Annotated in this window: 50 protein-coding genes and 1 pseudogene (1 of these 51 only partly in view); 18 read left to right on the top strand and 33 right to left on the bottom strand. The window is 38.5% G+C overall.

Annotated elements, in window-relative coordinates; genetic code table 11:
• Positions 1–92: 92 nt before the first annotated feature.
• From QF117_RS11465 to kduD, 10 genes are all read right to left on the bottom strand, one after another.
• Positions 93–1,259, bottom strand: a complete 1,167-nt coding sequence (locus tag QF117_RS11465) for an oligogalacturonate lyase family protein (protein ID WP_282389048.1) — start codon at positions 1,257–1,259, stop codon at positions 93–95.
• Between the two features lie 68 nt (positions 1,260–1,327).
• The gene (locus QF117_RS11460; RefSeq protein WP_282389047.1) at positions 1,328–3,097 is read right to left on the bottom strand and encodes a sodium:solute symporter family protein; all 1,770 of its coding nucleotides are present in this window, start codon (positions 3,095–3,097) and stop codon (positions 1,328–1,330) included.
• Positions 3,098–3,402: 305 nt separating this feature from the next.
• Positions 3,403–5,631, bottom strand: coding sequence for an exopolygalacturonate lyase (locus QF117_RS11455; protein ID WP_282389045.1), 2,229 nt, complete (start codon positions 5,629–5,631; stop codon positions 3,403–3,405).
• An 11-nt stretch (positions 5,632–5,642) separates the two neighbouring features.
• On the bottom strand, positions 5,643–6,338 hold the full coding sequence (locus QF117_RS11450; RefSeq protein ID WP_282389043.1) for an oligogalacturonate-specific porin KdgM family protein: 696 nt from the start codon (positions 6,336–6,338) through the stop codon (positions 5,643–5,645).
• 539 nt (positions 6,339–6,877) lie between these two features.
• Positions 6,878–7,501, bottom strand: coding sequence for a bifunctional 4-hydroxy-2-oxoglutarate aldolase/2-dehydro-3-deoxy-phosphogluconate aldolase (locus tag QF117_RS11445; protein WP_282389042.1), 624 nt, complete (start codon positions 7,499–7,501; stop codon positions 6,878–6,880).
• Between the two features lie 31 nt (positions 7,502–7,532).
• Entirely contained in the window at positions 7,533–8,462 is a 930-nt protein-coding gene (locus tag QF117_RS11440; RefSeq protein WP_282389041.1) for a sugar kinase, read from the bottom strand.
• Positions 8,463–8,631: 169 nt separating this feature from the next.
• The gene (locus QF117_RS11435; protein ID WP_282389040.1) at positions 8,632–9,267 is read right to left on the bottom strand and encodes an RpiB/LacA/LacB family sugar-phosphate isomerase; all 636 of its coding nucleotides are present in this window, start codon (positions 9,265–9,267) and stop codon (positions 8,632–8,634) included.
• A 44-nt stretch (positions 9,268–9,311) separates the two neighbouring features.
• A complete protein-coding gene (locus tag QF117_RS11430) occupies positions 9,312–9,632 on the bottom strand; it encodes a cupin domain-containing protein (protein WP_282389039.1) in 321 nt (106 codons plus the stop codon).
• Between the two features lie 15 nt (positions 9,633–9,647).
• Positions 9,648–10,145 (bottom strand): YgjV family protein, encoded by a 498-nt coding sequence (locus tag QF117_RS11425; RefSeq protein ID WP_282389038.1) that lies wholly within the window; start codon positions 10,143–10,145, stop codon positions 9,648–9,650.
• Between the two features lie 32 nt (positions 10,146–10,177).
• Positions 10,178–10,939 carry a 2-dehydro-3-deoxy-D-gluconate 5-dehydrogenase KduD gene (gene kduD, locus QF117_RS11420; protein ID WP_282389037.1) on the bottom strand — a complete coding sequence of 254 codons (762 nt, stop codon included), beginning with the start codon at positions 10,937–10,939 and terminating at the stop codon, positions 10,178–10,180.
• A gap of 257 nt (positions 10,940–11,196) precedes the next feature.
• Between kduD and kdgR the strand changes: the two genes are divergently transcribed.
• From kdgR to QF117_RS11405, 3 genes are all read left to right on the top strand, one after another.
• Positions 11,197–11,982, top strand: a complete 786-nt coding sequence (gene kdgR, locus QF117_RS11415) for a DNA-binding transcriptional regulator KdgR (protein ID WP_282389036.1) — start codon at positions 11,197–11,199, stop codon at positions 11,980–11,982.
• Positions 11,983–12,073: 91 nt separating this feature from the next.
• The gene (locus QF117_RS11410) at positions 12,074–13,942 is read left to right on the top strand and encodes a DUF294 nucleotidyltransferase-like domain-containing protein (RefSeq protein WP_282389034.1); all 1,869 of its coding nucleotides are present in this window, start codon (positions 12,074–12,076) and stop codon (positions 13,940–13,942) included.
• Between the two features lie 5 nt (positions 13,943–13,947).
• The gene (locus QF117_RS11405; protein ID WP_282389033.1) at positions 13,948–14,700 is read left to right on the top strand and encodes a 3'-5' exonuclease; all 753 of its coding nucleotides are present in this window, start codon (positions 13,948–13,950) and stop codon (positions 14,698–14,700) included.
• A gap of 67 nt (positions 14,701–14,767) precedes the next feature.
• On the opposite strand, the gene QF117_RS11400 is transcribed toward QF117_RS11405, so the two are convergent.
• Complete coding sequence (locus QF117_RS11400) at positions 14,768–15,217, bottom strand: YcgN family cysteine cluster protein (RefSeq protein WP_282389032.1); 450 nt, start codon at positions 15,215–15,217, stop codon at positions 14,768–14,770.
• Positions 15,218–15,378: 161 nt separating this feature from the next.
• Between QF117_RS11400 and QF117_RS11395 the strand changes: the two genes are divergently transcribed.
• Positions 15,379–15,627 carry a YkgJ family cysteine cluster protein gene (locus QF117_RS11395; protein WP_282389031.1) on the top strand — a complete coding sequence of 83 codons (249 nt, stop codon included), beginning with the start codon at positions 15,379–15,381 and terminating at the stop codon, positions 15,625–15,627.
• On the opposite strand, the gene QF117_RS11390 is transcribed toward QF117_RS11395, so the two are convergent.
• A complete protein-coding gene (locus tag QF117_RS11390) occupies positions 15,624–15,944 on the bottom strand; it encodes a DUF1244 domain-containing protein (RefSeq protein ID WP_282389030.1) in 321 nt (106 codons plus the stop codon). The genes QF117_RS11395 and QF117_RS11390 overlap by 4 nt on opposite strands.
• A gap of 741 nt (positions 15,945–16,685) precedes the next feature.
• Here QF117_RS11390 and QF117_RS11385 point away from each other — a divergent pair.
• Together QF117_RS11385 and QF117_RS11380 are read left to right on the top strand one after the other, a co-directional pair.
• Positions 16,686–17,756 (top strand): GGDEF domain-containing protein, encoded by a 1,071-nt coding sequence (locus tag QF117_RS11385; RefSeq protein WP_282389029.1) that lies wholly within the window; start codon positions 16,686–16,688, stop codon positions 17,754–17,756.
• 110 nt (positions 17,757–17,866) lie between these two features.
• Positions 17,867–18,175 (top strand): hypothetical protein, encoded by a 309-nt coding sequence (locus tag QF117_RS11380; RefSeq protein ID WP_282389028.1) that lies wholly within the window; start codon positions 17,867–17,869, stop codon positions 18,173–18,175.
• 192 nt (positions 18,176–18,367) lie between these two features.
• On the opposite strand, the gene QF117_RS11375 is transcribed toward QF117_RS11380, so the two are convergent.
• The 8 genes from QF117_RS11375 to QF117_RS11340 all read right to left on the bottom strand — a co-directional run bounded on the left by QF117_RS11375 (position 18,368) and on the right by QF117_RS11340 (position 27,823).
• Positions 18,368–19,390 carry a trypsin-like serine protease gene (locus QF117_RS11375; RefSeq protein ID WP_282389027.1) on the bottom strand — a complete coding sequence of 341 codons (1,023 nt, stop codon included), beginning with the start codon at positions 19,388–19,390 and terminating at the stop codon, positions 18,368–18,370.
• Positions 19,391–20,087: 697 nt separating this feature from the next.
• Positions 20,088–21,662 carry a response regulator gene (locus tag QF117_RS11370; protein ID WP_282389026.1) on the bottom strand — a complete coding sequence of 525 codons (1,575 nt, stop codon included), beginning with the start codon at positions 21,660–21,662 and terminating at the stop codon, positions 20,088–20,090.
• 269 nt (positions 21,663–21,931) lie between these two features.
• Positions 21,932–22,336, bottom strand: a complete 405-nt coding sequence (locus QF117_RS11365) for a hypothetical protein (protein ID WP_282389025.1) — start codon at positions 22,334–22,336, stop codon at positions 21,932–21,934.
• 89 nt (positions 22,337–22,425) lie between these two features.
• Positions 22,426–23,574, bottom strand: coding sequence for a hypothetical protein (locus tag QF117_RS11360; protein ID WP_282389024.1), 1,149 nt, complete (start codon positions 23,572–23,574; stop codon positions 22,426–22,428).
• On the bottom strand, positions 23,562–25,799 hold the full coding sequence (locus QF117_RS11355) for a hypothetical protein (protein ID WP_282389023.1): 2,238 nt from the start codon (positions 25,797–25,799) through the stop codon (positions 23,562–23,564). Before QF117_RS11355 ends, QF117_RS11360 begins: the two co-directional genes overlap by 13 nt.
• Positions 25,800–25,864: 65 nt before the next feature.
• A complete protein-coding gene (locus tag QF117_RS11350) occupies positions 25,865–26,419 on the bottom strand; it encodes a hypothetical protein (RefSeq protein WP_282389022.1) in 555 nt (184 codons plus the stop codon).
• On the bottom strand, positions 26,397–27,212 hold the full coding sequence (locus QF117_RS11345; protein ID WP_282389021.1) for a hypothetical protein: 816 nt from the start codon (positions 27,210–27,212) through the stop codon (positions 26,397–26,399). The genes QF117_RS11350 and QF117_RS11345 overlap by 23 nt, the downstream gene beginning before the upstream one ends.
• A gap of 230 nt (positions 27,213–27,442) precedes the next feature.
• On the bottom strand, positions 27,443–27,823 hold the full coding sequence (locus QF117_RS11340) for a four helix bundle protein (protein ID WP_282389020.1): 381 nt from the start codon (positions 27,821–27,823) through the stop codon (positions 27,443–27,445).
• 37 nt (positions 27,824–27,860) lie between these two features.
• Here QF117_RS11340 and QF117_RS11335 point away from each other — a divergent pair, with 37 nt between their 5' ends.
• From QF117_RS11335 to QF117_RS11325, 3 genes are all read left to right on the top strand, one after another.
• Positions 27,861–28,922: an RNA-directed DNA polymerase gene (locus QF117_RS11335; RefSeq protein ID WP_282389019.1), complete on the top strand. Its 1,062-nt coding sequence runs from the start codon at positions 27,861–27,863 to the stop codon at positions 28,920–28,922.
• 77 nt (positions 28,923–28,999) lie between these two features.
• Complete coding sequence (locus QF117_RS11330) at positions 29,000–29,185, top strand: DUF6444 domain-containing protein (protein ID WP_282389018.1); 186 nt, start codon at positions 29,000–29,002, stop codon at positions 29,183–29,185.
• On the top strand, positions 29,109–30,407 hold the full coding sequence (locus QF117_RS11325; protein ID WP_348984838.1) for an IS66 family transposase: 1,299 nt from the start codon (positions 29,109–29,111) through the stop codon (positions 30,405–30,407). The genes QF117_RS11330 and QF117_RS11325 overlap by 77 nt, the downstream gene beginning before the upstream one ends.
• An 80-nt stretch (positions 30,408–30,487) precedes the next feature.
• On the opposite strand, the gene QF117_RS11320 is transcribed toward QF117_RS11325, so the two are convergent.
• The 7 genes and pseudogenes from QF117_RS11320 to QF117_RS11290 form a co-directional block, all read right to left on the bottom strand.
• Positions 30,488–31,042 (bottom strand): DUF1566 domain-containing protein, encoded by a 555-nt coding sequence (locus tag QF117_RS11320; RefSeq protein ID WP_282389017.1) that lies wholly within the window; start codon positions 31,040–31,042, stop codon positions 30,488–30,490.
• A gap of 1 nt (position 31,043) precedes the next feature.
• Positions 31,044–31,718 (bottom strand): annotated as a pseudogene (locus QF117_RS11315) (IS5 family transposase); the annotation flags it as partial.
• A gap of 192 nt (positions 31,719–31,910) precedes the next feature.
• Positions 31,911–32,171, bottom strand: coding sequence for a DUF823 domain-containing adhesin (locus QF117_RS11310; protein ID WP_282389016.1), 261 nt, complete (start codon positions 32,169–32,171; stop codon positions 31,911–31,913).
• Positions 32,172–32,367: 196 nt separating this feature from the next.
• On the bottom strand, positions 32,368–32,925 hold the full coding sequence (locus QF117_RS11305) for a hypothetical protein (RefSeq protein WP_282389015.1): 558 nt from the start codon (positions 32,923–32,925) through the stop codon (positions 32,368–32,370).
• 81 nt (positions 32,926–33,006) lie between these two features.
• Positions 33,007–36,378, bottom strand: coding sequence for an Ig-like domain-containing protein (locus QF117_RS11300; RefSeq protein ID WP_282389014.1), 3,372 nt, complete (start codon positions 36,376–36,378; stop codon positions 33,007–33,009).
• A 427-nt stretch (positions 36,379–36,805) separates the two neighbouring features.
• On the bottom strand, positions 36,806–39,559 hold the full coding sequence (locus QF117_RS11295) for an ImpA family metalloprotease (protein ID WP_282389013.1): 2,754 nt from the start codon (positions 39,557–39,559) through the stop codon (positions 36,806–36,808).
• A gap of 734 nt (positions 39,560–40,293) precedes the next feature.
• Positions 40,294–41,643 carry a DUF1566 domain-containing protein gene (locus QF117_RS11290; RefSeq protein ID WP_282389012.1) on the bottom strand — a complete coding sequence of 450 codons (1,350 nt, stop codon included), beginning with the start codon at positions 41,641–41,643 and terminating at the stop codon, positions 40,294–40,296.
• A 593-nt stretch (positions 41,644–42,236) separates the two neighbouring features.
• Between QF117_RS11290 and QF117_RS11285 the strand changes: the two genes are divergently transcribed.
• Complete coding sequence (locus QF117_RS11285; RefSeq protein ID WP_282389011.1) at positions 42,237–42,809, top strand: porin family protein; 573 nt, start codon at positions 42,237–42,239, stop codon at positions 42,807–42,809.
• Between the two features lie 463 nt (positions 42,810–43,272).
• Entirely contained in the window at positions 43,273–43,887 is a 615-nt protein-coding gene (locus QF117_RS11280; protein ID WP_282389010.1) for a heme-binding beta-barrel domain-containing protein, read from the top strand.
• 815 nt (positions 43,888–44,702) lie between these two features.
• Here the strand turns inward: QF117_RS11280 and QF117_RS11275 are convergent.
• Positions 44,703–44,987 (bottom strand): hypothetical protein, encoded by a 285-nt coding sequence (locus QF117_RS11275; RefSeq protein ID WP_282389009.1) that lies wholly within the window; start codon positions 44,985–44,987, stop codon positions 44,703–44,705.
• Positions 44,988–45,205: 218 nt separating this feature from the next.
• Here QF117_RS11275 and QF117_RS11270 point away from each other — a divergent pair, with 218 nt between their 5' ends.
• The 4 genes from QF117_RS11270 to QF117_RS11255 all read left to right on the top strand — a co-directional run bounded on the left by QF117_RS11270 (position 45,206) and on the right by QF117_RS11255 (position 48,200).
• Positions 45,206–45,430, top strand: coding sequence for a hypothetical protein (locus QF117_RS11270; RefSeq protein ID WP_282389008.1), 225 nt, complete (start codon positions 45,206–45,208; stop codon positions 45,428–45,430).
• 596 nt (positions 45,431–46,026) lie between these two features.
• The gene (locus tag QF117_RS11265; RefSeq protein WP_282389007.1) at positions 46,027–46,806 is read left to right on the top strand and encodes an EAL domain-containing protein; all 780 of its coding nucleotides are present in this window, start codon (positions 46,027–46,029) and stop codon (positions 46,804–46,806) included.
• Positions 46,807–46,984: 178 nt separating this feature from the next.
• On the top strand, positions 46,985–47,350 hold the full coding sequence (locus tag QF117_RS11260; protein ID WP_282389006.1) for a hypothetical protein: 366 nt from the start codon (positions 46,985–46,987) through the stop codon (positions 47,348–47,350).
• A gap of 127 nt (positions 47,351–47,477) precedes the next feature.
• Complete coding sequence (locus tag QF117_RS11255; RefSeq protein WP_282389005.1) at positions 47,478–48,200, top strand: response regulator transcription factor; 723 nt, start codon at positions 47,478–47,480, stop codon at positions 48,198–48,200.
• Positions 48,201–48,629: 429 nt separating this feature from the next.
• Here the strand turns inward: QF117_RS11255 and QF117_RS11250 are convergent, their stop codons facing one another.
• Both QF117_RS11250 and QF117_RS11245 read right to left on the bottom strand, forming a co-directional pair.
• Positions 48,630–50,816: a response regulator gene (locus QF117_RS11250; RefSeq protein WP_282389004.1), complete on the bottom strand. Its 2,187-nt coding sequence runs from the start codon at positions 50,814–50,816 to the stop codon at positions 48,630–48,632.
• 293 nt (positions 50,817–51,109) lie between these two features.
• Positions 51,110–52,024: a TIM44-like domain-containing protein gene (locus QF117_RS11245; RefSeq protein ID WP_282389003.1), complete on the bottom strand. Its 915-nt coding sequence runs from the start codon at positions 52,022–52,024 to the stop codon at positions 51,110–51,112.
• Between the two features lie 177 nt (positions 52,025–52,201).
• Between QF117_RS11245 and QF117_RS11240 the strand changes: the two genes are divergently transcribed.
• The 3 genes from QF117_RS11240 to QF117_RS11230 all read left to right on the top strand — a co-directional run bounded on the left by QF117_RS11240 (position 52,202) and on the right by QF117_RS11230 (position 55,774).
• Complete coding sequence (locus QF117_RS11240) at positions 52,202–52,792, top strand: TetR-like C-terminal domain-containing protein (RefSeq protein WP_282389002.1); 591 nt, start codon at positions 52,202–52,204, stop codon at positions 52,790–52,792.
• Between the two features lie 15 nt (positions 52,793–52,807).
• Entirely contained in the window at positions 52,808–54,682 is a 1,875-nt protein-coding gene (locus tag QF117_RS11235; protein ID WP_282389001.1) for an MFS transporter, read from the top strand.
• Positions 54,683–54,850: 168 nt separating this feature from the next.
• Positions 54,851–55,774, top strand: coding sequence for a putative sulfate exporter family transporter (locus QF117_RS11230; RefSeq protein WP_282389000.1), 924 nt, complete (start codon positions 54,851–54,853; stop codon positions 55,772–55,774).
• A gap of 109 nt (positions 55,775–55,883) precedes the next feature.
• Here the strand turns inward: QF117_RS11230 and QF117_RS11225 are convergent, their stop codons facing one another.
• The 3 genes from QF117_RS11225 to menC all read right to left on the bottom strand — a co-directional run.
• On the bottom strand, positions 55,884–56,072 hold the full coding sequence (locus QF117_RS11225; RefSeq protein WP_282388999.1) for a hypothetical protein: 189 nt from the start codon (positions 56,070–56,072) through the stop codon (positions 55,884–55,886).
• A 98-nt stretch (positions 56,073–56,170) separates the two neighbouring features.
• Positions 56,171–57,604 carry an o-succinylbenzoate--CoA ligase gene (menE, locus tag QF117_RS11220; RefSeq protein WP_282388998.1) on the bottom strand — a complete coding sequence of 478 codons (1,434 nt, stop codon included), beginning with the start codon at positions 57,602–57,604 and terminating at the stop codon, positions 56,171–56,173.
• A protein-coding gene (gene menC / locus QF117_RS11215; protein WP_282388997.1) for an o-succinylbenzoate synthase crosses the window boundary here: on the bottom strand, positions 57,604–57,671 show its end. Its footprint extends 919 nt past the window's final position; only the last 68 of its 987 coding nucleotides appear in the window; its start codon lies off the right edge, out of view — the gene reads right to left on this strand; its stop codon occupies positions 57,604–57,606. Before menC ends, menE begins: the two co-directional genes overlap by 1 nt.

The following is a 57,671-nucleotide window of genomic DNA, read 5'->3' as shown; positions in this document are numbered from 1 at the left end:
CTGTCGAAAGACAAATCATCAATCAGGACAAACTACATAGAATTAACCATCGTAAGGTTATCTATCCTGATCCTTAGCCAGCCCTTTCTAAACTAAGCCTTATATTCTTCTGGAACATCAGCAATATAGATAGCTGGTACGCCTTCGAAATCACTGGTAAATAACACGCCATCATCACTTGGCGTAAATGAAGGGTGTGGATGAGTAATCTGACGATCTCCATCAAGCACTTCCCAAGAAGAGTTGTGCTTAGCCAACTTAGCAAATGTCTTCTTCTTGGTGTTCAGAACGTACAAAAACGGGTCGTTTTCGATGTCGTAGGCATCGCTGTCTGCAACGTCTACGGGTGCATCACAACCGTCACCCACCATTAGCGATCCGTCGAAGTTACTCATGAGGTGAGAACAAGGTGGCATGACCATCACTTCTTCGTTTTCTAACGTATCTGGGTTCGCTTTGTAAATGACACGATCCGTTTGACCTTTGAAGTAAGAAACGTAAGCCATCGCGCTGCCATCTGGGATCCAAAATTCATGGGTGCATGACTCGCCTTCTTCATGTTCTTTGATTTTACGAACATTCGTCCCGTCTTCATTCACTAACCACATACGTGCATCAACAAGATCATGTGGACCTTCGTGACAGAAACCCACCGTTGAATCGTCAAAAGGACGATAGATAGGGTGACCTAGCCATGCGTCGTCTTGGTGAACAACCTCTAGAGCGCCTGTTTCAATATTAACTTTGATTAAGCGACACGTTGGCTCAGTGTGGTAGAAGTCTTGGAATTTTTTCCAGTCAGTTAACGGTTTCCAATCAGATTTAAGGATTTCGATACCAACAAGCTTGGTGCAATCAGAGTTTGCTACCCATGTACCGTAACCTTTCCACTCTTCTTCTACAGTATAAATGACCGTCTCAGATAGCGTTTCGAGGTCCACCTTCATTAGGTGAAGTTCATTTTTTACATAGAAGAACGATTTATCATCGTCTGAAATGAAACCACCGAACGTGTTGTCGCCAGCACCTTCAGTCAGTTGTGTTGCTTTTTGAGTTTTTAGATCAACCAAGTAGTAGTTTCGGTTTCCATCGAAATCACCAGCAAATAGGAGCTTTGAGCCATCCTTGGTAAAGCATTTTTGATAAAAGTAGTTACGGTGACAGGTGACATCTTTAGGTGTCAGTCGCGTTACCTTTACTTGGGTATCGCTATCAACAAAAGTTTCAAAACCTAGCTGAATAACATTACCTTTGGCCATAATTTTCTCCTACGAACTTCTTACAAAAGGCTGCTAGTTATCCTAGCAGCCAAGCTTAAAAATGATAACTAGCTGATCGATGTTGCTGCTTTTTGCTCTTCATTGGTTAGCTGAGCACTTTTCTTCAAACCATAACCTACAGCAAAGACAGCCGCGGCACAGCCTAAGAAGAGTAGTCGACCCCACAATGGGTTAGGAATTAGCACCATCAGTGTCAAACCCGCCGCCATGTAAATTACGAGCGTACCCAGTTTTGCGCGTTGCATACGATCAACAACATCTTGGCCTTCTTCAGCAACACACTCTGTATCTACATCTTCGAAGAACTCTTTCGTCGTTTCTACGTATGGGTCTTTCGCTTCATTGTAAAATAGAGTTGTTAGACAGAAGAAACCAGCAGTAAACACTAGGTGAGCCGCGATAGTAATCATCGTGCGCATTTCACCCGCTTCACGACCTGTTAGCTCTTCGATACCGAACCAGCCAGCAACAAATTGAGGTGTAAATACGTTAACTACAGCCCAAGATACACCCATACCAACGACAACCGTTGCCCATGGCGCCCATTTCGGCGTTTTACGGATAATAATACCCAGGAATAACGGAACTAGGATTGGCGATTGAAGCAGTGTTGCTACTTGCATCATTAGGTCAAACAAGCTTAGGTGCTTCAATGAGTTGAAGAACTGAGCCATAAAGATAACCAAAATACCGTTAATCAAACATGCAGCCTGACCTGCGCGAAGCAGTTCTTTATCGCTTGCTTTACCTTTACGTACAACAGTGGAGTAGAAGCTACGTACAAAAATACCAGAGTTACGGTTGAGTGCTGAATCCATAGAAGACATGGTTGCAGCAAATAGACCTGCCATTAACAGACCGACAGTACCAAGAGGCATTGTTTCACGTGCAAACACGAGGTATACCGCGTCACTCGCTTTGGCACCTAAATTAGGGTAAGCCGCCGCCGCATCTGGATACATAATTGCAGATGCCCAAGGTGGGATGAACCAAATGATTGCGCCAAAGAACATCATCGCTAGCGCCATTGCCGCTGCTTTCGTTGCGTTCTTAGAGTCTTTTGCGTTTAGGAAACGATAAGATTCTTGCATGTTGTTGATACTTTGCAGCTGTTTTACCACAAAGAATAGGAACGTACATACAAGTAGTAGTGGGTAGTTCATGTCTGGACCCATGATGAAACCACCAGGGAACTCATTCACGATCTCGCTTGGGCCACCAACAAAGTACAGTGCAACACCCGCACACGCAATTGAGATAACCGCGACAACCAGAGTTTGAATGAAATCAGACGCTACAACACCCCATGCTCCACTTATCAGTGAGATAGCAAGTACAGCTGCACCCGTCACATAAATCGTCGTGTTAATGTCTGCATCGAATACCGCTGATGCAAAGACACCTAGGCCATTTAGCCAAACACCGGCGTTGATCACACTTAAAGGGATAATTACCCATGTGAAGAACTGTTCGTTTACCGAACCAAATCGACGACGAACACCTTCAGTTGGTGTATCTACTCGCATTTGGCGGAAGCGACGAGCAAAGTAATAGATAGCAAATACGTAAGCTACCATGTTACCCATGAATACGGCTAATACCGCAAAGCCATCGTTAAACGCTTTACCTGCAGCACCTGTGAAGGTCCATGCAGAGAATTGTGTCATGAAGGCTGTTGCACCTACCATCCACCAGAGCATTTTACCGCCCCCACGAAAGTAATCACTGGTGCTGTTACTTGCCATTTTTTTGAATAGCACACTAATTGCAACCATAAGTGCAAAGTAGCCTGCTATTACAAGGTAATCATATTCCATAGTTAAACTCCGAAACGATGTTTTAATTTGATTAAATTATAATTTTAAAAAAACAAACCAGTCCGTGACTTAAATCGAAACAATGGTTCAATAATGTAATTTATTGGGTTTTCATGATCCAGATCACTTATAATTTCCGGTATTCAGACCTTCAATGATTCCATAGCTCTCACTTGATCATTTTTGAATAAAACCGAATAAGTAGACCGAAACCATAGGGCTCGCCGTATATACAAAAGAAAAATAAAAAGGCTCCGAAGAGCCTTTGAATTCGCATATATACAACAAAATGTGACGAAGAGTGATTAGTTCATCATCTCTTTCAGTTTGAGTGCTTCTTCCATACCTGGAACAGGCTGGTCGAGGTCAATTACTGAGATTTTTTTCAATGGAGCAAGCGGCGTCATATCGATTACCTTGTTATTATTATCCATTGACTGACCGCCTTGAATAAAAATGTTTCCCTCAGAGACTTCGCTATTTACGACATCATCGTAGTGACTTTCAACGTTAAAACGGTATGAAGCATTATTAACAAAGTTGCCTTGCTTAATCTCATCTGAATATGGGCTTTGACGGAACAAGTAGTTAAAGCGCTTATTGTCGATAGAGACGTTGTTTTTAACGGTAACCGCTCCTGGGTTAAAGTTGTCGGTAAAGCCGTCCATATTGTTATTGAAAGATAAGCTATTAGTAATCACGTGAGGCACTGGAATGCCTTCGCCACCCAACTTAAAGCCATTACCAATCGTGCCACCCTTGTTAGCAACCTCTAACGTGCGACCATTATTGAATGCGATTGAATCTTTGATCGTTACCGCACCATTTGGGCCATCTTCTACTTTATTGAACAGGTCCCAACCATCATCGATGTTGTGGTGGGCGATACAGCGAATGAAGGTGTTGCCATCACCAATACGCATCTTGGCTGCAAAACCATCCGCGTTAATTTGAGATGGGTCCATGTTGTTGTAGCTTTCGCTATCAATAACGGTGTTGTAACTTGCCCATAGTGCGCGGCCAATGTCTTCAGGTGACGTGATCTGGAAACCTGTATCTGGTGCACCGTGTGTCGTCATTCTTTCAAACGTATTGTGGCTACCGTGTACAATGAAACGTGCACCCGCAACTTCAATATCTTCGTAGTGCCAGTAATTGGCATTGTGCTCAAGTTGACCAACAAAACGTACCCCCTCTTCCACCGCTTTTAGTGATTTAGGTTGTTCTGCCGTACCGCTCACTGAGATTGGAAGCGTTAGGCTCTGGTAATCACCTTTCGTCAGCTTAATGGTGCCGCCAGCGGGCACCAACTCGATAGCAGTCGCTAGATCAAGAGGTTGTGCTTGGCTGCCCGTGCCTTCTGCTGTACCGTTTGGCGCGACATAAATGGCATTTACGTTGCTCACTGATGCTTTTTCTACAGAAAACGTTTCTGTTTTCGCATTCAGATCAGGGCCTTCAATTGCCGTAAAGGTGACGGCAAACTCATTGCTTCCCGTGGAAAGCGTTGCTGTATGTTTAAGAAGATCGCCTGCCGTCACTTGCTCGGTCGCAATCACTTTGCCATTTTGACGCACTTCAAACTGACCGGTGTAGTTCGCGCGAGCTTGAACTGGGTAATCATTTGACACTGACTTTGAAGACGAAGCGATTTCAAAAACCACATCGCCCTGTTTCGCTTCAAACCTAGGTGCGTCTATCGTGTCCGCAGGAGTGAGAGAAAGCTCTACGTTGCTAACATCCATCTTCGCGTTACGTGATGCAAAGAAACCGATGTACTGATTTTCTGAATCTTGCATCTCTACGATATTGGCATTTGCTCCTTTAACCACTGAGGCCTTGATCACATCACCCTGTTGATAGCTCACCTCAAAACCGTCATTCGTTCGAGTTAAGCTCATTCGGTAAGTGTCATTGTTAACGTAGGGAACACCTTCTACGTAGTCGACTTGATTACGGCGGTTACCTGATGTACCCCACGGTTGATAGACACCTTCACGGAAAGTTGCATTCACATTGGTCAATCCATCATTCGAGCGAGTGTGTGAACGAAGTAAGTTCATCACCATGTTCGCCGCTGACGGAAACTCTTCATGGCCTTCTGGTTGTGGCATTAGACGCTCAGCGCCCAAAATGTCACGAACCATGATGCCCGCACCTTCTTGACGGTTCGGCGTTGCACCCGTTTCTGGGCCAAGCTGAACAAGGTTAATATCCGCAGACAAGGTGAAGTTGTAATCGGTTGGGATCTCAGTGTAGTAGAACGTTAAACCTTCATGAGAATTCGCCAGCTTTCCGCCCCGGCTCTCAATGGTGAATTGAGACTCAACCTGACCCGCTTCTACTAATTCACCGTTCACCGTCACCTGATTCACACCTACTTTTTCAGGCAGGATTGTCGAACCAAAATTCAGATCAGTTGATTGACCAAAAGTCATCGCTTTCCAAACCAGTTCATCAGCGTTGATGTCAGATGCGAAGGCTTGAGGAGAAAGGGCGATAGCTAAACACAGCGCTAAAGTATGTTTTTTCATTTTTTCACCTATTAGAAGCTGTATTTAACGCCGACACGATAACGGATTGAATGATCATCTTTCACTCCGTTATCGTTCTTGTCATTAGTGACAAAACCGATTTCTGCAAACGGTACCCAACCACTTTCTAACAGGCTGTATTCACCAAAGAAGTTCACTAGGTGATCTTGGTCTTTATCCTTCCAACCACCTTGGCCTGACTCTAAATCTTTATATTCTAGGTCAACACCTACTTTACCCCAGCTCAAACGGTAATCTGTTACAACGTTGATCTGGTGGTAACTAGAGTTATCGCTATTTACACGACGTTGATCACCATAACGGTATCGCACGTTAGCGCCCCAATTATCGGTAATCTTAGCGATAGCACGGATGTTGTATTTATGCGTCGCCGACGTGCTAGATACATCAGCGGCATAAGATGGTTGCAGTGTGAATGTATCGTTTATTTTATAGTTGTAGCTCACACCCACTTCATGGCCACCACTCTTCAATCCACCAAGAAAATTATCATCGTCATGCTTCCACTTTGCCTCCACAGAGAATCCAATACCGTTTGCAAAGCGGTGGGACACAGTAATTCGGTCGCGATGCTGATCGCCATCACGATCTGGCATGTATTCATGGCGTAAGTTTATTGACGCAGCTGACGCCGAAGCGGATGTCAAAGCAAGCAGTAGAGAAGATATCAACAGTTTAACTTTCATTTCAAAACACCGTTTTATTTTATATTGAATTTCGGTTTAATATATAGATTGATACGAAAAACGAAAGCGAAGACTGATTGAAATGTGATCTTTGAAACGGCGTTTTAAAATTATGGATAAAAAGTGTGATACAGATAATGTACTGCAATAAAGGTGGTGAAGCAGAAGAGTAAAATCACCATCAATTGTACAAAGAGAGCCGAAAACTGAACTAGGGCGTGTTGATCTTTCGAGCTGATTTTTGCAGCAACTTATTGGGTATTTAGCCAAGGCAGAGGCTTAGCTAGCTAATTAGATAGTTAGGTAGTTAGGTAGTTAGGTAGTTAGGTAGTTAGGTAGTTAAACTGTTAGGTAGGTAGTTAAACTGTTAGATAGTTGCTCTACTTGAGAAACCGACCTTATAAATTATCATTATGCTAACCCCATAAAAAAGCGCCTATGGGGGCTAGGCGCTTGCTCTTATTCGTCTATTTTTTTATGTTTAATTTAAATAAAGCCTATTTGCCTAAGAAAGCGACCGACGTTGTTTTCTTTTATTCTTAATCAATAATGCCAGCGACTTCACGAACTAAGGTCGCAAGCTCATCCCACTTTTCATTATCAATCAACGCATTGGGCACCATCCATGTCCCACCGCAAGCCAATACGCTTGGAATGGCTAGATAATCTTTCACGTTCTTAGGGCTGACACCACCAGTAGGCATAAATTTAACCGGATAAACCGCGGTTAACGCTTTCAGCATGTTAACGCCACCAGAAGGTTCCGCAGGGAAGAACTTCAATGTACGTAAGCCCATCTCCATTGCTTGCTCAACGAGACTTGGGTTGTTGACACCTGGAACAATCGTTATGTTACGTTGTTGACAGTACTTAACGGTTGTCGGGTTAAAGCCTGGGCTAACCACGAAATCAACACCCGCTTCAATAGACTGATCAACTTGTTCTGTTGTCAGTACTGTGCCTGAGCCGATCAGCATTTCCGGATACGCTTCTCGCATTGCTCTGATGGCATCGAATGCTTGCTCAGTGCGAAAAGTGACTTCAGCGCACGGCAACCCATTTTCAATCAATACTTCAGCTAGCTTAGATGCTTTAGACGCGTCTTTGATTGCAATGACAGGTACCACTTTAATTTCAGATAGTCTTTCATTAAGCGTTTTCATTCTGCTTCCCTTAATTTTCACTTTAATTCATTTAGATAGTCGGCATGACATCTGTTGGAATAATCGCACCGCGATGTTGAATCACTGTCCCAGCGAGTAGGTGCCCGGAGCTTGCAGACGCCGCCATTTCACCACCAAGAATACGTTTTGCAAGATAACCAGCACTGAATGAGTCACCCGCTGCTGTGGTATCAACGATTTTGTCAATTTTATTGGCAGCAACTGACTCAAACGTTTCTTGATTCACAACAAAGCACTCTGCACCACCACGTTTCACCACAATCTCTTCTACGCCAAGCGCCTGTGTACGATCAATGGCTTGCTGTTCGGTGTCATCACCCCAAAGCAGCACTTCATCATCAAACGTTAAAAACGCCATATCAGTGATCGATAGAATCTCTTTATATACAGAGCGAGCCACATCCAAATCACTCCATAGTGCAGGTCGGAAGTTATTATCAAACGCGATCTTCACACCTTCATTGCGACAAATCTTCAGTAATTTAATAAGAGACTCTAAACAATCCTGCGGCAAAATCGCTAAACTGATGCCACTTAAGTAGATCATTTGATGCTGACAAAATTGATTGGCTAATGCTTCGATTGAATGATCTCGTAACCAATATTTCGCCGCTGAGTCATTTCTCCAGTAATGGAAGCTGCGCTCACCATCGTCCTCAGTTTCAATCGCATACATACCGGGTAACTTGTCTTTCGATAAGTAGACCATCTCTGTATTGATCTTCTCTTGTTGCCAAGCAGTTAACATTTCTTGGCTGAACGAGTCCTGCCCTAACCCAGTCACGTATGACGTGGTCACTCCATGCCTCTCGGTTAATCTGGACAGGTAAACCGCCGTATTTAGTGTATCACCACCAAAGCTCTGTTTTAGCTCACCTTGATTTTTGGTTAATTCAACCATGCATTCGCCGATTATAGCGACACGAGTAATTGGGCTCATAGGAAATCTCCTCAACATTTATTAAGCCCATTATTACACATCAACAAGCACAATAAAATAAATAATAAAACGATGGTTCATTTTTAATTGATTATTTAAAAAAAAGCCAGCCGATCAAGGCTAGCTTTCATAACTCAACTTATTTCCCGATAAATGAGTTCGGTCGTGATTAGTCCAGCAGAGACTTCACGTACTCAGCAATCTCAGAAACTTGGCAGTTTGCGAAGAAAAACTCTTGGAAGTGTGCACCACCGATAGCGGCTTTAACTAGGTCTTGATCGAGAGAGCGAAGACCTTCAACCACGTCTTTTGCAACTGCTGCTTTTACGTCGTTTAGAATGGCTGCGTTTGCTTGTTGCGGAGCTGCACGCTCAATTGGGTAGCCTTCACCACGGTTACCTGTAAATGCTTTTTCAAAGATGTAGCGAACGTTTAGTTCACCAGCCCAACCAAAGCCTTTAGCGAATGCTAAAGAAATCGCGTTACCATTGTTGATTTGGTTAAATAAGAAAGCATCAGATGGCTCTAGTGCGTAACCACAAACAACACCTGGGTGTAGGTTGCTTGCCATCATTGCGCCTTGACCTGTACCACAACCTGTTACAACGAAATCCGCTGCTTTTGAGTTAAGTACAAGGCTAGCTAGAATACCTAGGTGAACGTAAGTTAGGTGGTGATCGTTTTCATCTGTCATGCCTACGTTGAATACATCGTGACCAAGACCACCAGCAACGTTGTTTAGTTCACCTGCAACCATCGCGTTTTTTGGTGCTTGGCTGTTTTCCATCATTAGAGCGATTTTCATGGGTTTCTCCTGCAGTTCACACTGCGATAAATTAAATTTGTAAATTAAACGAAGTCTTTGCGCATTGGAGTAAAGTTATCGATCAGTACTCCCGCTTCTAGGCATACACAGCCATGTTCAATGCTCGGCTTTTTGTACATAGTATCGCCCGCTTTTACGATTTTGGTTTCATCACCGATCGTAAATTCGAACTCACCAGAAAGAACGTAAGTTAGCTGCTCATGAGGGTGGTTATGCATTGCGCCAATAGCGCCTCTTTCAAAGTGCACTTCGACAGCCATCATATTGTCGTTGTGAGCAAGAACTTTGCGAGAAATACCATCGCCAAGATCTTCTAATTGAACATCATTGTTGTATACAAACATGAGTCACCTAATTGTTTATTGTTTACTTGTCGCAAGTGTTTGCTGTTGATCTTTAAGTAGGCGAAATATTGTCATTACATTCACGCTGATAAGGGTCACTTCAAGTAACGTCCCACCTATCGAGCCTACTAACATATTGTTGACTAACCAACACGTTGCGCCAATTAAAAAGCCGATTCTCATCTGAATACCTTTCAGTATAAAGACAGAATAAGTCCCAATTATCGTCCCTAATATTGGCCAGAATTCCCAAATGGAGTTCGATAACCAAACGCCACTGACCAAGCTTATAAAAATAAATATTCCGGCAACCACTTTAGATGAAACATATATGGCAGTTGCACTTCTCAACGCTGAAACTATCGAGCCTAACAATAAGTAATGAAGCATATGATTGAGATTAAACACAACCATAACGATTTTTAGTTTCCTATCGTCTTTCTGATAGAACGTTGAAATACCTAGAATGAAACTAATATAGCCGACAACTTGAGCCAAATTCAGATATTCCAATTGTTACTCCATTACCTAATTTATCTAGGTTGTTAGCGAGCTAACCAACCGCCGTCAACAGCAACTGTATAGCCATTAATGTAATCAGACGCGCTTGATGCTAGGAATACACAAGGACCCGCAACGTCTGTTGGTGTGCCCCAACGGTCTGCTGGAATACGCTCTAGAATTGCTTGATTTCTATCAGCATCTTCACGTAGAGCCTGAGTATTATTTGTAGCCATGTAGCCAGGTGCAATTGCATTGACGTTGATGTTGTGGCGAGCCCACTCATTTGCCATTGCACGTGTAATACCCATTACTGCACTTTTCGAAGCCGTGTAAGAAGGAACACGAATGCCACCTTGGTACGACAGCATAGATGCGATATTAACGATCTTACCACCCTTCCCTTGAGCCATAAATTGCTTAGCAACCGCTTGTGACATGAAGAAAACTGTCTTTGAGTTGATGTTCATTACGTCGTCCCAGTTTTGCTCTGAAAACTCGACAGCATCTTCACGACGAATGATTCCAGCATTGTTTACTAGAATGTCAACTTGACCAAACTCAGTTAGAGTCTTGTCGATAATTGTTGGGATATCTTCTTGTTTCAAAAGATTCGCGCGAACATCTAGAAAAGTATGTCCAGCTTGATTCATTTTCTCAATTGTTTCTGTAGGCTCAACGTAGTTAACGCCTACCACTTTACAGCCAGCTTCCGCCAGACCCAGTGCCATTCCCTGACCAAGACCAGTGTCACAACCAGTAACAATGGCTACTTTGCCTTTAAGATTAAATGAATCAAGTATCATAATTATTTCCTCAAACGTGTCCGATATGGTGGCTCTTTTCAAAAGCAGGCTCACCGTTGATGTCGATAACATAACAGAAAAACGCAACCTGATGCAATTTTTTTTGAAATAACGTTTTAAAAAAATAGATTAACCTCATATTTTAATGAACCGTAGCACTGTCTGGTTTCAAAATTTTAAAAAGCGATTTTAAAAATACTGGTGGATAGCATCTCACTAGGTATAATAGCCAAAAGAAAATCAATTAAGGTAGAAGAATGGAAAAGTCGACTCAGCCAGAGGCAGTCTCTTCAGTATTGAAGGTGTTCAGTATTCTTGATGCTCTTGGCGAGCAAAAGGAAATTGGCGTCTCTGAGCTATCACAACGTTTAATGATGTCAAAGGCGACAACTTATCGCTTTCTTCAGACAATGAAGACACTTGGCTATGTCTCCCAAGACGGCGAAGCAGATAAGTACTCTCTAACATTAAAGCTGTTTGAATTGGGCGCAAAGTCTTTAGAGTATGTTGATCTAATTGCATTAGCAGACAAAGAGATGAGAGCCATCTCCGAAGAGACTAACGAGGCCTTGCACCTTGGGGCATTGGACGAAAACGCCATCATTTACATCCATAAGATTGATTCTGGCTACAATTTAAGAATGCAATCTCGAATTGGCCGTCGCAATCCTCTTTATAGTACTGCTATTGGTAAGGTTCTATTGGCCGATCGTGACGAAGACGTAGTTCGTCAAACGCTCTCCAATGTCGAGTTTATTAAACACACAGACAAAACATTAGAGAATACTGACCAGCTATTGTCTGAACTGAAAGTCGTTAAAGAGCAGCATTATGCGGAAGATAACGAAGAGCAAGAGCCGGGATTACGCTGTATTGCAGCGCCAATCTACGACCGTTTTGGCACTGTGATTGCCGGTGTTTCTATCTCATTCCCAACCATTCGTTTCGACGAAAAACGCATGTCGTACTATGTTGGCTTACTGCATAAAGCAGGCGAGAACATTTCTGAAAAGCTGGGGTATAAGCACTACCAAAGCAACTAATTTAGTGTTGTCACGATAGAGCAGCTGGTTCAGCTGCTTTTTTTGGGCTATAAATCCATACTGAAACAGCGTTTTATAATAGAGAGATATTATGGGTACTTCTGTCACACCAAATGTGAGTGATTTCTTAAGCCGAATTGATCCGTTCGATAAGCTCCCAGCTTCGTTAATGCAAACGCTCGCGGGCTGTGTCGTGGTTAAATATCTTACTGAAGGAGAGATCATTGAATTCAGTGCACTATGTCAGAAGCGACACCTCTACATTATTCGCACTGGCGCCATTGAGCAAAAGACACCCAACGGCGAGCTTCGTGCGCGCCTAGGTGAAGAAGATCAATTTGGTTTTACCTTTTTGGAACCTCTGAAAAATGCAGAAGATGGCTACCAAGCCCAAGCGATTGAAGATACCTTGCTCTATCTTCTTCCTCACCAAGAAGTGAAAAAAGCGTGCGCTAACTACCCAGAGTTTGCTAACTACTTTGCATCACAGGCCAACGTGCGCTTAAGTTCAGCGGTTGATTTTGTTTGCCGAAAAGAAGAGAAAGGGTTGTTTTTCCGAAGCGTCGGGGAAGTCGCCAGTGAAAACATCACTATTATTGAACACGATACTTCAATTAAAGAAGTCGCAAAATCCATGTGTGGCGATCAGCGCAGCTCATGTGCCGTTGTAATGAAAGAGGGTGATATTGTTGGCATGGTCACCGACCGAGATATGACAAGAAATGTTGTTGCGGCTGAAATTGATACCAACCAGCCAATCTCACAAGTCATGAATACCTCGCCAGTATTAATCCAACGCGATGATAAGGTCATCCAAGCCATCTCTTTAATGCTGCAATACAATGTTCGTTGCCTACCCGTCATTAACGAAGGCAAAGTCACCGGGCTATTAACGACGACTCACTTAGTTCACAACCATAAGACTCAGTCGCTGTTCCTTATTGAGAAAATAAAATACGCGAACTCAGTGAGCGCACTTGCGGCTCTAAAAGATGAAAAGCAAATCATCTTCCAAGCATTAGTTGAAAGTGGAGTGAGTGCTGAAATCCAAGGTCAAGTGATGTCAATGATCATGGACGCCTTTACTAGACGAATCATTCAGCTCACCGAAGATCTACTCGGCCCAGCGCCATGTGATTACGCTTGGATCGTTGCCGGATCACACGCTCGTAATGAAGTTCATATGCTTTCAGACCAAGACAGTGCCATTGTTTTATCTGAGGATGCGACAGACGACCATAAGCTCTATTTCGTCCATTTAGCAATGCGTGTGTGCAATGGCCTTGCTGCATGCGGTTACCCGCTGTGTGATGGCAAGTACATGGCAGCTACGCCAAAATGGTGTCAACCTATTTCTCGTTGGAAAGAGTATTACCATAAGTGGGTATCGAGCCCTGAATACAACAAACTATTAAGCATCAGTGTTTTTCTTGAGGTTCGCGCCATCCACGGTAATTCAGACTTTGTGGAGAACATTCAAAACTACATGCATGAATGTATACACAACAACCCAAGATTCATTCCCGCTTTGGTACGTGACGCCATTGAAACCCAACCCCCGCTAGGTATTTTTAACAACTTGGTACTCGAAAAAGGGGGCGAAAACAGCAACACACTGAATATTAAGAAATATGCGCTTAATCTGATCATTGATTTGGCAAGAATCTTTAGCCTAGCGGCGGGTGGCTCACTCACGGGTACCGAAGAGCGTTTTCGTTTTGCAGCAAAACACGGAACGATGTCACAAGACAGCTGTGACAACATCATCGGTGCATTTCGCTTTATTACTCAAGTTCGTTTTAGGCATCAACTTAACGCAATCAATATGAGTAAGGAACCGAACAATCATATCTACCCAGATGAAATCAGTAGCTTTGAACGTAAGCACCTTAAAGAAGCGTTTAAGATCATCAATGAACTGCAAGATGTCGCCAAACTTCGCTTCGTTAAAGGTGCTTAATCGCTATGCTTAAGAAATGCTTTGGAAAATGGCTGACAAAGTGGTCAACCTCAATACTGCCAAGCTCTAAAGGGCTTTCTCAAGAAACAGTAAGGCGTAATCTTGGTTCGAATTCGCACTGGAGCGCCCCATTGCAGGCCTATCTAGAAACGCCTCAACCAGAGCCAAAGCATTCCTTAACCGGCATTGAGTTTATTTCGCTCGACTTTGAAGCGACGGGGCTAGATTTTAACAAAGACAAAGTCCTATCCATTGGCATTGTCAACGTCACTCTAGAGAGTGTTGACCTAGCAAGTAGCGAAGAAGTCTTTATTAAACACGGTCAATTTATTAAAGCTGAAACCGCTCAAATCAATGAGATAACCCCTAAGCAGTTGATACAAGGTGTGGATCTCGATACTGCGATGAATTGGTTACTGACACAAATCAAAGGTAAGGTCATTGTCGCTCACAGTGCCAGTATTGAACGGCGGTTTATCGAACGTTACTTAAGTCAAAAATATAACTTGCCAGCATTTCCTTGCTACTTCGTCGATACACTGAAAATCGAGAAGCAATTCAGTTATGAAGGCAAAAGTAATCATCACACTAGTTATCAATTAGATGATCTTCGACGTCACCATAATCTGCCCGCTTATTATTCTCACTCGGCAGCCAGCGATGCCGTTGCTTGCGCGGAACTCTTTATACTTCAAGTTAAAAAGTTCAAGCTTCTCAGCACTGCTTCGCTAGGAGATCTGTGTTTGAAATCGAGCTGAAGTTGATTCAAAAAAACTCGGCTCGGTACAAAATATCCGCTTATTTTCATTAGAAATAGAGTGATAATTAACTCTTTTTAGCCCATTCAGGTAAGTTTTGAATGTGGTCTTCCCAGTCGATAACATCAATCTCATACACAACTTTATTACGGACGCTTTCACCTTCGGCGTGCATCTCGGCTTTCGAACCCGTGATTAACGGGTGCCAAGCAGGGAGCGGTTTATCTTCCGCTAATAAGCGATACGCACAGGTATCAGGTAACCAGTGAAACTCGTCGATTTTGTCTCGTGTCAGCTTTAGGCATTCTTCACCGGAATCAAAGCGATTAGGGTAATCTTTGCACGAACACGTTTTATCATTAAGCCAACTGCAAGCAACGTTGGTGTAATACACTTCGTCACTGTCTTCATCCATAAGCTTATGTAGGCAACATTTACCACAACCATCACAGAGAGATTCCCACTCTTGCTCGGTCATTTCGGTGAGGGATTTTGATTGCCAAAAAGGAGAAGTCATAGCTCATTATCATCGATTATCATTGGAGGCGTTTTATACCGCTGCTCACCCAAAACTTCAAGCTTATTCTTATTCAGGGAGCCTTTTCGTTGAAGTAATGGATGCTCGTAGCATGATTATTTGCTATCATCCGCTCCCTTTTTTCATTGGGTGTTTTTACTATGGATTGTCGTCTTGGTTGTGGTGCTTGCTGTATAGCACCGAGTATATCGTCTGCTATTCCTGGGATGCCAAAGGGGAAGCCAGCGGGAGAGCGCTGCATTCAGCTCAATGAAGACAACCTTTGTAAATTATTTGGCAAGCCAGAACGTCCAAAGGTGTGTCATCTATTTAAGCCTTGCCCGGACATTTGTGGCACGACAAACCATCATGCCATCAAATTGCTGACCGAGCTGGAACGACTCACTTAAACTTTGTTCTGCTTTGCTTCAAAAGCAGCCAACTGCTCTGGGGTGGCTTTCGGCTGATGGTTTTGTTTCCACTCATCGTAAGTCATGCCGTAGACACGCTCGCGAGCATCATCGATATCGAGATCCAAACCGCTTTGCTCTGCTTCCGCTTTATACCATTTACTAAAACAGTTGCGGCAAAAGCCCGCCAAAACCATAAGGTCGATGTTTTGAACGTCTTTATTATCATCTAGATGAGAAAGCAAACGACGAAATACCGCCGCATCCAATTTGTCTTGATCTTGTTGAGATAGGTTTTTGTATTTAAATTCAGCCACTTTTGATTCCTTCTTATTGTGTGCTTTCTGATTATGATCTTTTGGATTAGAAACTCAAATAAAAAAGCGCTCAGACTTGAGATCTGAGCGCTTTGAAATGACTAAATTGAGTAACTGTTCCTTCGGAAGGAAAGCATAACGCTTCTGCCCTTAACGCCGCTATTGCTCCAATATGTGACTCAACCGCTCAAGGCTTAACGGTTTTGAATCATCAGCCTTTTTAATCATCTAACTTTTTAATTATGCAACATAGGTACAGGGGTACAGAGGTACAGGCTGAAAAAGGTACAGTGCGTAAAAGTGGAAAAATACAACTCAACATTTCAACATTTCAACATTTCAACATTTCAACATTTCAACATTTCAACATTTCAACATTTCAACATTTCAACATTATTGATGAGTTTCACATAAGTCGTGATAAAGGTTTTTGTGGATTTTCAATTAAATTATTTAATGAAGAGAATTAGGAGATACAGTTAATAGCAAAACCAAATAAACATAAACAATTGATTATTAAGCCAATTCAATGGGTAGCCTTGAGTTAATACTGAAGATTTTTCTATTAATGACCATTCCAGATTGAAACCGTAACGATACAAACAAAGGCTTTTTTTCGTAGAAAATACACAACTAAAATCGACTCAACAAGGATGGGAAATCAAAGAACTTTAAGGATAACCACTCAATAATTTTAAGTAAGTAATAAGCTTAATATTAAAACAAAATGGTATAGACATAATGATAAAATACGGTGACGATAGAAACAGCTCATCAAATGACAAAACAATTTATAAATGCGTCATGATTTCATTAGTAGTTATAATTACTTTCTTTTTAAAGTTAACCTATTCAATACATGAAAATAGAAAAAATAATCTAGATGAAATTCTATATTTATACGCTAGCTATTCAATAATGGAAAAATTCATCGGATCAGATTTAGATAATGACATGGAATTCAAAAAAGACTTTGATTCCATATTAAATTCTATGTCTGATAAACTTATTGGCGTTCAGACTAATAATGAACAAAGAAACAACGCATTAGATACAATTAAATCCGAATTGCTCGAAAATAATAACATACACCCTAAAGCTATAGAGCTATTAAATCAATATTACGTTAGTATTGACCTTAATCGAAGTGAACTATTTTTGTTAATATCTCGTTATGCAAAACGATTAAACAACCAAATGGATTTAAATGAAAAAATCGATCTGATTATTTTGAGTTTTTTATTTTTTAATTTGATGCTTATAATATATATATATTATGGATATAAGAAAGAAAAAACAAAAATGTTATCTATAGCATATATTGATTCATTGACAAAAGTTTATAGCAGAAGAATGTATGACAAATTCACTAATAGTTTACCTGCTAGCTCTAACATTTCTCTATCAATGATCGATATTGATAACTTTAAAAAATATAATGATTTATATGGACATAAAAAAGGCGATGATGCGCTTAAAGAAATAGGTAATATACTAAAAAGCTATAGTGATGATAATGCGTGTTTTTTCAGAGTAGGAGGGGAAGAGTTTGTAGGAGTATCTTTTACCAAAACACTTGAAGAAATGAAGATGTTAATGGAAAAAGTTCAGCTTGCTGTAGATAAAGCAGCCATAGTACATAAAGAAAATGAAAGCTACGGTATTATTACATTATCAATAGGAATTTCACACGGAAAGGTTAACAAAGATAATGATTTTGATAATTTGTGTTTCGAAGCTGATAAGTTACTTTATGTAAGTAAATCTAATGGTAAAAACAAGATAACATACAAAAATTTGAAAAATTCCTGAATAATGTCTAGAATTTAATCACAAAACAGTTTGTTAAAAAGTGACTTGATAAAGTGACTTGATAAAGTGAAAATTTAACCTATAGTTTGATTATATTATAGGGGGATATAATGCCTTTCAAAAAAGATACTAAAGAATCATTCATTAATAAAGCAAAGAAACGCTGGGGGCCTCGATATAGTTATAGTGAAGTCATTTATATAAACTCTAGAACTCCAGTTAAAATATTATGTAACAAACATAATCACTTTTTTTATCAAACGCCTAAAGCCCATTTTGCTGTTAAACATCATTGTTGTCCTTTGTGTTATAAGGAAGTAATAGGTAAATACCAAAATCAATGGAGAAAGAAATACAACAACGCCATTCATAATACCAAGGATTTTTATAGGGAGGAGTTGTTAAGTGTCTTTCGTTAGATATCTATCTGTTAAAAACAATCTAATCAGAAATACAAAATATCATTTAACAACATCTGATTTCATAAGAAAGGTAATGATAGGATATAACCCCTCCTTGCCCTCTCTTCGTCAGGGGTAATAAGATTTAAATAAATAATTAAACTGTGAAAAATATACTCTGCAATGTAGAATAAAAGATAAAATCGTTGCTCAATCTTTGCATTTAACCCATAAATAATATTCATATAGTTTCGTCCTATCATTAGACAAAATAAGTAGAAAAAACAACACTATAATAGTTATAGAATTGAATGATCCTGCAGAAACTTTTTGGATTTTTTTATCAGTTTTTTTATCGTTGTAGTTCAAAACTCTACTACCATCTTTTGTATTTATATAAACTTGAGGGGGGATTTTATTATTTAAAACCTGTTCTATCCATGATTGATATTCATAAAGATTAGTGAACACTGAGGTTATATTTATTTTCTGGTCACCACATACTATTGGACCAAAACTTGCTATTCCAATTTGAATATATTCATTGCCATTATTTAAATAAATGGGCCCACCAGAATCACCATCACAAATAGAATTTCTCGATTTACCCAATAGGTTTCCTTCAAAGCAAAGGTGATTTCTCGTAATTAATGAACCATAAATATTTTTACATTCGTCATTATCTACAAAACTTAATTCAGTTTTTTTCAATTTCGTACCATTCTCGCCTTCACTGTTAGTGTCCCCATGCCCTATAGCTATATATTTTTCGTTTGAGTTGAGGTTCGTTTCAGATTTATTAATAAGGTTGTAGTAGTTCATTGATAATACGGGTTTTTCTAGCTTGATGATTGCAATATCATCCTTCCATAACGTATCTGAAGTATTTCTAAAAGTATCCAAATAGTAGAACTCTTTTGCTCTTATTCCTTCTTTCGTAAAAAGATCTAATTCATCATTTAAATTTGGTATAACAATCATATGAAGCATTAAATCGTCATCGTACACGCAATGTGCTGCTGTTAGTACGTATTCTTGATTTATTATAGTAGCACCACAAAAACTTCTAGTAGAATACACATTGCCATTTTTATAAAATAGACTTGCAAAAGATGGGAAATTGTCTATATTGGCGTCTTGTCCATTTATTATATACGGTGTGATTTCAGCAGCAAATGCTAACTCTAGATTCATAATCAGCAGCAATAAACATTTTAACTTTCGAAATGACATAATCTATCCTTCCTTGTTCACATATTTTCATTGTAGTAGAAATTTCAAATAGTCAACATTTATATGGATTTTTTAAAGGCATTTGTCAGTAACTCGCCTATGCTTATAGCAATGAAAGGTATTCTTTACCATTCGGCGCAGGCGTTGTAGTTAGATAAATGAGCTATATAGTGAGCGTTATTGATCAAATCGGCTTTAAGATCGACGACACCATTAAAGCCAATACTGATACAGCTCTACAAGAGAAGGTAGATATGTAGAAAAAATTTTAGATATACTTGCAGAAATTGCTGAGCTAAACATAAACGAAACCGAACAGAAGGATTAGATCTAAGTAACTCAAAGCCATTTCTCATCGCAAAGTGGAAACGGCTAATAGGATTTTAAACGGGTAATACAATAAAACTCAGTGGTAAAGCGCGATGATGAGAAGAAAATAACGGGTGTTTTTGTAACCTTTACCAAGTGATCTTATACCGAGGGCTTGGAAATCGATGAGGCCGAGTGAAGACTTCACTGCTTAATTAGACGTATAGAGCGATTATGGATATCGCTAAGGATATGCATCAACACCATCCATCAATGAGAGCAAACCCTAGATCGATTTATGATTATATTTGAACAATGATTAAAGGATTACTTGTAACCAACAGACGTTACCTATAATTATTAACAGGAACTATTTTAACATTTGAACTCATAACGATAACCACTTAATTAATGTTTTAAATAAAAGATCTTTATCAAATGGCTTGGATATGAAATCGTTGCATCCTACATCATAACATTTATTAACGTTTTCAGTCGTTACGTTTGCGGTCAAAGCGATTATAATGTCATCATTATTATTCTCCCTATATATTCTTGTTGCTTCTAATCCATCCATAATAGGCATTTGAATATCCATCAATACAACGTCATATTGGTTTTCATTTAATTTAGCTAACGCTTCGATACCATTATGGGCATAATCGACTATTATACCTACTTGTTCTAAATACATTGAAGCTACTTTTTGATTTAATGGAAAATCTTCGACTAATAAACATCGTTTGTTGATTAAACAAGTTAAGGACTTTCTATCTATGTGAATAGGATGTTTTTTTTTGACATTTTGATCAACATCTAACCCAATTTTAAATGAGAATATGCTACCTACACTCTCAAGGCTTTTTACTTTCAGGTGACCCCCTAACGACTTAACCAAACCGGAAGATATTGATAGGCCTAATCCTGTCCCGCCAAATTCCCGACTAATAGAATTATTTTCCTGTGTGAAAATATTAAATATTTTATTTTGATTTTCTTTAGCTATACCTATGCCGTTATCAACCACAGTAAATCTGACTACATTACCGTTACTATAAGCCTTTACGCGAAGTAAAACTTCTCCACCTTTTTTTGTAAACTTAAGAGCGTTATTAACCAAATTAACCAATATTTGTGATAACTTTGTTGAGTCTCCAACTCGAAAGCTATTTTTAAAACCTTGTAGACTATGTTTTAGTGTAATTTCTTTTTCATCAGCTAGGGATTGATTGATAATAGTTGTATCTTTTACTAACTGTTCGATATTGAAACTTTTCATTTCTATTTCGATTTTATTAGCATCAATCTTCGACATATCGAGTACATCGTTAACAACATCTACCAAGTGTTTTGATGCCAAATTAATGTGTTTTAATAAACTCAATGTATCATTCTTAGCTTCCAATTTATTTTTATCGTTGTTTAAAATCAGATCTGAAAATCCTATGATAGCATTGAGAGGAGTTCGAATCTCATGGGTCATTTTCGATAAAATATGTGCTTTTAAAAGTGATATTTCTTTAAGCCGCGTTTCCGCGTTTACCCTTTCAGTTATGTCAACAGCCAAACAGACCACGCCAATGACCATATCATTAATAACTAGAGGCGTCTTTGCTGTTTTAAAGTGCCGTATTTCTCCATTCGCTGTTGGTACTGATTCTTGGAAAATTTTTTTAACTTTTGTACGCTTTACATGCTCATCTATCTCTATAATTGCTTTTGCAGTCTCTGGGAAACAACGAAATATCTCGTTATCGTTTTTTCCGATAACATCATGTAATTTAACTCCAACTGTCGATAGATAACAGTCATTTACAAATATATGGTTCCCCAGGACATCCTTAACACATACAACAGCTTCTATAGAGTTCAGAATATTTATAAAGATATCTTCTTCTGTTAAATCGTAATGACTTAATTTAATGGAGTTTTTTATCATTTTTTCACATAAGGTCGATACCATAACTGTTCCTTTAATATTAGTCTTAAAATGATAATAAATTTATAACGTATCATCACTACTTTATAGAAATTATAAGTTGTGATATTTTAAATATTCGCCTCAACTATTACGAACTCACCATTTTTGTTTAAAACTTTTTACGCATAATCAAAAAAATATTATTAAAAAGGTTTCAGATTATAATTTACATTACAAAAATAAAAGACTGTCAGTTTTAATATCACTGATTAATAAAAAATTCTAAATACAACCACACTAAAATCTATTGATTAAGATATACAATTAACCCGAGCGAGAGTTCTGTTCAAACCTAAAGAAGGCCTTTCTCCTTCAATCATAACCTGATTCTCGTCAAATTTTATTGTTAGTTTAATTTGGCTATTGAATCCTTCTTGATAAAAAGAATAAACAACATCTAATGAATTATCATTAATTTTATGCCCATTGAATGAGCCTATTCGTCTATCCTTTAAAGCGGGTAACCAATTAAACTCTCCTTTTACAATATTATTGCTTAGAGTAAACCAAAGTATTTCATAATCTATCAAAGGGGGCACGCCATGTCTATTTTCGTAACACATTTTCTTATCATAGGCATGATTTTTTTTAACAACGAAACCATCGGCAAAAAACAATACCGTAAAAATCAACAAATAGTATTTGACACTACGCACGATCTATTTAACCCTAATCAGCATAATAAATGATAAAAAATACAATTAATATATAATAATTGTTTTTATTTAGTAAATAAACTTAATAATTAAAATTCAACATCAACTGAAAAAATAAGTTCACCAGAAAAAACTTTATTCGCATCTGATGCTACTTTTTGAATATCTAATCTATTAAATTTTAAAAGAAAGCTACCTTCTACTTTCTTGTTAATTAATAACCCATTAGAATGGTCTAGAAAAAATGGTAACAAAGGTTCAAGTCTACTGCCCTTACTACCAGATCTAGAAAAAAGTATTTCAGTACTAAATTCCAAAAGTGCGTTACCATTACTAATGGTACATTTACTGTTTTGAGGCTGGTCACAAAGGAGCGAAATTGATGCTTTATCTCCATTAGTTTGTAAATCATACCACAAACGATGAACCGCATCTTTATTAGGGTCTAATGTAAGATCAACATCAGTTTTACCTACAAGCGAAAAATCTAAATATCCTAGGATATCAATATTCGTATTAAGAACCACTGACGATATGATTATTGAACGGGACTCTATTTGACCGTTATATTGAATTAAAGAAAAACTATCGCTATAAGGTGCGGTTACATTCCACAAACCAGAACTAAGGACATTATATATTTCTGGGTCATAACGCCACCTAACAGAACCAATACCGATCTTCCCTACTAAATCATTATTTAATGAAAGACCATCAAACTTGATGTTACAGGATTTCCATCTTTCACCCATGAGTAAACTAAGCACTTGTCCCTGCTCGATACCTCTTCTAGCTACCCATTGAGCAGTACAATTAGGGCTATCGACACTAAATGCAAGCGGTGAAATCAGCGAAGGAAATTCAATTCTATAATTACGTGTGATAGTGTTTGCATAAGAGTGTAAAGAAAAAGATATATTTTCTCCTGTTACATAACCAGTCCCATAACCAGTACCTGTTGTATGTTCAATAGTGAAACTAGTCGAAGCGCTATCGACAATAAAAGGAACTTTGTCATCTGAAGAATTTAGATAACATACATAGTCATTAGATGGTGCTGAACAATCAGCACCCCATTCTAAAAAGACTGGTGATAGATTTGCATCTTTCCTGATTCCTATCGCAACACCGTCTGCATTACCTAAAGTTTTAATTTGAAAGCCACTATCAGAATTTGATATATAAACTTGGGCAAAGCAAAGCCGAGAAAATAAAACTAATACTATTAGTATGCGCATTCTATTCTACCTAAATATAGAGGCTGTGAGATATTATTAACATCAGCAACAAAATCAGTGACATTCAGTGTGGTGCAGTGCTCTCCTTCGTTATCGGTAATAATTATTTGAGGCTCTAGTTTGCTAACCAATAACTCGAAGTAACCACTACCATTGCTAACTGAACTAGATAAATGATTAATAAGTTGATATCTATCACCTGGAATATTGTTATTGATTATTCTTCCTAACACATTAACCCCAGTGTCATTATCCTTATTAATTTCATATTTAGTAGAACGATACTTACCAAGTATTACTGATTGCTCTTCGAGATTTTGATTAGCAGTAAGCATTGGTGAAATATTAGTTTTTCCTGTTGGGTTTATATAATGTACTTTATCATCATTATGATAACTATTATTGATAGACGCATTATTCGATATTTGTTCATCAGCAAAAAAAACTAAAGATGGTTCAGATTGTGATGAATTAAAAACCCCCTCTTTAGTAACATAGCTACTGCTTCTTAACGTATATGATTGATTTCTAAGTCGACTTGATTGAGAATAAAACCCATTAAACTCATAAACATTATTGACATTATAAACATTAACACCAATCGCATTATAATCATCAGAAATATTTACTTCAGGAGAAATAACAAAACTATTATCTTCATTAGCGATATCAGTTGCAATCAAGGTATTTTTATTACCATTCATATAATTAAAACTTGCTTTAGGTCTAATAGATTTGCCGTAAAAAATCTTATCGAAATCTAATGAAACGCTTGCACCTATAAATGAACTGTTATCAAAAAAGTCATGAGACAAGGTTAAAGACCAGTCAAAATTAGTTTTAAAGAACGCATTGCTTCCATTAATACCACTTATAATTTGGTTACTTATACTATGCGAATCTTCAAATCTTGATTGATGCGAAATAGACGCAAGTGTCGTTCGATTAAAATAATGTTTTAAATATATATTTGTATTGATGCGACTCTTTGAATCTTGTTTTTTTGAATTGTAAACTGATATGCCTAAATTATTATTTTTTAATTTTTTATATGAAGAAAGGCCGAAATCATAAGTCCATACATCATCATAAATTGTATAGTTTCCTCGTATGTTTAGTGCATTTAACGCGAAGTGAGCAGCTTCAATTGAGTAGTAATCATGCTGTGGTATTATTTTAAAATTCAAATTTGATTGACTCAAACTTAGTTCGCTCGCAATAAAAACAGAATCATCACCGTATTGATTAATGACTTTACCAGTTACAAATTTATAATTAAATGAGTCTAAAAAATCACTACTCTCTCCAATAAAATAACTATTCTCACTCACAACCTCTCCATCTACTATTAACTTAACTGTTGCAATATCACTCTCAACGATTGAAGGATCAAGAACAATCTCATTAATTCCTCGAATTAATTGTGATGCTGACTTTAAGTCGCCATTTCGATCGTAAATTTCAATGATACCGACATCACTAGAAGTTTCATAAATTGTTGTGATAGGTAAGCTAAAATTTGATGCATTAGATTTATTAGCTAATGAAAATTGATACATAGACTCACCATTATAAGCTTTGAAGTAATTTGTGTTGCTTGAATAACCTATGGTATAAGCATGTGAGTCTAAATTAAGATTATAAAACAAATCATCTAATAAGAAATCATCATTGTTAGAGTATCGTAGAGAACTTGTTATGTATGAGTTATCAGTTAATCCCAAACCCAAATCTGTGTTGATTGCATACGAATAATATGAATCAAAATTATTAGATTTAGATTCAGAAATCAATAGATTGTTTTCAAGCATTAATAATGCATTAGTATTTTCCGATGTTTTTTCATGTTGCATTTTTTTATAATAGAGTTGAACTGATGCACTATAAAAATCGAATGATAAATCAAAGCTTTGATATAAAGCGCAAAATGACATATCACTTTCTTTGCAAGAAAAATTTAAAAAAAGTTTAAAATCCAAAGAATTCAGTGCTTCAATGGAGTGAGTTAACGTTAAACTATCTGAATCCGAAACAAAATTTAAATCACTATCTAAATAAATTAGATTATCAAATTCGTTATTATTCATGAGTAAATTTAACGGGTATGCTTTATCACCACTCTCAGATTGAATAGAGTCATTAATATCATTGGATATTAATGACGCAGAGCTAGTATCACTATATCCAACCGATAATAAAGTTAATGATAAAGCGAGTAATAACATAATTAACCTTGAAGTTAAATTAACTGAGTTTGATGTTAACTCGGCTGATTGGCCGAGTTAACTTTTCAAATGTTGGATTCAAACACTAGATTCACGCTCCCCGAATAAGTTCCTGGTTCAGGTCGGCTACCCGGAGTGATAGGGTCACCATTCGAATCCAGCATATTATTGCTGTCAGCAGCAAAATTTAGTTGAAATGCCGCTTTTTCACCTGTTGGGTTCTGAGTGGTTTCATATAGAGTTTCTGGCAACATAGTGACTGAGGTAACATCAATACCATTACCTGCTGTATTTTGAACTGACACATCAACAGGAATTAATGAGCTCCCTGAATAAAGGTCTGAAGACGATGTTAATGCAACCGTAACATCTGCTGAAGATTCAACAGTGAAACCAATTCCGGCGGGGCTTTGAAATTGACTTGTATTGTCATCCCAAACAAACCTCAATGTATTTACTGGCCAGCTGCCAGCAGTAGGCAGTACTTTGAATGTTGAATTTAAGTCTAGAATTTCGGCAGTTATATCAATACTCTGTTTAATGGTCGTCGCTTGTACAGCAAAACCACTAGAAATAAGCATTGTAAAAGCCAAAATTTTAGCCGTGTTTTTTATTTTCATTAGTGCATCCTTTTTCATTACATTTATATAAATAATTATTACCAAGCTGGTCTTCAAATGATATGGTGGATATTGGATTTACCCCCACATCAACTTTCTTTATTTTGGATTTTTTCCCCAATACAACAAATTCTTTAGCTCTAACATTTTTATTAATTACCATATTTTTTACTTGTATAGAGTAATCGCCATCATTAATAATTTTTAATTCATTTTCATTATTGGTAACTAGATTTATTGACTTGACATCCACACTATTGAATGGCTGAACAATAATAATACTGCCATTACCAATCCCTACCATTACTTCTCCTATTGAAGAGTCATCATCTAGTAGGTCATCTTTTGAACTAGCGAGGGTTTGTGCTAATTTAGGATTTTCTTTTATAAGCGACTTCGGTGATTTGGGTAAAGCTCTTATTCGATAGATGCTTTCACTTTGGCTGTTATCAATATATGGGATCGCTTTAATTGAAAGCTTCCTAGCTGGGGGTAAAATGAATGCTTTGGGATACAGATCGATATCAAGATTGTTTTCTTCTAGGTTAAACATGACCTTTTCATCCACAATAGATGACCCATACAAAGAGATGCTGACACCTGATACATTTTTGGACTCGTTAGTGACCACAATACCCATGTTTCTATCTTTTTTACTGCTGCTATCAAAAAAATAGAAGGGTTTATCTAAACTAACCGTAACATAGTCAAATGTATCAGCTTGCATATAAGAAGAATTTAGAGAGAATAACGCTACAAAAACCCTGACACACGTTGTTAATTTTACGTTCATCAAAACATACCTAAATCTGGTGTTTAAAGACTATCATTGATTACCTACAACCATCCTTGTAATGTTTATTATCCTTATTTAAAAATTTTTATTGTATCAAAACTGCATCATTAATTTTTAACTAACAACGATAAGATATATAAGTTTATTATTGGTATCGACCTACCTGAAAAGAGCGATAAATCGCCAGATTTAGACCTGTTGAGGGTGACAGCGAACTGTAGTATTTATTAATTTTTGACCGTATAATTCTTTTTATACCACCTAAACCAACCATGAAGTTGCATTTGAATCGTAGTTAGTTTCTCTTTAAGTTCGGAAGCCTTAGCATGGGAGATATATTTTAACTCCCAAGCAAGTATAAGATACGACTCGATAACTTGTAACGATGCCATCGCTTCCAAAAACATTGATTGGAGTGTCTCAGCCCCTTCGCGCATTAAATAATTGATTTTCGATATCATTTTCATACATAATGTGAGCTCGTCATATATTGCTTTTCCAGTCGTATAACGGAAACCTTTAGAGAAATTTTGATAACAATTAATATATACTTTATATAATTGCATTATATCATCAAATATTTTAATGTGTCTTGTTTGCTGTTTCATTATAATTAACCTTCATTTTAAATTATCGGTTTAACTTATGAAAAAACACCAAGTTAAAAAGTTAGAGCACGAACTTTTACACTGTGCATACCTTTGTAGTAGAAGCATACAAAAAGCTATCGCAAAACCTGATATCCTTTCAATCTGTCGTGATTTAAGTGAAAACATACTAACAGAAAAATATAAACCACAAAATTATACGCGCTTTGCTGTTAAGGACCCTAAATTACGCGAAATTTATGCACCTTCTTTTAGTGACAGAATAGTACATTTATGGCTAGCCAATCAGTTTAAACCCTTAATGAACCGTGTATTAATTGATGACACTTATGCAAGTCGTGAAAAAAAGGGGACATTAGCCGCTATTAATAAAGTTCAGAAAATCATGCGTCAACCCACTCATAAATTTTACTTACAGCTTGATATTCAAAGCTTTTTTAATCACATAGATAAAAATAGACTTAAAGCAAAATTATATGAGCTAATTGAGCGAAAAGCGGATTGGTCGCCCTTGAGGAAATACACCATTATTTACTTAGTCGATCGCATTATTAACCATGATACAGCAAGGGAGTCTTTTACTCTCAGCGGCCAGCGAACACTGCTAATTACCATTCCCAAGCATAAATTATTAACCTTTAGTCCTAATGGAATCGGTTTACCCATAGGCAGTGTCACAAGCCAAATGTTTGCCAACTTTTACCTTAATTCATTAGACCACTTCATAAAGCATGATTTAAAAGTTAAAGGTTATGTCAGGTATATGGATGACCCTATATTATTTTCTAATGAGCGCCCCACCTTAATCAATTGGAAAAATAAAATTGCTCACTTTCTTGATAGCAATTTAAAGTTAAGCCTCCACCCAACAAAGCAAGCACTTCAACCAGTTAGTCTCGGTGCTAACTATTTAGGTTATATTATTTATCCTCACTACAAGCACATTCGAAACAACACTTTAAAAAACCTAAAGAAAAGACTAGTCTTCTTTAATGCATTGCTCGAAGATAATCATATCAATGCCGAACACATACCCAGCAGAGGTTTCTGGCCAAGATTTATGGGGTCAAACCGTAACTGTTCACCCACGAGGTGTTGACACCAAAGTTCTGTGACCTAGTTAACTTGATCCCATATTCGACTTGAGTGATCTTTTTGTGATGGCAATCTGGAGGTATGAATAAGAAAACATTACCTCCACCGCCAGATTTCGATTCGCCTGAAGAGGCGAAAGATATCATCCACTTTTTGTGGAATAAGCTGGCAGAGCTTGAAGACCGGCTAAATCAAAATAGTCGAAACTCTTCTGTACTATCATCACAGCAGCCTTTGCACAACAAAGCCAAGAATACCTTCGCCTAATCGGAAGAAATCTGGAAAAAAGCAAGGAGCTCAACCCGGACATAAAGGCCATCGCCGACTACTTCATCCTGTAGAAGATAGTGCCTCGGTTGAGCAATACTTACCAAATAAAACATGCCACTGCGGTGGTTGCGTGATTCCAAATCGAAAACCTTATAAACGACACCAAATTTTTGATTTACCCGATATCTCATACACGCTTGTTGAACATCAAGTCTTCAAAGGCGAATGCTCATGGTGTGGTGATAAACACCAAGCTGAGCTTCCAGAGTATGTGCCTGACGTTCAGATGGGCCCAAATCTGCATAGCTTTATCGCAATCCAAGCAACGCAGCATCATCAAAGTATAGGTAAAATACAGTCTATGCTGAAAGATGTCTTTCAGCTGAACTTCTCTACTGGTGCGATATCAGCGGTACAGGGACGAGTGACTGAATATCTAGCTGATACTCATGTACAAATTCATGAAACCGTCAAAGCCTCTCAACTGATTATGGCTGATGAAACCTCACATCAACGTAATAATGATAAACGTTGGATGTGGGCTGCACTGAGTAATGACGTAGCCTTTTTCCAGATTAATAGCGGTAGAAATCAACATGCTGCCAAACGACTGCTCGGTGAGGCTGTCTCACACCTTTTAGTGACTGACCAATACTCAGCCTATAAATATATTGATGACTCCAAACGACAGTTATGCTGGGCACACATCTTGAGAAACGTTATAGCTATCGAGGAGAGTGTTTGCCCTGGAAATCAAAAAATAGGAGAAAAACTCGCATTAGTCGCTCATAGCGTATTCAGGGGCCACCATCGATATATTGAGAGCAAAATTAGCGAAAACCAATATTATCGTCGACTCCGGCGATTAAGACAGAGCTGGCTTCATTGGCTTAAACTAGGCAGTTATCAATGCTCTAAACGATATCGAGGTCGGTGCCGTAATCTCATCGCTGACGATGCTATGGTCTGGCGTTTTATGGATGACTCCAAATGTCCGTTAACAAATAACGCTGCCGAGCGAGTTCTCCGAAATTACATCTTGATGAGAAAGTGCTGTTATGTAACTCGTTCATATCGAGGAGACCTGTTCCGTGAGCGGATGTTCTCGCTTATCGAGACAGCTAAACTTCAACAGATCTCCGCGTATAAATGGCTGCGTGAAATCGTCGAACATCATATGCTCAAAGTGGATTATCAAACGCCCCCGTTTTTATCGTAAACCGTCGTCAATAGCTCGCGGGTGAATAGTTACGGCAGTTGTAATAAAGTGTATAAACGAAAAGAAGAAAATCTTCACATCTAAGTATCTGAACGAATGCATGTAACATACTGAGGATTGCGTTTGTTAGTTTCATACTTATTACCACTACTTAAAAACATATAATGATACATGCCACCTTGGCTTGGTGTACTCGACCAAAACCCACGATCTGTAGCCCAATTATATTTAAGGTACATACCCAACTCATTAGTAGAGCTAAATAATCTCTCCAATTCAATTAATTCTGGTAGCCGCCAATCCCCAAAATTCATATGATTGCTGCTTTCACAAAAGCTTTTGGCATTATCCCAGTTGAATTTACTTACTATCATATCTTTTGGCCCTCGAGAGCCGTCTTCTGTTTTTAACTCATCAGGTACAATTGCTAAAGATAATGCTTCTGACTCACTCAGAGGTCGATGGAATGTAAGCCCTTCAAAACTAACAGTATCGAATGTAACTCCACTATCTTGAATAAACGACTGGCAAGACGGTAAATAGGCTTGGTTGTCTGAAATAACCGCTGTAAACCCATCTGGCGCTATGGCGTAACTCTCATCATTATCTTGATAATGGTATGCACTTTCGGTCAAACCAAAATGAGGCCAGTGCCCCTTCTCTTGGGGGAATAAGCGCAACGGCTCGCTTAATCTTAATAGCAGCGTGACACGCTCTCGTGTCGTAAGCGCCATCACCAGACACCTCAAGGATACTTCGGCGTGTTTGTTTCAGTAAGTTCGGGAGGACCTCTCCATCTGTAACCGTCGATAAACTTAGCTCGGCTGCAATGATCTCGTGAGTGCTTGTATCGACTGCAATATGCAGCTTTCGCCAAACTCTCCGCTTGCCATCTGCCCCGTGTTTTTTGACTTTCCATTCACCTTCGCCATAAACCTTGAGGCCAGTGGCATCAATTGCCAGGTGTTGTATTGCTCCTCTGGTTTTGGTTTTAAATGAAACCTCAACTTCCTTAGCTCGGCGGCTTATACTGGTGTAATGTGGACAACTCAATGGAACATGGGCAAGTCTAAATACCGAGTCGATAAATCCTTGCAGCGCTCTCAGTGGCATAGAAAAAACTCGTTTTACCATGAGCGCTGTCGTGATAGCTAAGTCACTGAATCGACGTGGCCTCCCGCGCTTATTCTGTTTGCTTTGCGCCCACCCGCTTATCGCCTCTTCATCAATCCAAAAGGTCAGAGAGCCTCGATTAATGAGTGATTGGTTGTATTGCTTCCAGTTGGTTGTTTTGTAAAGAGGTTTAGGCATGAGGCTACGAGAGATAGTGGATGTAACTGATCAGATCGTAGGCTCTGGATTTAGTTCCATTGAATTACGCAACAAAGCCCTTACTAAGTCACGCACAACACATTCGTTTACGTAAAGCGTTATATCACCACCATTTTAATCATTTAAAGACTTATTTTATCCCTAAAAATAGCGATTATACTTCCATTAAACTTAAATCACCTTTTTGCGTATTAACACGTAAAGACCTAACTTAAATTCTATTGAGTGTAGGGGCTTTGCGTTCACCGCACGCACGCAGCCAACATAGTTGTGGTTGCTGTCGTTGTTGTTGTTCACATTGCCATTGTTGAGGTTGACGTTGTAGTGGTTGCTACTGGTGTTTGTTGTCGATGACCAGTAGTTGTTGTTCGTCGGCCAACCAAAAGCACATGTTTGCACACCTTCTTTTAACGGTTTACTGCCTCGCGACATTCACCCCTCTATAACACAATTAATGTGTGAGTTGTGCCGATAACGCGCTGGGCCTTTAACGAAAAGCCTTAGCCACTCGCTTTTTCAGCTTGGCAGATAACAGATACTGACTTATCCACACTAAGCGCAACATACACATTAAGCTGCTTTACCCTAAAGCCCCTACCTTAATAAAACTCTCTATTCATCTTGCTCTTTATTTTCCATTAGGCGTTAATTGAATAATAAGCCGTTTTAATTCTGCCAAAAGACTTATCATGTCATAAGGTGTTGCATGCCAGTAATCTATAAGAATTATTTTATTTACCAATTCTGATGTTATTTTTACGCTGATATCGTGATTGTTAATTTGGCTGCTTTGTTGGGCCGCTTGGTTAGCAGCGAAGGAGCAACCATTCTCAGTGACAAGTCGAGACTCTTCATGCGCCACGTTATTTACAAACCAACTTTGATAACCGCTCAACTCAAAAGCATGCTCAATATAGTAACACCCTTGGCCTTTATCAATTACTGCCTCCCCTAGCTTTTTCATCAAATGCGTTTGAGGAAAACCTCCTGATACTACATACTGGTTTTCAAGTACTTTTAAGGGCTTACTGCGAATGCATAATGCCTTTTGATTGCGCGCTACAAGTGCTTGATTGCATAAATAAAGCGACTGATTATAGAAACGAACAAATAGCCCCTCCTTAAAGCACACTATGTAACGACCGCCCTCTTTCTTTATCAGTGCTAACTTTTGCTCTATATTCATTAACTGTCACTTGAAAATAAAAACACCCGGCAGCAAGCTGCCGGGGATAAATGTTAAATGTTAAATGTTAAATGTTAAATGTTAATCCGCACGCACGCAGCTAACATAGTTGTTGCTCAAGTCGCCGTTCTTGAACGCATAGCCATTGGTGAGGCTGATGCTGTAGTGCCGGGTACCGGTGTAACTGGTGTCTAGCGTCGATGACCAGTAGGAGTAGTAAATCGGCCAACCAAAGGCAACGAACACACCCGCCTGAGTGCTAGCTTGAAGCTGAGTAAGCTCATCACGACTTGGCAAGCGCCAGTCTGAATAACCACCCATCTCTACATTTTCACAAAAATTATCAGCATTTGACCAGTTAAAAGCTGAAACCACCATCCCATCCGGGCCGGTACTTCCACCTACTGTGTGCCAACCATCTGGAGTGAAACCCTTGGCTACCGCTTCAGCTTTTGCTAAAGCGCGGTGAAATGTTAAATTACCTAATTTGACTGTATCTATCGCCGTCACCTCAAAGCTCACCGTGGACGCTTGCTCGCCATCTTTCGTCGCGGTAATCACCGTTGTGCCCACAGACACTGGCGTGACAAGACCTGAGTTCGATACCGTCGCTGTCGCTGGTACTGAAGACACCCAAGACACGCCCGTTAGCTCAGCCGTTGTGCCGTCCGTGTATTCACCCGTGGCTATCATCTGAACCGATTGATCCAGTGGCGTCGACGTTACTGATGGCTCTAATTGGATAGACACCAATTCAGCAGCCGTTACCTCAAAGCTCACCGTGGAGGCTTGCTCGCCATCTTTCGTTGCGGTAATCACCGTTGTGCCCACAGACACTGGCGTAACAAGACCAGAGTTCGATACCGTCGCTGTCGCTGGTGTTGATGACACCCAAGACACGCCCGTTAGCTCAGCCGTTGTACCGTCCGTGTATTCACCCGTAGCTATCATCTGAACCGATTGACCCAGTGGCGTCGACGTTGCTGATGGCTCTAATTGGATAGACACCAATTCAGCAGCCGTTACCTCAAAGCTCACCGTGGAGGCTTGCTCGCCACCTTTCGTCGCGGTAATCACCGTCGTGCCTAACGCTACTGGCGTAACAAGACCAGAGTTAGATACCGTCGCTGTCGCTGGTGTTGTTGATACCCAAGAAACACCTGTTAACTCAGCCGTTGTACCGTCCGTGTATTCACCCGTGGCTATCATCTGAACCGATTGACCTAATGGCGTCGACGTTACTGATGGCTCTAATTGGATAGACACCAATTCAGCAGCCGTCACCTCAAAGCTCACCGTGGACGCTTGCTCGCCATCTTTCGTCGCGGTAATCACCGTCCTGCCTAACGCTACTGGCGTAACAAGACCAGAGTTCGATACCGTCGCTGTCGCTGGTGTTGATGACACCCAAGAAACACCTGTTAACTCAGCCGTTGTACCGTCCGTGTATTCGCCCGTGGCTATCATCTGAACCGATTGACCCAGTGGCGTCGACGTTACTGATGGCTCTAATTGGATAGACACCAATTCAGCAGCCGTTACCTCAAAGCTCACCGTGGACGCTTGCTCGCCATCTTTCGTCGCGGTAATCACCGTCGTGCCTAATGCTACTGGCGTAACAAGACCAGAGTTCGATACCGTCGCTGTCGCTGGTGTTGATGACACCCAAGACACGCCCGTTAGCTCAGCCGTTGTACCATCCGTGTATTCACCCGTGGCTATCATCTGAACCGATTGACCCACTGGCGTCGACGTTACTGATGGCTCTAATTGGATAGACACCAATTCAGCAGCCGTTACCTCAAAGCTCACCGTGGACGCTTGCTCGCCATCTTTCATCGCGGTAATCACCGTCGTGCCTAACGCTACTGGCGTAACAAGACCAGAGTTAGATACCGTCGCTGTCGCTGGTGTTGTTGATACCCAAGACACGCCCGTTAGCTCAGCCGTTGTACCGTCCGTGTATTCGCCCGTGGCTATCATCTGAACCGATTGACCCAGTGGCGTCGACGTTACTGATGGCTCTAATTGGATAGACACCAATTCAGCAGCCGTCACCTCAAAGCTCACCGTGGACGCTTGCTCGCCATCTTTCGTCGCGGTAATCACCGTTGTGCCTAACGCTACTGGCGTAACAAGACCTGAGTTAGATACCGTCGCTGTCGCTGGTGTTGATGATACCCAAGACACGCCCGTTAGCTCAGCCGTTGTACCGTCCGTGTATTCACCCGTGGCTATCATCTGAACCGATTGACCCAGTGGCGTCGACGTTGCTGATGGCTCTAATTGGATAGACACCAATTCAGCAGCCGTTACCTCAAAGCTCACCGTGGACGCTTGCTCGCCATCTTTCGTCGCGGTAATCACCGTTGTGCCTAACGCTACTGGCGTAACAAGACCTGAGTTAGATACCGTCGCTGTCGCTGGTGTTGATGATACCCAAGACACGCCCGTTAGCTCAGCCGTTGTACCGTCCGTGTATTCACCCGTGGCTATCATCTGAACCGATTGACCCAGTGGCGTCGACGTTGCTGATGGCTCTAATTGGATAGACACCAATTCAGCAGCCGTTACCTCAAAGCTCACCGTGGACGCTTGCTCGCCATCTTTCGTCGCGGTAATCACCGTTGTGCCTAACGCTACTGGCGTAACAAGACCTGAGTTAGATACCGTCGCTGTCGCTGGTGTTGATGATACCCAAGACACGCCCGTTAGCTCAGCCGTTGTACCGTCCGTGTATTCACCCGTGGCTATCATCTGAACCGATTGACCCAGTGGCGTCGACGTTGCTGATGGCTCTAATTGGATAGACACCAACTCTGCGTCTGTGACAGTGATATCCACACTGGCTACTTTGTCTTCTTTTTCGACAGTTATCACCACAGACCCTGGCACTACAGGAGTGACTACCCCCTGAGCTGACACCTTAGCAATTAACTCATCAGACGATGACCAAACCCCACCCTGCAGCGGTCGACTAAATCCATCTCCAAAAAGACCATTCGCGATCAATTGAATATCTAAACCCACCGGTGTCTTTGGGGTTGAAATATCGATAACAATACTTTCTAAAACAGCAGGAACAATTTCAACATCAACTGCGTTGCTGCTAGCAAGATCATTAAAACTGGCTGAAATTGCAACACTTCCCTCAGCTAATGCCATCAGCACTGCACCATCCATGATTGCTCCATCTTCATCAGAGCTCAACCAAACCGCCAAATCACTCACATCCTCTGTCGAGCTATCTGAATATTCGGCCATTGCTATAAACTCTTGCTGATAGCCAACTGGCACGCCCAAAGCAATGTTTTCTTTTGAACTTACTACTAAATCTAATAAAATAGCATCCTGTTTTGCTCCTGTGTCGACATCTTCCCCAATGCTACTGCGGCAACCTGAAAGCACCACAACGGCACTCATCAGCACCAACCCTAAACTTCGTATTCTCATGTCAATTGACCTCTGCTTTTAAAACATCAAGTCATTATCCATTTTATCAATAATCATGTGTTTCAAGAGCGTATCATTAGTAATTTAATATTCAGACCCTTTTAGAATCTGTATTAATGGTGCATTGACCAAGTTCGAATGAGATAAACGACGTCTTTGTTGATTGATTCAATGATAATTACAACGTTTCTAACAGGTCTTGAGTCAATATTTTATGGGATTTTTTCATGGAGGGGAAAGCATTGATTGGGATCTTGTCTGAGTTTTTACAAGGTCGCAGAATACAATAGACAAATGGATACCATTAACTGACACTTAAGCAATTGTGCCTTCTAATTAATAAAAGGCACTATTTTATATTGGCATAATGAACTTAAACCGTTAACCAATAATAGTGCCTCAGATTTTTATCCTCTTCTCATTTGGGTTAAGGCTGTGGCTTTTCAAACCGTGCATTCGGTGTTAGATCAATGAAGTATTGATCTTTATTTGATGTAACATAATCAGTTGGAACACCTTCGTAATCGACAAAGTAGATACCCTTACCTAAGCTTTGCGTGTAACCTGCTGATAAAATTTGAGCTTTAGCTTCTTCAGATACTTGAATACCAAACCCTTCAAAAAATTGACTCATATCTTTACCTATTAGCATTGATGAACTAATAGCCATAAAGTCATTACCATTCATCGCTTTAAAATCATCAATCGTGTAATTAGTAAAACCGAGACGATCTTTATAGTTAGCCCAATCTGTTATATTTTTAGCTCTGTCTTCTGAAATTCTTTGTAAAAGATACATTTTTGTATAAAATTCTAAGTCTCCACTGGCAAAATTTAATTGATTATAGAAACCTAATCTTTCAAAGGCGTTGTCATAGACACCTGTCTTATTCCAAAGAGGATGGTCATTAACATTGAGAAGGCCTATACCGTTTTTCATCAATTCAAACGTCGATGCAAAGTTTGATCGAATATTATACGTACTTTCTCCATTTTCAATCGCTTTTAAGCGAGCAGATTCTACAGGAAAAATATTATTTGACACTTCGTTACTTCGACCACCGTAAATTTTTAGTTTATTCGTCTGTAGATTGTGTCCAATCTCATGAGAGTCGCCCCAATCTCCTGGTATATAAGCCGATGTTCTATCATAAGGATTACCTGAACATAAGCTTCCACATGTCGGACGGTCTACATATACGTGCTGTACATTATTCCTTTCGTGTAAGCGAAGATCAGTACATAGCTCATCTATACCAAAGTCGCTACAGAACTGCTTAATTGAATCTGAATGGTCTGGCAAAACGTTACTTAAATAACCTGCATACCCGAAGTTACCCAACGTATATTTAATAATATCATCCATGAACTTTTTGATGTCGCTATTATAGCTGTTAAGCGTATCGCGAAACTTAGAAGCAATCGAGTGAATTTGAACTTCTTTTGTGATAACCGTTATCCAATTGAATGGGGTATCACTCAGTGCATTTTCAAAAAGTTCAATATCAGTATCTGAAGCTCCTGAAATCGAAGGGTTTTTTAGTATATTCTGTATATTTAGGCTGATTACATTGCCTTCGTTATTATTTGGTACAGTAACAAAAAGCGTACCACCCACAGGAGAAGACATTGATATTTTCCCCCCTGCACTAAGACTTACAGGATGACTTCTATCATAAGCAGGCCTATTGTAAGCACGGCCACTTCCTGTTCCGAAAAGCTTGGTGGCCCCATCTCGTTGGTAATTGACATATATTTTGACATCATCAGGGTGACTGTCGGTACGACTTATAACTGTTTTCTGACCTGCTTTTACATAATACCCTGTAGCAGTGGTGTGAGCAGCACTCGTTAATTCATACTCAAAGTCCGTGTTAAAAGTAGACAACCTCTGTATTTCAACTTCTCTTGGTGAAAACTCACCAAGATTAACATTGAGTTTATTGTTTGGTCTAGCAAAATGAGAAGTGAGGTCCATAAAATAAGTTTTTAACCACTGATTATAATCAACCGCGTTTGCTGAACCGTAAATATCAGCATAAAATCGCCCCCCCTTATATTCAGCCGAATCTCTAAATATATCAGCAATGTACACCGGAATTTGCAAGTGTTTTAAATTTTCTTGCTCTAAGATGTTAATTCCTTGATTATCAAAATGCTTTATAGAATCACGAATCATTTTTAATGGCTCTTCAAATAACTCTGATAAATTCTTATTCGAATTTGGATCTACAATCTTATTAAAATAGACCTTATCACCAATAACTGTATTTTCTGGCATTGTACTAGAACTGATAATATATTTATCGTTAACGAGGTAATCGAGCATTGACGCGGTGTTTTTATACACTTCGGTTAGCCCTTCACACGGCTCTTTTCCTGTTACCAAAGGCTCTAATTCACCAGAGGAATATGAAACATCAAACATATTTGCAGTACTTCCGTCAACCCAGTTATGATGGTTATAGGCAATTATGATCGGTACACCTTTTGACATGACTTTATTCATTGTGTCAATAGTCGTTGATTTACCAATAAACAAATCAAAGTCAACATGTTCAACACCTTTTGCTTTTTCACTGCTGGAAACTAAAGTCACATTAGCAGCGACTGCATGACTGTTAAAGGAGGTGTCTTCCGACCAAACTACCAAGGATTCATTTTTGTAATCTTCAACTTCGAGCAAATCATTAAGAACATTCTCTTGTAACAGAATACTGTGGCTAATATCTGAACTATTATTTCCACTCCACAAATTAATACCAGAAACAAAATATTTTGAACGGTTATTATCCCCCTTGTAGGCATAGACATTGCCACTCTCGCCAATTAATGCAGGCACATGGTTTGAGATATTATTTGAACGAAGTTGACTAAACCAGTTCCGATTGCCAGAACCAATCTGTAGCCCATTGGGCAATAAAGACTCAGTATAAATTGCACAACCAGAAAATATAGTGTTTACAACATTGCCATATTCATACACTAACTCTTGCGCAGTGAAGTCAGGATAAGTTCTAACTAATTCAGTATCACACTGCTGCGTAATTTCATTCCAAATTGTACCTTTTTTACAAGATTTATCGACATCGAGGATTTTTGTTGCACTTGATTCATCCCTACAGCCTGATAAAGACAGAAAGAGTATTGATATTGTTGCTATAATACTAATTTTTTTCATCGGTTCATCCACTATGGTGTTTCTGTACATTTATTTAAACACCCTGCGTCAACTTAAGTGTTTCAGTTTTGCATCAGCATAATAGCATCTGAAAGTTACCCTGGTTATTGATACACAAACAACCAAAAGAAACACATGATAAGTCAAAGAATAACCTGATGAATTCAGGTCATTTAATAAAACATTTATTTTTGCTAGCTAAAATCCTTTCTAAACACACAATTATTTTTGATTAGCTTTAAACATCGTTTGGCTGCTAATGGTTTAAGCGTTTGTATTGCGTTAAATAGAATGAGGATTAATGATACAGGATGGATACACAATGATGATAAAAAAGTGTTTTAATTAACTTGAACACATTACTACTCTGTAGTTTCAGAGCGACTTCCCCAGTTGCTCTTTTTTTTTCTAAGTCAATCGAGATTTGAAAACTTGTAAGTATGAACTTCTAGTGTTTCATGGCGTAAATACGGCTTAATTTAAACCCAAGGATTTCCAGCGCCGTATTATACAATCACGCCAACCAAGTGTTCAGAAATATCTATCGTAGGAAAAATCTTAAGAACAACGCAGCATTTTTGATACCTTCTTAAAGCACACTATGTAACGACCGCCTTCTTTCTCTATCCGTGCTAACTTTTCAGTGCTAACTTTTGCTCTATATTCATTAACTGTCACTTGAAAATAAAAACACCCGGCAGCAAGCTGCCGGGATAAATGTTAAATGTTAAATGTTAATCCGCACGCACGCAGCTAACAGAGACGTGGTTGCTGTCGTCGTAGTTGCCCACATTGCCATTGAGGAGGCCGACGCGGTAGTGGTAGCTACTGGCGTCCGTAGTCGATGACCAGTAGCCGCTGGACTGCGGCCAACCAAAAGCACTGAACATACCCTTGTCATTCCCCGGCTGAGTGCTAGTGTAAAGCTGAGAAAGCTCATCACGACTTGGCAAGCGCCAATCTGAATAACCACCCATCTCTACATTTTCACAAAAATTATCAGCATTTGACCAGTTAAACCTTGAAACCACCATCCCTGACGGGCCATTAGTTCCAGTTTCTGTGTAAGTATCATCTGGAGTGAAACCCTTGGCTACCGCTTCAGCTTCTGTTAATGCGCGGTGAAATGTTAAATTACCTAATTTGACTGTATCCTCATATCGCTCAGTCTGACAAGAAGGCAGATAATCCCAAGAGACACTTTGGCCACTAATCGTACCTGAAGGAGCTATACGACCATGGCTGCCATCGCCCTCCTGGAAAAGGTAGGAGTATGCAGAAAAACCGACATGAGGCCAACCAAGTGAATCCAAGTCTTTTGCAACTATGCTCGTAATCGGCCCTCGCTCAACCCTCTTCCAATTGCTATAGCCTGCAAAGTTCTTAGCTGCTAAATCTTCACAATAGGCCGCAAACTGCCCCTCACCTTCCCCAGCATTGTGCATTGATGCAAATTTTACATTACTGTACCCACTGGCATCAGCTGATTTAGCTGCTTTATAGCTATTATTTGTGTTACTAAACTCCGAGCTTCGCAACTCATAACCCATCGCATCCATAAAAGCAATGCTAGGCGCCGAGGTGACAAGTATTCCGCTACCTTCTTCAACCGCAAGCTTTAAACATGTGCCATCTGCATCCCTTTCGCTATTATTAATAGCTGAATAAACAGTGCCACCTGAACTAGCACCACAAACGGCGGAGCTAGCGTTTAAGCCGACCTCTTCACTCACCACCCCTTCGTGGCTGACGACAAAAATAGAACTGCCTTTTGCGTTAACCACTTTTCCTTTAACTATTGATGCTTCATCACCGCTTAACAATTCCCACGAAACCAATTCTGTTATATCGTATTCAGAACCATCGTCATACTTACCCATAACTTGAAAGCTTTGGCCCAATTCTATGTGGTCTAAATAATTCAATTGGCTAGGTGAAACTTCCAAATCATAAAGAACCGCTGATTTTGGTGGTAAAATCTTATCACCAGAATCTGAACCACCAGAACCTGAACCACCAGAATCTGAACCACAACCCGACAACACCAATGCTGTTGTGACTGCAAGAATACTGAGCTTTTTCATTAAACATTACCTTTTTTGTTTGTGAGATTATATTATCAGCAACTCGAAGAGCTTTATTGTTTCGGAAGTGTTTCAGGCGTACTTTCCGTACTGTTTTGGTGGACTGAAGGATGGAAAAAGGAGGAGTCAACAGAGTATTGAAGGGCGGAATGTAAGACATTAGAGCGCCCAGTCACCTCGCATTGGTAATGTGCAATGCGCCATGCGTAATAATGCAAAAGCAAATAAAGCGCATAAATAAAGCGACTGATTATAGAAACGAACAAATAAGCCCTCCTTAAAACACACTATGTAACGACCGCCTTCTTTCTCTATCCGTGCTAACTTTTGCTCTATATTCATTAACTGTCGCTTGAAAATAAAAACACCCGGCAGCAAGCTGCCGGGATAAATGTTAAATAATCGTCACAAAATCATTACACAAGCGTGTTTATTAATCTTTTGTCAATCGTCAGAATTGGGCATCTGCCAAATTTTTTTAACTTAGCATCAAAATGATACAAAAATGAAAAGCAACGCTAAAAAAAACATGCTTAACTAATAATAATAGTTTTTAGTGCTCATTATTCTATGAAAATCTAGGAAAGTTTCACATGCAATATAAAGCTTTTATCTATGCATTTTTTTTATTAAGTTTTTCAGCCTATTCATTTGCAAGTCATCAATATTTTGTCGGTGCCGGAGTTGGATATCATGATGTTTCGTTTCAGAGCATAAATCTTTATGATAGTGCCAATGGCTCCGCGCTTCATATTCGGGCTGGTCTAGATATTAACGAGAATCATCGTACAAATTTAACTGGCAATGTCACTAAAAAAGAACTTAATAATTCCTCTCATAGCACTACATCGAACATTAAGTTAAACCAAATTGAATGGCTTGCTTCTTATGATTATCTATTTCCAATTAATCAAACGTTTTCTCTTTTTGGTGGCGTTAGTATTGGTTTTATAAATAATGAATTTAATCACCACTTTGATAGTTACGAAGAATATGATTTTGCATTTGGTGGTCAGTTTGGATCTCAGTACAAAATAAATCAAATTTGGTCTATCGATGGCACGTATCGTTACATGGGAAAATCTTATGATTATTCTTACCTCGGGGTCTCTGAAAAAATCAACAATCATAGTGAACTTGCTGTTTCTTTAGATTTTCGATTCTAATTTGGTGATATTTCTTTTTCGTTGTTTGTTTAATGGTATCAGCGAATTTCGTAAAATTAATCATCAACTTAGTAAGCAAAAAATCCAATTGCTATTATTAATTTAATTTTTATAGATTATAAAAAATTACAAGGTATTAGTTATGCTGCCTTTTTGTTGGTCATGCGGTTATCCTTTAGAATTCGATGTCACAAGGTGTTCACAGTGTAATAGCAATGACCCTTATGGAAAGAAATTTCAAAAACACATCAAAAAACAGAAAATTTTCTCTGTAATTAGTTATCTTATTCTAATGTTTTTATTTTGGTATTTTTTTAGATTATAAAAACTGTACTTACAAGTTCAGAGTTATCTTAGTATTGCTGCTGATTTTTATCGCTTTGTTGAATTTTACATCATCTATACCAACAATGTTTATAAGTTTATGAACGTCTCATAAAAAACACTATAACAAGGACCTACTATGAATAAAATATTAATATGTTGCGCTTGTGTTGCTTTATCAAGTTCTGCCTTTGCCTCTAATACAATGGTTGAAGGTTTAGAACTTGGGCCGCTTGCTCAGCTAATCGGTGAATGGAAATCTAAGCATGGTGTAGATATATCCCCGGCACAAAAAGGTTCGCCACAAGGCAAAGGTACTGCTGCAGTTACACCTTTCTATGAGGTTATGACATTTGAAGTTGCCGCTGATGCAAAAAATGCAAGCGATCAATACTTAACTTCCATTTATTATAAGCAGGAAGTATTTCGGGTTGAGAATGATACTAAGTTTCACGATCAACGTGGTTATTTAATATATGATGCTCAAAAAAATAAAGTTTACAATTCTTTTTGTGTGCCTAGAGCTGCATGTGTAACCGCTGAAGGCGATGCTGGTAACACTATTACTTTCCGTTCTTCTAAACGTGGAATTTCAGAATCAAACTACCTGAGTGATAATGCAACAACCACTGATTTCATTATGAATATGGCAATAGAAGGTGATAAATTAACATATTCTCAAACAAGTTCATTAAATATCTATGGCAAACCCTTTGCACATACTGATTCAAGTACTCTTTTTAAAGTTAATTAATTCTTTGCGTTTAAGTTAACATGATAACAAACCACCAATTCCTGGTGGTTTATTACGTTTAAATAAACATTTATTTTTGACTGATGGCTATTTTTAAATTAGGACAGGGACTTTACTAAAACATTTATGATACAATAATGTGGAAAGTTAATGATATAATTAACCCTATCAATTAGACATTGGGAATGTATATTTTCTTTGAACAATATCTATATAATACAACATAGGTTTAATATATTATGAATGTTATAATTTTAAGTGAATATGATTTAATAAAAACTACATGTAAGCAGGCATTTCGGAAGATCAGCTTTATTGAAAACATTTTAACTATGAACCCGATGGGGATAAGAGCCTTACTGAATGAGAAGACCTATAGCACCTTGAAAATATCTGCTCCAGATATAATTTTTATTGACATTGATACAAGAAGGTTTCAATTTGATTATTTTGATTTAGTGTCCGAGATAACTAGTTGCAACTCACCTATTGGCAAAAAAGAACCTATTATTGCTATTTTATCTACTAAACAACAATTCGAGATATTTCTGAATACCAATTTCAATAATGAATTTGATTCTTTTAAAAGTTCCTTAGAGTTCATTCACAAGCCATATACCATTCAAGATATGAATAATTTCATAAAGAATATAGTATCATTAAATAAACCAAATGTTGCTTAAAATCATTTGTATTACTAACTTAATCTCATATTGATTACTTCCTCAACGTCTGAACAATATTTATCTGCATTACTATAAATAATATATTTAATGTATACAGCGTCCTTTTACTAGCGTTATTAATTGATATTTTTAAACTAACCACAGTTTGATTACCTCTCTGCAATTTTCAATCACAGCATCTTGGTGTAAAGTTATAAAATCAGAGTGGCCTTTTACTGCAAAATACAACCTTAATATACTTCTTTCTAATTTTTTTTCATTGTCATTTTTATTTGGTTCCATGGTTAATAAAATTAATTTTGATATGATTGACACCTGAATAATATTGGGTTCTTTTTGCGATGTTTTTTCGATAAGTAATGATGTGTGACTTATAAGGTCTCTAACCTTTAGTTGCTTTTGATCGATTCGCATTTTATACACTGCTTTTATTCAACTATTGATAGTCTTTGATTTTTAAAGACTATGATTTTCATAAAAACATAATATATAAATATGCTTTTAAGTATTAGTTCATGGCTATTCTTTGATCTACCACCCAATTTTTAACCAACCCTCAAGATGAAACCATTTTGAAACAGACAAATAATCGCACATATGTATGATTAGTGAAAAGAACGGAGTTTGTTATTATGAATAAAGAATTATTATTAAAACAAATATATAGTCAGCTCAATAATCTTGACGTGCAAACTTTAGTCTCTTTAGATACTGCTATTTCTGAAATGGGTTTTTCAAACATAATAAATCAATTAAAGCATAGCCATGTGATTGAACAGACTAATATGGAGCACAGTATCTTATCTAATGATGAGTTAACTTATTTATCTAAATTATTTGATGATTGTTGCACTTAAACACTTTATGTTTAATTGTTTTTTATTTGTTAATTAGTCATTAGTTTTCTCTTTATTCTTAAGCTTTGTTACAAAAAAGTAAATTTGAAACACTTCAATTATGCTTTATTTAATCGTTGTACATCCTCTGCCTAGATACCAAAATATCGCTAAAACAATGTCCGGGTCACTAGAGTCGTTAATTTAGAGACTTTTCCACTTTTACATGCTGATGGTAAAACGCGCTTTCTCTATGCCATTGATGCATAGCTTCCTAACAGAGTATTGAATGCAGCTAATGTATTTTTTTTACATTATTGCTGTACAAGCATTACCCTAGAAAATTGACAATACGACCAAAATACCGACACAGTCTTGATTGAAACGACGCTTGCCTTAAATCTTATTATCGGATGTAAGTTCATCAAACATCCTGCGTAGTGAAATTGTGTTCGTTTGTTAGCTTCCCATTTTTACGTCAATTTACATATCTCTTAAATATTCTATGATATCACTCAATCTTATAATACAAACCATATGAGACATTTTCGATACACTAACGCAGTAAGTTAAATGCATAATAGTTAACATAAAATATTGACTTTAAGATAAACTCTATGAATAGCAACTGGTTATGTAATGTATTGTTAGCCAAAGGTTCAGAAGACTTATTTGTTCAGCCTTATGTTCAACCTCAAGTCTCATTTGGAAGTAGAAAAATAACAGGTGTTGAAGTTTTAGGCAGAATAATGAACCGGATAACTGGTAACTGTATAAGTCCCTGCGATTTCATGCCCTTGATGAGGAAGTATGATTTAGGTTATATGTTTACCTTACAGTTAATAGAAAAAACGATTAGTGACTTTGCTTTATGCAATATGTATGACATACCAATATCTATTAATATTGATAACTGCTTGATTGAAAACACCAGGTTCATTGAACATCTAATTCAATTACTTACTAGTCAAAATGTATTTTCAATGAACCTAATAACTGTTGAAATTACAGAGCATGAATACTGTCGAAGCCCAAGCAAAGCGTCAGCAATTAAATTAATTAAGCATCACGGTATGAAAGTATCTTTAGATGATTTTGGAACTGGTTATTCTACCTTTGAAGAGTTGTTGAGCTTTGGTTATGACGAAGTAAAAATTGACCGCGAAATTATCACCAACTTTAACAGAAAGCCCATGTTTAAAAAGCTCTTAGAACAATTAGACTGTATAACAAAAAACACTAATATAAAGGTTGTTGCAGAAGGAATAGAAAATGAACAACTAATAAGCAGCATAAAATCCTTTAATGTTGATATGCTGCAGGGTTTTTATTTCCATAAGCCGATGCCAATAAAGTCTTTTTCTAACGTTTATTTAGATCAAATGTATAGCTCTTAAAAAGTGACACTTAGTTTCTTTTTATTGAGTTTTTAGCTTTGTTTGTTCTAATATTATCCTATTAGCTAATAGGTAGGGCAATTAGAATAGTAAGATGATTTTTTCTAAAAACAATGTGTCAGTATTTTAAGCTTCCGATACAATCGTAGAAATACAAATAACAATAAGGAATAGTAAAATGTTTAATTTTCAAGAGTTTACAAGCAACATCTGTGCAGACGACAAAGAATCTGCAATTGAGTTCATTCAAGATTTTTCAAATCAATTTACTCGCATTTGTGTTTATGTGGAAAGTATTCTTAAGAGTACCAAACATGACAAAAACCTCATTGCCGCTGAGGAGCTACATAAAATTGTTGGTGCTAGTGGCTTAATGGGGTTTATTGAATTAGCCCATAGTTTAAGAGCATTCGAAGACGAGCTTAAGAGAGTTAAGTATGTTGAAAGTGATTTTTGTCACCGGCTCAATGAATTAAGAGAATCATATCAGTCTGCTGCTAGTCAATTTTCAAAAACGGACAGTTTGCCAATGCATCAACATTGATACAACATTGATACAACATTGATACACAGGTTCGCATAAACTCGACTATATTTAATAGTGTATAAACTCGTTTGCTATTTGAAAATAGTAATTTTAGCATAACTTAAATTGATTAGAGTGCGTTATAATGGTAAAAGTTCCGGAAATATTATTAATAGAGGATGACTTATTCACATCAAGGCTGTTAAAGAAGTATTTTGAAAATAGAGGGATAGTGACCCATCAGGCGTTTGATATTGGTGCTGGTTACAATAAAGCTTTAGAGCATAACATAGCCACAATCGTTCTTGACTTATCGTTACCTTCTGGATTGAGTGTTGATGCTATAACTGATTTGAAAAACATAGCAAGTTGTCCGATTATCATCTATACATCAAACAAACAGATTGAAATGGAGCTTAAAACCCTTAATTTAGGTGTCGATGATTTCTTAATGAAAGAAAGAGGTATAGAGGTTCTCTACAACAGGGTAAAACGCCTTTTAATCAAACATTCAATGCCTGACGTCCCAGTTGATTTATTAGATAATTTTCGTCGCGAAGGGATTGTCTCAGTAGGTAAGTTTGATATTAATATAAATTCTCAATGTATCATATACAACAATGACATGAAAATCGACCTAACAAAAAAAGAAGCACATTTATTATTTTATTTAGCCAAAAACAAAAATGTGCTTGTTGGTCGTGATCAACTTTCTTTCATCATCAAGGGATATGCACATGATGGATGGTCAAGAAGCATTGATCTAATCATTTGTCGGCTTAGAAATAAGATAGAAAATCAGAAAATTAACGATTCCATTAATATTAAAACAGTTCGAGGAAAAGGTTACTTATTATCTGAAAATTAATATACATCCGAGGCGATATATGAATAAAAAGCTGATTCTATTATTTATTTGAGTATTTCATTTTGGAATATAAATGAAAACATAAATTGTAGCCTGTAAAACCTGTACTTTATTATGTGCATTATAAGATAGAAATCTTGATATACTTAACGTGATGTGAATGTAATTTTCGCAATGTTAGAATTTCAGTTCGCTAAAATAAACCAGCATTAATAATATGCAACATATAATAAGGTTATATTTTTCATTTCAACATTTAACCTTTATACCTTTTTAAACCTATATAAAGACAGCGCTATTTTTTATAATTTTTCCTCTCGGTTATTCTCAGGCTAGATTAGTCTAATGTGATAAATTGCAATTAAATGTATTATAATAATGTGTATATTTTATCAAATTAAGATTCAATTGTGTATAAAGGACCATAACTTATGAACAGAGCTCAATTATTAGTTTTTTTAATTCTATTATATCGAATGGTTTTTGAATAAAAGCATTCATTCCGGCGCTAAAGCAGGCCTTTTGTGACTCTATTTCTACATTAGCTGAAAGACCAATTATTGGTATATGACTTAATTTGACCTGACGAATGTATTTAGTTGCTTCTAGACCATCCATGATAGGCATTTGAATATCCATTAATATTAAATCGTAATAGCCTAGATTTTCGGACAGGAGCTCTATAAGCTCCTGACCGTTATGTACGAAATCAAAATTCAATTCATGTTGTTGTGCGACTTTTTTCATTATATTAATATTTAACTTATAATCTTCCGCTACTACTATCTTGATATTGCTTATGTTTTTACCTCTAACTGTAGTATCAATAACTTTATCATTTAAGCACCTGTTATTTTCATAAAACTCACATACTGAAAAAATATCCAACACTTTAAAGTTACTTTCATTTAGGTTGTTTTTTAAAACAATCTTATTTGAGTCCAAGTTTAAAACGGATAATTGCTTAATCAAAAAAGAATATGTTCGGAAGTCATATGCACCCTTAGAAAAATCGATGCTATTTAGTACAGAAGATGAATTTGGATGACTATTTTTTGAATGATTAGGTATTTTAATAACGAAACATGTTCCAACTCGTTCCTTAGACCAAACTTTAATCTTACCATCCATCATTATTACTAAACTTTTTGAAATGGACAAACCTAACCCGGTTGTCGAAAAAGATGATTTTTCATCTAATTGCTTATATGACAAAAAAAGCAAATTTATTTTTTCTTTACTTATACCAATCCCTGCATCAACTATTTTAAATTCGATCATTGATTCGGTTTCATTATATGAAATCTTTATTCTAACCACTTTGCTATTCGCATGTATTATAGCATTATTCACAATATTAATAACTATTTGACTGATTTTTTGTTTATCAATCTTAATTTTTAAGGGAATTTCGTTTGATAACATTATCTCAATATGAATTTTATTATTTTTGGCTAAAGGCTGTATAATACTTTTTATACTAGATACAAGGTCTTTTAAATCAGTTTCATTTAAATTTAAATTTATTTCATTTGCTTCAAGTTTACCTATGTAAAGTATTTCATTAACTATATTTATTAAAATATCTGATGATAACATTATATTAGAAAAGACTTCTTTATCTTTAAATTCTGATTGCTCAAATAACTGTAAACCAACAATAATAGAATTTAGAGGGGTTCGTATTTCATGACTCATCTGGGATAAGAAAGTACTTTTCTTTATATAATTTCTCTCAGCTAATACTTTGAGACTTTCCACCTCTAAAATATATAATTCCTGCCTTTTTAGTTGATTGCCATTTTTTATATTTAAACTATCAATTTTTTTGAATAAAATTTCACAGTCTTTACTTCTAGTTCTTATGTTTGACAATCTTCTATCTTTGTTTAACTCTCCATTCTCAATGTATGAAGACGCTCTAAATATAGGCTGTATAAAGTGCTTTTTAATGACAGTTACAAAAAATAAAACACTACTTGCCATGAGCAAGATCATTAATATTATAATAGTCGTAACTATGTGAAATCGACTTTGTAATCGATCTGTTTCCATTACGTACCAAGAATTTAATTTATTTAAGAACTCAATACTATCTAATAATATCACATATTGATTGGTTGTGAATTGGTTGTCAAACATAAAAATAATTATTTCTCGAATACTATGATTGTCATTTTTTAATTTTGCAGAATGATATTCTTTTGCTACACTAATCAAAATCTCGTTCTGCTTTGAGTTTAAACTAAAAATATGATTTAGAAGGTTTGAAAGATTATTTTTTGTTACCTCATCCATTTCATCGTATGGATCTGAATTGGAAATTATTTTATCTAATGCATATTTATTCTGTTGGTTTTCTAAAATAATTATTTCTTTTAAATTTGCAATATATTCTTCTTTTGAGTAATTCAACGGTTGATTGATTAGTTTCTTTTTGTTTTTAAAGCTATAAATAAAAGAAGTAATAGTCGCTCTCGCTTGTTCATGTTCATCAATAAGGCTTTGAATTTTTTTATCTATAGAAATGTAGTGCATAGTGGCCAATAATAAACATAAAAACTGAAAAATAACGAAAAGAATAACGAAATTTAAATTGTTTTTTTTCAAAATCATAAAGCTACCTTTGAGTAAATATTCTACTAAACGATTACAATCCATAAATAGAATTATAATTTTAGCATAGATTTATGGATATGTTACGTATTGATAAAAACTTTGATGATACTGACTTATAAGCTATGTTGAGATAGGTTTTTGTATTTAAATTCAGCCACTGTTGATTCCTTCTTATTGTGTGCTTTCTGATTATGATCTTTTGGATTAGAAACTCAAATAAAAAAGCGCTCAGACTTGAGATCTGAGCGCTTTGAAATGACTAAATTGAGTAACCACCTTTAAGGTGAGTGTTAACCTTGAATACCAACGATTAACCAAGGCGCATTAGGTTGCGTCAAATCACGCTCTAAATGCCAAATATCTTCGATGTCTTCTTCAACGCCTTCTACTGTGTCACGGTATCGGCCGCTAAACTGCAGGCTCAACTGTGCTTTTGTTGCGTCACAGTCGGCGCGAACGATTTCAGCATCAACGTACATAACATCGGTATGTTGATCACCTTCCGCTTTAGCACGCTCTGCTTTGAGATCTTCAAACAAACTCGGAGATACATATTCTTCAATGGTGTCGAGTTGGTTGTGGTTCCAAGCGCCTTGCAAAATACGGTAGTGTTCACGAGAACCGTTGACAAACCCCGCTTGGTCAAAAGACGGTGGAAAGTTAAATGGAACATCATTTTGCGCGCCAAAACCAAAGCCACCTGTTGAGCTATTCGTTGCAGCATTCGTTGCGGTATGCGATGCCGCCGTGTTTGGCTGTTGTTCAAAATTATGAACATTTGGCTGTTCAAACTTTTGGCCTGCTCCACCGTACGCCGGCTGTTGACGAGCCTGATTCATACTGCCTTGTTTGGCTCCGAGCATGCCGCGCAGAAAACGAAAAGCGAGAAATGCGATAAGCCCCATAATGAGGATGTCCATGAACTGGATACCTTCAAAAGCACCACCAAAGAATGCCGCAAGTAGGCCACCCGCTAAAAGCCCCCCCATTAGACCGCCCATCAAACCACTTTTACGACTGGTTTTTTGAGCTGCGCCCTGATCTCGGCTGACGTTACTGGTATTCGTTGTCTGCTGTTTTGGAGCTGGTGCGGTTTTAAAACTCTTTCCGAAAGATTTACCACCACCAAATCTTTTCGCCTCTGCAAGCGGAGCTACAGCAACTGACACCATGATGAGTGCTATCAGTGAAAAAATCTTTTTCATGCTTTTCCTTAATGTAATAATTATAGAAGCACGTTAATCATAACCATTTAGTGAATCTATTAAAACAATCAACTCAATTTGTATGTATCAGAATATTGCAAAAACACACAGACTTAGTTGACGCTGTCCTATTGCTTCCCTAAAATATTGAACGTTGTTCATAATTGTAAATGTATCATGGCCCGTAGAAACGATCATACCCGCGAAGAGCTTATCACCCTGACTCTTGAAACTGTTAAAGACTTTTTAGCAGACAAGCCCCACCACGATCTCAGCTTACGTAAGATAGCGAATTTGATTGGCTATGTTCCTAGTACATTGGTTAATGTCTTTGGTAATTATAATTTACTACTGCTTCATGTCGTGGCACAAACTTTAGACGAATTAAGCTCTGAAGCACGAACAGTGGTAGAAAAAAGCCGCGATCCACGAACTGCTCTTTATGAATTGGCTTATTGTTATCATGATTTTGCCCAACAGAATCCCTATCGCTGGCAACTCATTTTTGCTCATAACATGAATGGCGAAACATTACCTCAATGGCAATCGGAACGTATCGATAATATGACAGGCATGCTTGAAAGCTTACTGGGTATTGTGGCCCCTCAAAGAACTGAGAGCGAGATCCTGCAGGCGAGCCGAGTATTGTGGTCTGGGGTACATGGTATTACACTTTTAAGTGTGGATGATAAGTTCTTTGCTTCTGCTCCTATAGACGGCAAAGAACTGATCGAAAATTTACTGTCTAACTACCTATCGAATTGGTAACAATAAGGACCTGCAATGCCAGAGCATCCTCAATCTTCGTTACTAACTAAAAAGCGATTTTTACCTTATTTTGTTACTCAGTTTTTTGGCGCTTTTAACGACAATGTATTCAAAAACACCCTATTACTGCTTGTTGCTTTTGCAGCAGTAGGCAGCCTACCGTTTTCAAGTCACTTATTTATTAACTTAGCGGCTGGGCTATTTATTCTTCCCTTTTTTCTCTTTTCCTCGACGGCAGGCGTATTAGCGGATAAGTACGAGAAATCACAACTCATTCGCATTACGAAGCTATTTGAAATTGGGATCATGTGCTTAGGCGCCGTTGGATTTATCACCGAGAGCTACTTTATTCTATTGGTCCTTTTGTTCTTGATGGGAACGCAATCGGCATTTTTTGGCCCGGTAAAATACGCATTGCTACCACAGCATTTAAAATCCGATGAGCTTGTGTCTGGTAACGCTTTAGTTGAAACAGGAACGTTTCTCGCTATTTTATTGGGCACACTCGCCGCGGGTGTGATTGCATCAACAGACTATGCGAAATACATTGCTGCATTTTGTGTCATTGCCTCAGCGATCATAGGCTACCTCTCAAGCCGAAAAATTCCAGAAGCACCGGCTAGTGCACCTGAGCTGGAATTTAAATGGCAACCCATCAAACAGACAAGAACAACGTTGGCTATTGCCCAATCTGATCGCGTCATTTTTCAAGCCATCATGGCGATCAGTTGGTTCTGGTTTTTGGGTGCCACCTACCTCACTCAATTTCCTAATTTCACTAAGTTGCATCTCAATGGTCAAGAAAGTGCGGTCTCCTTACTTTTGGCGCTTTTTTCAGTTGGCATCGCCTTAGGATCGTTAGCTTGTGACAAGCTGTCCAATCATCGAATTGAAGTCGGTATTGTCCCACTGGGCAGCCTTGGTATTAGCCTGTTTGGTTATTTAATGGTGGCGGCTATTCCTGACGTGTTACCTGAATTTACGAGCTTTATTGAGTTCATTGCCTACAAGCCACTATGGCCGGTGTTTGCTTACCTGCTTCTACTCGGAGCATCAGGGGGCGTGTTTATTGTCCCTTTGTACGCTTTATTGCAATTACGAGCCAAACCTAAGCAAAGAGCACAAGTCATCGCCGCCCTGAATATTTACAATTCCCTATTAATGGTTGGCAGTGCGGTATTGGGCATTGTATTCCTGAGTGTTCTTGAATTTAGCATCCCTCAGCTATTTGGCTTACTCGCGGTGTTAAACCTTTTAGTTGCGATTTACCTGTGTATTCAAGTCCCCGTTTTTGTCGTTAGGTTTTTGGTTTGGATCTTAACCCACACTATGTATCGTGTGAAACACACCAACACTCACCATCTTCCAAAACAAGGCGGTGCACTCATCGTGTGTAACCATGTCAGCTATATGGATGCGCTTCTGTTGAGTGCGGTATGCCCTCGCCTTATTCATTTTGTTATGGAAGAGGACTACGCAAACTTTCGTCCCATCAAAGGTTTTTTGAAACGAGCCGGCGTGATTCCAATTTCAGCCAACCGTAAAAGCTCTCTGAGACGAGCGTTTCAAGATGTCGAAAAATCATTAAGTGACGGTCATATCGTGTGTATATTTCCTGAAGGTCGTTTAACATCAGACGGCGAGGTAGGAGAGTTTATGCGTGGCATGGACATCATATTAAAGCGAAGCCCCGTTCCGGTTATTCCAGTGGCGCTCAAAGGCTTATGGGGCAGCTATTTTAGCCGATTTAAAGGGCGCGCTTGCAAAGGATTCCCTCGCCGATGCTGGTCTAGAATAGAAATTGAAATCGGGGAGCCTGTAGCATCGAGTACCGCGACAACCCAACTGATGCGAGATAAGGTTTCGCAACTCCGTGGGGAGTTTAAGTAATAATCAAACCAAAACGCGGGTAGAACAGAAGCCCGCCTTTTCTACCCGCTTTTGTGCCTGCTTTTATACCAGCGTTCAATTTAACTTAACGCTTGTTCAAATCATTAAGACTCATTGATCTTATTTTTCTTATACACTACACACTCTGTTTTCAAATGACCGATTAATATGAATCAAATAAAACACCAATTCCCATTTTGGCTTGCAGGCGCCTTTTGTTTAACGCCTTATGTGTCTTCTCCGACAGCTTTGATTATCGGATTTTTCCTCGCCAGCTTTGGGCTTATTCCTGGCCATTTATCGATTGGGAAAATGACCAAAAAACTATTGGCCATTTCAATTGTAGGCTTAGGGTTTGGGATCCAATTTGAAGAAGCGCTAGCGGTAACTCGTCATGGTATTGGTATTATCATGACGACCATCATCGGGACGCTTGTCATTGGGTGGTTTATCGCGAAAATGATCCGGTTAGATAAAGTCACGGGGTATTTGATTGCGGCTGGAACCGCTATTTGTGGCGGAAGTGCCATAGCAGCGGTTTCGCCCGCCATTAAGGCGGATGATGAAAAGACGGGGTTAGCACTGGCGACAATTTTCGTTCTTAATTCGATCGCGTTATTTATCTTCCCTGTCATCGGCCACGCGCTAGGCTTAGAACAGCACACTTTCGGTACCTGGGCTGCTATTGCTATTCATGACACTTCATCGGTTGTCGGGGCCGCTTCTGCCTACGGAGAAGAGGCGCTGACGACTGCAACCACTCTAAAACTGGCGAGAGCTCTTTGGATCGTGCCTGTGGCGTTGGTAAGTGCGTTGATTTTTAGCAATGAATCTAAAAAAATCACCATCCCTTATTTCATTGTGTTCTACTGCGTGGCAATTTTTGTCAGTGATTTATTGCCACAGTTTGAAGATATCTATCAGGGGATATTTGCTTTAGCAAAGCAAACTTTGGTGTTGTGTCTTTTCTTGATCGGGTGCGGTATTTCAGTGGAGAAGCTCAAAGCTGCTGGGCCAAAGCCTCTGCTCTATGGGATTGCATTGTGGGTATTAATATCCACAACGTCACTTGCATGGTTAATGCTAACGTAAAGGGTGAAGGGCTTTAAACGGTGGTTTCACATCATGCTTTTAAGAGACGGTTGTTAAAATCGTGCTTTAACATCATGAGGCAGCAACATCAGTTGGACGGCAGTAAGATTCAAAGCTCTTCTGCTTCTATTTTCACTTTAGATAATGTCACTTTGGCGCTTTTCTTACGCTTTACATTAATAACAAGACCAACCACGCAAAGAAAGGCCGACAATTCCGCCAATGATCGGACTAACCCTTGTGAGTTTATCGCTACCACAACCAATATCACCACGGCGCTCAATAATACTGCTCTCATCCTTCAACCTATATGCACTTTCAATCCATTCATACGTTCTATTATGAATTATCGCTATATAGAGAAGAAATGATGTTTTGGACTAGGTAATACCAAAATTAACTAAGTTGAATGTCTAACCATCGCTTTAATTCCTTACGGGACACTTTAATGCCTGACGCGAACAATTCAGGCGGTATCAAATAATAAGCAACTGGCCACTTAAATTTTTCTAACCTTTCTTTTAAAAAGACATCCATCTCTATTTTGGACGGTAAGATGTCAGCATCAATCATTGCCACTGGTCTATGGCCAAACTCTTTATCAGTGACGGGCACAACAAAAGCTTGGTTTACCACTGGATGACGATTTAGCTCCGCTTCTATTTGTTCACAATGAATATTTTCGCCACCCGAGATGAATTGGTTATCAACGCGGCCAATAACCCGTAATTCATTATTTTCCCAGCAGCCCAGATCTTTGGTATCAAACCAACCGTCGTTATCGATGATCGGCGTGATATTTCCTTGAAGAAAATACCCTGCCGCTAACGTATCACCACCAACGAAGATCCGTTGATTTTCAATTTTTAGCTTTCTGTTTGGTATGACGCGACCTGCCGTCGAACTAGTATTCACCCGCTTTGCTGTGACCGTTGACGCCGCTTCCGTCATGCCATAACCAAGCCACGCATCAATGTGTAATTTAGCGCACTGCGCAGTCAGGCTTTCTGGAATATGGCTACCACCCAGTAACACGCGCGTTAACGTCAATGGGAGTTTCACTTCGAACAATCGGCTCAATTGTGTCGACACTAACGATGCATGGGTGACATCTTTAATGTCGAGATTGAGATTCCCTTGCCCTACTTTTAAGCAACCACCCGCAGAGAGCCATCGATACAAGATCGCCAACCCAGACACGTGATACAGCGGTAAGCTCAAAAGCCAGGTATCGCCAAAGCCGTAATCAAATTCTTGCAATAGCCCACTGGCTGAAGCGAAATGTTGAGCAAAGCTATGGGCGACCGCTTTTGGGGCACCGGTAGAGCCTGACGTGAAAATGATCGAGGCTATATTGGATGATGCGATGTTTATAGTATTGACTGAGTTGCCTCCATCAACACTGATGCCGTTATCCGATCGATTTTCATTGATAACGAATCGGGTGCAGCGGGTACGCAGAGTTTGTTGATCTTCATCGGTAAAGCTCTGCCAAACCGTGTCTGTTAGCCAAACAAGCGGCTTTGCGTCTCGCTTATACAAACGTTCAAATTTTTGCTGAAGTAATGCCAAAGGTTGTGGCATGGTCAGCGCACCGATGGCGCCAATATGACAGCACGCCAAATACATTAACACCATGTCTTGCTGGTTTTTCCCAATAATGGTGACAACATCATGCTGCCTGACCCCTTGAGCAATAAGCTGAGACGCACAATCCACCACAGATTGATGCAATTGAAGCCAGTTATAACTTTGCTTAGGTGTAATGAGAGCACAAGAAAATGGGCTCTCATGAGCCCACCTTTGAATGCTTAACGAAGTCGTTGACACTAGGATTGCCACATAACGGGTTGATCACTTAATCGATGCACAGGCAATGTAGAACCGGGCCAAGCCG

The organism is Vibrio sp. YMD68, from assembly GCF_029958905.1.
Taxonomy (GTDB): Bacteria; Pseudomonadota; Gammaproteobacteria; order Enterobacterales; family Vibrionaceae; genus Vibrio.
Note: the sequence above shows the minus strand (reverse complement) of the source record. Positions and strands in the feature narration are given on the sequence as shown.

What these genes read in the sequence shown, in the direction of transcription:
- QF117_RS11465 (WP_282389048.1), bottom strand. Translation starts at nt 1,259, where the DNA reads ATGGCCAAAGGTAATGTTATTCAGCTAGGTTTTGAAACTTTTGTTGAT.
- QF117_RS11460 (WP_282389047.1), bottom strand. Translation starts at nt 3,097, where the DNA reads ATGGAATATGATTACCTTGTAATAGCAGGCTACTTTGCACTTATGGTT.
- QF117_RS11455 (WP_282389045.1), bottom strand. Translation starts at nt 5,631, where the DNA reads ATGAAAAAACATACTTTAGCGCTGTGTTTAGCTATCGCCCTTTCTCCT.
- QF117_RS11450 (WP_282389043.1), bottom strand. Translation starts at nt 6,338, where the DNA reads ATGAAAGTTAAACTGTTGATATCTTCTCTACTGCTTGCTTTGACATCC.
- QF117_RS11445 (WP_282389042.1), bottom strand. Translation starts at nt 7,501, where the DNA reads ATGAAAACGCTTAATGAAAGACTATCTGAAATTAAAGTGGTACCTGTC.
- QF117_RS11440 (WP_282389041.1), bottom strand. Translation starts at nt 8,462, where the DNA reads ATGAGCCCAATTACTCGTGTCGCTATAATCGGCGAATGCATGGTTGAA.
- QF117_RS11435 (WP_282389040.1), bottom strand. Translation starts at nt 9,267, where the DNA reads ATGAAAATCGCTCTAATGATGGAAAACAGCCAAGCACCAAAAAACGCG.
- QF117_RS11430 (WP_282389039.1), bottom strand. Translation starts at nt 9,632, where the DNA reads ATGTTTGTATACAACAATGATGTTCAATTAGAAGATCTTGGCGATGGT.
- kduD (WP_282389037.1), bottom strand. Translation starts at nt 10,939, where the DNA reads ATGATACTTGATTCATTTAATCTTAAAGGCAAAGTAGCCATTGTTACT.
- kdgR (WP_282389036.1), top strand. Translation starts at nt 11,197, where the DNA reads ATGGAAAAGTCGACTCAGCCAGAGGCAGTCTCTTCAGTATTGAAGGTG.
- QF117_RS11410 (WP_282389034.1), top strand. Translation starts at nt 12,074, where the DNA reads ATGGGTACTTCTGTCACACCAAATGTGAGTGATTTCTTAAGCCGAATT.
- QF117_RS11405 (WP_282389033.1), top strand. Translation starts at nt 13,948, where the DNA reads ATGCTTAAGAAATGCTTTGGAAAATGGCTGACAAAGTGGTCAACCTCA.
- QF117_RS11400 (WP_282389032.1), bottom strand. Translation starts at nt 15,217, where the DNA reads ATGACTTCTCCTTTTTGGCAATCAAAATCCCTCACCGAAATGACCGAG.
- QF117_RS11395 (WP_282389031.1), top strand. Translation starts at nt 15,379, where the DNA reads ATGGATTGTCGTCTTGGTTGTGGTGCTTGCTGTATAGCACCGAGTATA.
- QF117_RS11385 (WP_282389029.1), top strand. Translation starts at nt 16,686, where the DNA reads ATGATAAAATACGGTGACGATAGAAACAGCTCATCAAATGACAAAACA.
- QF117_RS11380 (WP_282389028.1), top strand. Translation starts at nt 17,867, where the DNA reads ATGCCTTTCAAAAAAGATACTAAAGAATCATTCATTAATAAAGCAAAG.
- QF117_RS11375 (WP_282389027.1), bottom strand. Translation starts at nt 19,390, where the DNA reads ATGTCATTTCGAAAGTTAAAATGTTTATTGCTGCTGATTATGAATCTA.
- QF117_RS11370 (WP_282389026.1), bottom strand. Translation starts at nt 21,662, where the DNA reads ATGGTATCGACCTTATGTGAAAAAATGATAAAAAACTCCATTAAATTA.
- QF117_RS11360 (WP_282389024.1), bottom strand. Translation starts at nt 23,574, where the DNA reads ATGCGCATACTAATAGTATTAGTTTTATTTTCTCGGCTTTGCTTTGCC.
- QF117_RS11355 (WP_282389023.1), bottom strand. Translation starts at nt 25,799, where the DNA reads ATGTTATTACTCGCTTTATCATTAACTTTATTATCGGTTGGATATAGT.
- QF117_RS11350 (WP_282389022.1), bottom strand. Translation starts at nt 26,419, where the DNA reads ATGAAAATAAAAAACACGGCTAAAATTTTGGCTTTTACAATGCTTATT.
- QF117_RS11345 (WP_282389021.1), bottom strand. Translation starts at nt 27,212, where the DNA reads ATGAACGTAAAATTAACAACGTGTGTCAGGGTTTTTGTAGCGTTATTC.
- QF117_RS11340 (WP_282389020.1), bottom strand. Translation starts at nt 27,823, where the DNA reads ATGAAACAGCAAACAAGACACATTAAAATATTTGATGATATAATGCAA.
- QF117_RS11335 (WP_282389019.1), top strand. Translation starts at nt 27,861, where the DNA reads ATGAAAAAACACCAAGTTAAAAAGTTAGAGCACGAACTTTTACACTGT.
- QF117_RS11330 (WP_282389018.1), top strand. Translation starts at nt 29,000, where the DNA reads ATGAATAAGAAAACATTACCTCCACCGCCAGATTTCGATTCGCCTGAA.
- QF117_RS11310 (WP_282389016.1), bottom strand. Translation starts at nt 32,171, where the DNA reads ATGTCGCGAGGCAGTAAACCGTTAAAAGAAGGTGTGCAAACATGTGCT.
- QF117_RS11305 (WP_282389015.1), bottom strand. Translation starts at nt 32,925, where the DNA reads ATGAATATAGAGCAAAAGTTAGCACTGATAAAGAAAGAGGGCGGTCGT.
- QF117_RS11300 (WP_282389014.1), bottom strand. Translation starts at nt 36,378, where the DNA reads ATGAGAATACGAAGTTTAGGGTTGGTGCTGATGAGTGCCGTTGTGGTG.
- QF117_RS11295 (WP_282389013.1), bottom strand. Translation starts at nt 39,559, where the DNA reads ATGAAAAAAATTAGTATTATAGCAACAATATCAATACTCTTTCTGTCT.
- QF117_RS11290 (WP_282389012.1), bottom strand. Translation starts at nt 41,643, where the DNA reads ATGAAAAAGCTCAGTATTCTTGCAGTCACAACAGCATTGGTGTTGTCG.
- QF117_RS11285 (WP_282389011.1), top strand. Translation starts at nt 42,237, where the DNA reads ATGCAATATAAAGCTTTTATCTATGCATTTTTTTTATTAAGTTTTTCA.
- QF117_RS11280 (WP_282389010.1), top strand. Translation starts at nt 43,273, where the DNA reads ATGAATAAAATATTAATATGTTGCGCTTGTGTTGCTTTATCAAGTTCT.
- QF117_RS11275 (WP_282389009.1), bottom strand. Translation starts at nt 44,987, where the DNA reads ATGCGAATCGATCAAAAGCAACTAAAGGTTAGAGACCTTATAAGTCAC.
- QF117_RS11270 (WP_282389008.1), top strand. Translation starts at nt 45,206, where the DNA reads ATGAATAAAGAATTATTATTAAAACAAATATATAGTCAGCTCAATAAT.
- QF117_RS11265 (WP_282389007.1), top strand. Translation starts at nt 46,027, where the DNA reads ATGAATAGCAACTGGTTATGTAATGTATTGTTAGCCAAAGGTTCAGAA.
- QF117_RS11260 (WP_282389006.1), top strand. Translation starts at nt 46,985, where the DNA reads ATGTTTAATTTTCAAGAGTTTACAAGCAACATCTGTGCAGACGACAAA.
- QF117_RS11255 (WP_282389005.1), top strand. Translation starts at nt 47,478, where the DNA reads ATGGTAAAAGTTCCGGAAATATTATTAATAGAGGATGACTTATTCACA.
- QF117_RS11250 (WP_282389004.1), bottom strand. Translation starts at nt 50,816, where the DNA reads ATGATTTTGAAAAAAAACAATTTAAATTTCGTTATTCTTTTCGTTATT.
- QF117_RS11245 (WP_282389003.1), bottom strand. Translation starts at nt 52,024, where the DNA reads ATGAAAAAGATTTTTTCACTGATAGCACTCATCATGGTGTCAGTTGCT.
- QF117_RS11240 (WP_282389002.1), top strand. Translation starts at nt 52,202, where the DNA reads ATGGCCCGTAGAAACGATCATACCCGCGAAGAGCTTATCACCCTGACT.
- QF117_RS11235 (WP_282389001.1), top strand. Translation starts at nt 52,808, where the DNA reads ATGCCAGAGCATCCTCAATCTTCGTTACTAACTAAAAAGCGATTTTTA.
- QF117_RS11230 (WP_282389000.1), top strand. Translation starts at nt 54,851, where the DNA reads ATGAATCAAATAAAACACCAATTCCCATTTTGGCTTGCAGGCGCCTTT.
- QF117_RS11225 (WP_282388999.1), bottom strand. Translation starts at nt 56,072, where the DNA reads ATGAGAGCAGTATTATTGAGCGCCGTGGTGATATTGGTTGTGGTAGCG.